General features: G+C 66.6%; 52 protein-coding genes and 1 tRNA gene (1 of these 53 only partly in view). 22 read left to right on the top strand and 31 right to left on the bottom strand.

Annotation, left to right across the window (positions count from 1 at the left end; genetic code table 11):
* The 6 genes from E3C22_RS21705 to E3C22_RS21680 form a co-directional block, all read right to left on the bottom strand.
* Positions 1-345, bottom strand: the 5' portion of a protein-coding gene (locus E3C22_RS21705; protein WP_134763981.1) for a hypothetical protein. It extends 237 nt beyond the left edge of the window; only the first 345 of its 582 coding nucleotides appear in the window; its start codon is at positions 343-345; the stop codon falls past the left edge of the window.
* Positions 332-2944 (bottom strand): leucine--tRNA ligase, encoded by a 2613-nt coding sequence (gene leuS / locus E3C22_RS21700; protein ID WP_134763980.1) that lies wholly within the window; start codon positions 2942-2944, stop codon positions 332-334. Before leuS ends, E3C22_RS21705 begins: the two co-directional genes overlap by 14 nt.
* Positions 2945-3373: 429 nt before the next feature.
* A complete protein-coding gene (locus tag E3C22_RS21695; protein ID WP_167591860.1) occupies positions 3374-4954 on the bottom strand; it encodes a peroxidase family protein in 1581 nt (526 codons plus the stop codon).
* Positions 4955-5156: 202 nt separating this feature from the next.
* Positions 5157-6203, bottom strand: a complete 1047-nt coding sequence (locus tag E3C22_RS21690) for an MBL fold metallo-hydrolase (RefSeq protein ID WP_245515129.1) — start codon at positions 6201-6203, stop codon at positions 5157-5159.
* 242 nt (positions 6204-6445) lie between these two features.
* Positions 6446-8395, bottom strand: a complete 1950-nt coding sequence (acs, locus tag E3C22_RS21685; RefSeq protein WP_134763978.1) for an acetate--CoA ligase — start codon at positions 8393-8395, stop codon at positions 6446-6448.
* Positions 8396-8567: 172 nt separating this feature from the next.
* The gene (locus E3C22_RS21680; RefSeq protein WP_167591859.1) at positions 8568-8966 is read right to left on the bottom strand and encodes a DUF1761 domain-containing protein; all 399 of its coding nucleotides are present in this window, start codon (positions 8964-8966) and stop codon (positions 8568-8570) included.
* A gap of 263 nt (positions 8967-9229) precedes the next feature.
* On the opposite strand from E3C22_RS21680, the gene E3C22_RS21675 reads away from it, so the two are divergent.
* Positions 9230-9724 carry a hypothetical protein gene (locus E3C22_RS21675; protein ID WP_134763976.1) on the top strand — a complete coding sequence of 165 codons (495 nt, stop codon included), beginning with the start codon at positions 9230-9232 and terminating at the stop codon, positions 9722-9724.
* A 113-nt stretch (positions 9725-9837) separates the two neighbouring features.
* Here the strand turns inward: E3C22_RS21675 and E3C22_RS21670 are convergent, their stop codons facing one another.
* Together E3C22_RS21670 and E3C22_RS21665 are read right to left on the bottom strand one after the other, a co-directional pair.
* A complete protein-coding gene (locus tag E3C22_RS21670) occupies positions 9838-10902 on the bottom strand; it encodes an AI-2E family transporter (protein WP_134763975.1) in 1065 nt (354 codons plus the stop codon).
* A gap of 123 nt (positions 10903-11025) precedes the next feature.
* Positions 11026-11922 (bottom strand): helix-turn-helix domain-containing protein, encoded by an 897-nt coding sequence (locus E3C22_RS21665; protein ID WP_134763974.1) that lies wholly within the window; start codon positions 11920-11922, stop codon positions 11026-11028.
* Positions 11923-12395: 473 nt separating this feature from the next.
* Between E3C22_RS21665 and E3C22_RS21660 the strand changes: the two genes are divergently transcribed.
* Positions 12396-14597: a TonB-dependent siderophore receptor gene (locus E3C22_RS21660; RefSeq protein WP_134763973.1), complete on the top strand. Its 2202-nt coding sequence runs from the start codon at positions 12396-12398 to the stop codon at positions 14595-14597.
* 55 nt (positions 14598-14652) lie between these two features.
* Here E3C22_RS21660 and E3C22_RS21655 read toward each other — a convergent pair whose 3' ends face one another.
* Both E3C22_RS21655 and E3C22_RS21650 read right to left on the bottom strand, forming a co-directional pair.
* Entirely contained in the window at positions 14653-15702 is a 1050-nt protein-coding gene (locus E3C22_RS21655) for a permease (RefSeq protein WP_134763972.1), read from the bottom strand.
* 202 nt (positions 15703-15904) lie between these two features.
* The gene (locus tag E3C22_RS21650) at positions 15905-16222 is read right to left on the bottom strand and encodes an ArsR/SmtB family transcription factor (protein WP_134763971.1); all 318 of its coding nucleotides are present in this window, start codon (positions 16220-16222) and stop codon (positions 15905-15907) included.
* A 237-nt stretch (positions 16223-16459) separates the two neighbouring features.
* Between E3C22_RS21650 and E3C22_RS21645 the strand changes: the two genes are divergently transcribed.
* Positions 16460-18244, top strand: a complete 1785-nt coding sequence (locus tag E3C22_RS21645) for a hypothetical protein (RefSeq protein ID WP_134763970.1) — start codon at positions 16460-16462, stop codon at positions 18242-18244.
* Between the two features lie 198 nt (positions 18245-18442).
* Entirely contained in the window at positions 18443-19459 is a 1017-nt protein-coding gene (locus E3C22_RS21640) for a hypothetical protein (RefSeq protein WP_206027007.1), read from the top strand.
* A gap of 84 nt (positions 19460-19543) precedes the next feature.
* Here the strand turns inward: E3C22_RS21640 and E3C22_RS21635 are convergent, their stop codons facing one another.
* The 6 genes from E3C22_RS21635 to ubiG form a co-directional block, all read right to left on the bottom strand.
* On the bottom strand, positions 19544-20581 hold the full coding sequence (locus E3C22_RS21635) for a DUF2182 domain-containing protein (RefSeq protein WP_245515128.1): 1038 nt from the start codon (positions 20579-20581) through the stop codon (positions 19544-19546).
* A complete protein-coding gene (locus tag E3C22_RS21630) occupies positions 20529-21161 on the bottom strand; it encodes a DUF1326 domain-containing protein (RefSeq protein WP_134763969.1) in 633 nt (210 codons plus the stop codon). The genes E3C22_RS21635 and E3C22_RS21630 overlap by 53 nt, the downstream gene beginning before the upstream one ends.
* 164 nt (positions 21162-21325) lie before the next feature.
* A complete protein-coding gene (locus tag E3C22_RS21625) occupies positions 21326-21961 on the bottom strand; it encodes a DUF1326 domain-containing protein (protein WP_134763968.1) in 636 nt (211 codons plus the stop codon).
* A gap of 254 nt (positions 21962-22215) precedes the next feature.
* Positions 22216-22887, bottom strand: a complete 672-nt coding sequence (locus E3C22_RS21620; protein ID WP_134763967.1) for a dimethylsulfonioproprionate lyase family protein — start codon at positions 22885-22887, stop codon at positions 22216-22218.
* Positions 22888-23093: 206 nt separating this feature from the next.
* Positions 23094-23444 carry a hypothetical protein gene (locus E3C22_RS21615; protein WP_134763966.1) on the bottom strand — a complete coding sequence of 117 codons (351 nt, stop codon included), beginning with the start codon at positions 23442-23444 and terminating at the stop codon, positions 23094-23096.
* 351 nt (positions 23445-23795) lie between these two features.
* A complete protein-coding gene (gene ubiG / locus E3C22_RS21610) occupies positions 23796-24539 on the bottom strand; it encodes a bifunctional 2-polyprenyl-6-hydroxyphenol methylase/3-demethylubiquinol 3-O-methyltransferase UbiG (RefSeq protein WP_134763965.1) in 744 nt (247 codons plus the stop codon).
* Positions 24540-24889: 350 nt separating this feature from the next.
* Between ubiG and E3C22_RS21605 the strand changes: the two genes are divergently transcribed.
* The 10 genes from E3C22_RS21605 to E3C22_RS21560 all read left to right on the top strand — a co-directional run bounded on the left by E3C22_RS21605 (position 24890) and on the right by E3C22_RS21560 (position 37146).
* Complete coding sequence (locus tag E3C22_RS21605; protein WP_167591858.1) at positions 24890-26047, top strand: glycosyltransferase family 2 protein; 1158 nt, start codon at positions 24890-24892, stop codon at positions 26045-26047.
* Positions 26037-27131 carry an acyl-CoA dehydrogenase family protein gene (locus E3C22_RS21600; RefSeq protein WP_167591857.1) on the top strand — a complete coding sequence of 365 codons (1095 nt, stop codon included), beginning with the start codon at positions 26037-26039 and terminating at the stop codon, positions 27129-27131. Before E3C22_RS21605 ends, E3C22_RS21600 begins: the two co-directional genes overlap by 11 nt.
* A 2-nt stretch (positions 27132-27133) precedes the next feature.
* Entirely contained in the window at positions 27134-27850 is a 717-nt protein-coding gene (locus E3C22_RS21595) for a PIG-L deacetylase family protein (RefSeq protein WP_245515135.1), read from the top strand.
* On the top strand, positions 27838-28437 hold the full coding sequence (locus E3C22_RS21590) for a class I SAM-dependent methyltransferase (RefSeq protein WP_134763961.1): 600 nt from the start codon (positions 27838-27840) through the stop codon (positions 28435-28437). The genes E3C22_RS21595 and E3C22_RS21590 overlap by 13 nt, the downstream gene beginning before the upstream one ends.
* A gap of 192 nt (positions 28438-28629) precedes the next feature.
* A complete protein-coding gene (locus E3C22_RS21585) occupies positions 28630-29886 on the top strand; it encodes an aspartate kinase (RefSeq protein ID WP_134763960.1) in 1257 nt (418 codons plus the stop codon).
* Between the two features lie 265 nt (positions 29887-30151).
* Positions 30152-32359, top strand: a complete 2208-nt coding sequence (gene ptsP / locus E3C22_RS21580) for a phosphoenolpyruvate--protein phosphotransferase (RefSeq protein WP_245515127.1) — start codon at positions 30152-30154, stop codon at positions 32357-32359.
* Positions 32360-32474: 115 nt separating this feature from the next.
* Positions 32475-33560 carry a peptide chain release factor 1 gene (gene prfA, locus E3C22_RS21575; RefSeq protein WP_134763959.1) on the top strand — a complete coding sequence of 362 codons (1086 nt, stop codon included), beginning with the start codon at positions 32475-32477 and terminating at the stop codon, positions 33558-33560.
* Positions 33561-33681: 121 nt separating this feature from the next.
* Entirely contained in the window at positions 33682-34611 is a 930-nt protein-coding gene (gene prmC / locus E3C22_RS21570; RefSeq protein WP_167591856.1) for a peptide chain release factor N(5)-glutamine methyltransferase, read from the top strand.
* A 335-nt stretch (positions 34612-34946) separates the two neighbouring features.
* Positions 34947-35906, top strand: coding sequence for a DUF4167 domain-containing protein (locus E3C22_RS21565; RefSeq protein ID WP_245515126.1), 960 nt, complete (start codon positions 34947-34949; stop codon positions 35904-35906).
* Positions 35907-36213: 307 nt separating this feature from the next.
* Positions 36214-37146, top strand: a complete 933-nt coding sequence (locus E3C22_RS21560; protein WP_134763956.1) for a sulfotransferase domain-containing protein — start codon at positions 36214-36216, stop codon at positions 37144-37146.
* 23 nt (positions 37147-37169) lie between these two features.
* Here E3C22_RS21560 and E3C22_RS21555 read toward each other — a convergent pair whose 3' ends face one another.
* From E3C22_RS21555 to E3C22_RS21520, 8 genes are read right to left on the bottom strand one after another with little or no spacing between them, the layout of a single operon-like run.
* Positions 37170-37652 (bottom strand): VOC family protein, encoded by a 483-nt coding sequence (locus E3C22_RS21555; RefSeq protein ID WP_134763955.1) that lies wholly within the window; start codon positions 37650-37652, stop codon positions 37170-37172.
* 3 nt (positions 37653-37655) lie between these two features.
* Positions 37656-38435, bottom strand: a complete 780-nt coding sequence (locus E3C22_RS21550; protein WP_134763954.1) for a VOC family protein — start codon at positions 38433-38435, stop codon at positions 37656-37658.
* Positions 38436-38480: 45 nt separating this feature from the next.
* On the bottom strand, positions 38481-39188 hold the full coding sequence (locus E3C22_RS21545) for a DUF1428 domain-containing protein (protein WP_134763953.1): 708 nt from the start codon (positions 39186-39188) through the stop codon (positions 38481-38483).
* A 44-nt stretch (positions 39189-39232) separates the two neighbouring features.
* On the bottom strand, positions 39233-39655 hold the full coding sequence (locus E3C22_RS21540) for a VOC family protein (RefSeq protein ID WP_134763952.1): 423 nt from the start codon (positions 39653-39655) through the stop codon (positions 39233-39235).
* A 37-nt stretch (positions 39656-39692) separates the two neighbouring features.
* The gene (locus tag E3C22_RS21535; RefSeq protein ID WP_134763951.1) at positions 39693-40349 is read right to left on the bottom strand and encodes a glutathione S-transferase family protein; all 657 of its coding nucleotides are present in this window, start codon (positions 40347-40349) and stop codon (positions 39693-39695) included.
* 6 nt (positions 40350-40355) lie between these two features.
* Positions 40356-40961, bottom strand: coding sequence for a dihydrofolate reductase family protein (locus E3C22_RS21530; RefSeq protein WP_134763950.1), 606 nt, complete (start codon positions 40959-40961; stop codon positions 40356-40358).
* A 37-nt stretch (positions 40962-40998) separates the two neighbouring features.
* Positions 40999-41694, bottom strand: a complete 696-nt coding sequence (locus tag E3C22_RS21525) for a DUF899 family protein (protein ID WP_134763949.1) — start codon at positions 41692-41694, stop codon at positions 40999-41001.
* Between the two features lie 37 nt (positions 41695-41731).
* Positions 41732-42406: a glutathione S-transferase family protein gene (locus E3C22_RS21520; RefSeq protein WP_134763948.1), complete on the bottom strand. Its 675-nt coding sequence runs from the start codon at positions 42404-42406 to the stop codon at positions 41732-41734.
* A gap of 52 nt (positions 42407-42458) precedes the next feature.
* Between E3C22_RS21520 and E3C22_RS21515 the strand changes: the two genes are divergently transcribed.
* From E3C22_RS21515 to E3C22_RS21495, 5 genes are all read left to right on the top strand, one after another.
* Entirely contained in the window at positions 42459-42935 is a 477-nt protein-coding gene (locus tag E3C22_RS21515; protein ID WP_134763947.1) for a MarR family winged helix-turn-helix transcriptional regulator, read from the top strand.
* Between the two features lie 186 nt (positions 42936-43121).
* On the top strand, positions 43122-44246 hold the full coding sequence (gene mltG, locus E3C22_RS21510; protein WP_134763946.1) for an endolytic transglycosylase MltG: 1125 nt from the start codon (positions 43122-43124) through the stop codon (positions 44244-44246).
* A 150-nt stretch (positions 44247-44396) separates the two neighbouring features.
* Positions 44397-45284 carry a YicC/YloC family endoribonuclease gene (locus E3C22_RS21505; protein WP_134763945.1) on the top strand — a complete coding sequence of 296 codons (888 nt, stop codon included), beginning with the start codon at positions 44397-44399 and terminating at the stop codon, positions 45282-45284.
* A complete protein-coding gene (gene gmk / locus E3C22_RS21500; protein ID WP_134763944.1) occupies positions 45281-45946 on the top strand; it encodes a guanylate kinase in 666 nt (221 codons plus the stop codon). The genes E3C22_RS21505 and gmk overlap by 4 nt, the downstream gene beginning before the upstream one ends.
* A 120-nt stretch (positions 45947-46066) precedes the next feature.
* A complete protein-coding gene (locus E3C22_RS21495; RefSeq protein ID WP_134763943.1) occupies positions 46067-47104 on the top strand; it encodes a M42 family metallopeptidase in 1038 nt (345 codons plus the stop codon).
* Positions 47105-47257: 153 nt separating this feature from the next.
* On the opposite strand, the gene E3C22_RS21490 is transcribed toward E3C22_RS21495, so the two are convergent.
* Together E3C22_RS21490 and E3C22_RS21485 are read right to left on the bottom strand one after the other, a co-directional pair.
* Positions 47258-47743: a peroxiredoxin gene (locus tag E3C22_RS21490; RefSeq protein ID WP_134763942.1), complete on the bottom strand. Its 486-nt coding sequence runs from the start codon at positions 47741-47743 to the stop codon at positions 47258-47260.
* 135 nt (positions 47744-47878) lie between these two features.
* On the bottom strand, positions 47879-48784 hold the full coding sequence (locus tag E3C22_RS21485; protein WP_134763941.1) for a protein-disulfide reductase DsbD domain-containing protein: 906 nt from the start codon (positions 48782-48784) through the stop codon (positions 47879-47881).
* A gap of 317 nt (positions 48785-49101) precedes the next feature.
* Here E3C22_RS21485 and E3C22_RS21480 point away from each other — a divergent pair, with 317 nt between their 5' ends.
* Positions 49102-49716, top strand: a complete 615-nt coding sequence (locus tag E3C22_RS21480; protein ID WP_134763940.1) for a YqgE/AlgH family protein — start codon at positions 49102-49104, stop codon at positions 49714-49716.
* A gap of 5 nt (positions 49717-49721) precedes the next feature.
* Here E3C22_RS21480 and E3C22_RS21475 read toward each other — a convergent pair.
* The 5 genes from E3C22_RS21475 to hemB form a co-directional block, all read right to left on the bottom strand.
* Positions 49722-49797: transfer RNA gene (locus E3C22_RS21475), tRNA-Lys, on the bottom strand.
* Between the two features lie 369 nt (positions 49798-50166).
* Entirely contained in the window at positions 50167-51162 is a 996-nt protein-coding gene (locus E3C22_RS21470) for an ABC transporter substrate-binding protein (protein WP_134763939.1), read from the bottom strand.
* A 40-nt stretch (positions 51163-51202) separates the two neighbouring features.
* On the bottom strand, positions 51203-52285 hold the full coding sequence (locus E3C22_RS21465) for an ABC transporter permease (protein ID WP_425365002.1): 1083 nt from the start codon (positions 52283-52285) through the stop codon (positions 51203-51205).
* A complete protein-coding gene (locus tag E3C22_RS21460; RefSeq protein ID WP_425365001.1) occupies positions 52183-53088 on the bottom strand; it encodes an ABC transporter permease in 906 nt (301 codons plus the stop codon). The genes E3C22_RS21465 and E3C22_RS21460 overlap by 103 nt, the downstream gene beginning before the upstream one ends.
* A gap of 449 nt (positions 53089-53537) precedes the next feature.
* On the bottom strand, positions 53538-54560 hold the full coding sequence (hemB, locus tag E3C22_RS21455; protein ID WP_134763937.1) for a porphobilinogen synthase: 1023 nt from the start codon (positions 54558-54560) through the stop codon (positions 53538-53540).
* Positions 54561-54934: 374 nt separating this feature from the next.
* On the opposite strand from hemB, the gene E3C22_RS21450 reads away from it, so the two are divergent.
* A complete protein-coding gene (locus E3C22_RS21450) occupies positions 54935-55357 on the top strand; it encodes a DUF6163 family protein (RefSeq protein WP_134763936.1) in 423 nt (140 codons plus the stop codon).
* 171 nt (positions 55358-55528) lie between these two features.
* A complete protein-coding gene (gene ldtR / locus E3C22_RS21445) occupies positions 55529-56038 on the top strand; it encodes a transcriptional regulator LdtR (RefSeq protein ID WP_134763935.1) in 510 nt (169 codons plus the stop codon).
* Positions 56039-56361: the final 323 nt, after the last annotated feature.

Raw genomic sequence — 56361 nt, 5'->3', positions numbered from 1 at the left:
GCTCTCGACGATCGTGCCGCGGGCCTTGCCGCTGACCGACAGGCGCAGCTCGTAGACCGGATCGACCACCGGCCTGCCGCGGTTCAGCCGGAACAGGAGCTCGTTGCGCACCAGCTGGTCGGTGCGGGTGTCGGCCTCGGTGATGGCAATGCGGCCGGCATAGGGCAGCCGCGCGGCCTCGCCGCCGATATCGGTGCCGCCGACGCCGTGGGTGCCGTAGAGCGGGCCGGCGGTGCAGCCGGACAGCAGCCCCGCAGCGAGGGCCGCCACGGGCGCAAGGCGCAGCCATCGGCCTTTCGGCGAGCCCACGGCAGGAACGCGCCGGGCGCGATCAGACGACGACATTGACGATTCTCCCCGGCACCACCACCAGGCGTTTGGGCGCCTGGCCGGCCAGTGCCGCGCTCACCACATCGAGCGCCAGCACGGCCTTCTCGATCTCAGCTTTGCCGGCCGCGGCCGGCACGGTCAAGTCGCCGCGCTTCTTGCCATTGATCTGGATCGGCAGTGTGACCGTATCGTCCGAAAGCAGGCTGTCGTCCACCTGCGGCCAGGGCGCGGCCGCGGCAAGGCCGGTCTCGCCGAGCACCTCCCAGAGGCTTTCGGCAAGATGCGGCATCATCGGCGCGACGATGCGGGTCAGCATCGACAGCGCGTCGCGCGCGGCTGCCGTCTCGCCGGCATTGGCCGGGTCGATCTTGCCGAAGGCGGCGGAGAGCTGGTTGACCAGCTCGTGGACGCGGGCGATCGCCTTGTTGAAGGCGAGGCGCTCGATATCGTCGGAAACGCCGGCGACCGTGCGGTGGGCGGCCTTGCGGATCTCCAGCGCCGCGCCGTCGGTGCCGGGCGCACCGGCCGCGTTCGGAAGCTTCGGCGCTGTCTCGGTGACCAGCCGCCAAAGCCGCTGGACGAAGCGGTGGGCCCCCTCCACGCCGGCCTCGGACCAGATCACGTCGCGATCGGGCGGCGAGTCGGACAGGACGAACCAGCGGGCGGTGTCGGCGCCGTAGGAGGCGATGATGTCGTCGGGATCGACGACGTTCTTCTTCGACTTCGACATCTTCTCGATGCCGCCGATGTCGAGCGGCGTGTCGGTGGAGATGCGGGTCGCGACGCGGCGGCCGTCAGCCTCGACGATCCTCACATCGACGGGCGCCACCCATTCGCGGCCGTCGCGATAGGTCTCGTGGACCACCATCCCCTGGGTGAACAGGCCCTTGAACGGCTCGTCGAGGTCGAGATGGCCGCATTCCCGCATCGCCCGGATGAAGAAGCGCGAATAGAGGAGATGCAGGATCGCGTGCTCGATGCCGCCGATATACTGGTCGACAGGCAGCCAGGCATTGGCGGCCTGCGGGTCGGTCGGCTCGTCGGCGCGCGGCGCGGTGAAGCGCGCGAAATACCACGAGGAATCGACGAAGGTGTCCATCGTGTCGGTTTCACGTGAAGCATCGCCGCCGCAGACCGGGCAGGTGGCCTTGCGCCAGGTCGGGTGCCGGTCGAGCGGATTGCCGGGCTTTTCGAAGTCGATGTCGTCGGGAAGCTTTACCGGGAGATTTTCGCGAGCCTCCGGGACGACGCCGCAGCTCTCGCAGTGGAGCACCGGGATCGGGCAGCCCCAGTAGCGCTGGCGCGAGATGCCCCAGTCCCGCAGGCGATAATTGACCTTCCGGCTCGCCTGGGGTGCCCCGAAGAGATCGCTCGCCTCGAGCTTCTCGGCGACGGCCTCGAAGGCCTCGTCCGGGCTCTTGCCGTCGAGAAACTGCGAATTATAGATGACGCCGTCCTCGACATAGGCCTTGTCCGCGACCGAGAAGGCGACCGGATCCTCATGCGGCGGCAGGACGACGGGGCGAACCGGCAGGTCGTATTTGCGGGCGAAGTCGAGGTCGCGCTGGTCGTGGGCCGGGCAGCCGAAGACGGCGCCGGTGCCGTATTCCATCAGCACGAAATTCGCCACATAGACCGGCACGCGCCATGTCTCGTCGAGCGGATGCACCGCCTCGATCGCCGTGCGGTAGCCCTTCTTCTCGGCGGTCTCGATCGCCTCGGCCGAAGTGCCGGTGCGGCGGGTCTCGGCGATGAAGGCCTCAAGCGCAGGGTCGATTTCGGCCGCCTTCTGCGCTAGCGGATGGTCGGGGGCGACGGCGATGAAGGAGGCGCCATAGAGCGTGTCCGGCCGGGTGGTGAACACCGTCACCTCGCGCTCGCCGTCCGGGGCAGTCCCCTTGGCTAGCGCCCAGCGCAGCATCAGCCCTTCCGACTTGCCGATCCAGTTTCGCTGCATCAGCCGGACCTTTTCCGGCCACTCGGGCAGGCTGTCCAGGGCGCTCGCAAGATCGTCGGCAAAGTCGGTTATCTTGAAGAACCACTGGACCAGCTCGCGCTGTTCGACCTCGGCGCCGGAGCGCCAGCCCTTGCCGTCGATCACCTGCTCGTTGGCGAGCACCGTCATGTCGACCGGATCCCAGTTGACCTTCGACTTCTTGCGATAGGCGAGGCCCTTGTCCAGCATGTCGAGGAAGAGCATCTGCTGGCGGTGATAGTATTCGACGTCGCAGGTGGCGAACTCGCGCGACCAGTCGAGCGAAAGCCCCATCGACTTCAGCTGCTTGCGCATCGTGTCGATGTTCTCGTAGGTCCATTTCGCCGGATGGACCTTGTTCTGCATCGCGGCGTTCTCGGCCGGCATGCCGAAGGCGTCCCAGCCCATCGGATGCAGGACGTTGCAGCCCTTCGCCCGCTTGTAGCGCGCCACCACGTCGCCGAGCGCGTAGTTGCGCACATGGCCCATGTGGATGCGCCCCGAGGGATAGGGGAACATCTCGAGGACGTAGTATTTCTCGCCCGCCGCCTCGGTCTGCGTCTCGAAGAGCTTCGCGTCGGCCCAGGCCTTCTGCCATTTCGGCTCGGCGGTGCGGGGATTGTAGCGTTCGGTGGTCATCGGGGCATCTCGTCGGACAGTCACGCCGGGACAGAGATCGTCCCTGCTGAAGTTGTTCGACGGGTTATCCGTGAAGATGCCAAAGCGCAATGCCGGTGTCCCGGCGGCGCCACGGAACGGCGCGATTCCACTTCGCGAAGGCGGAGCGAGAACACCCGGTCGGGAACCGTCCCGGAGCGAGCGCGATAAGCGATTGATCGCCTGTCGCGACCGGGATAACCGCTCGAAGCCGCTGCCGGACAGAGCGATTGGCCTAATCTCCCAGCAAGGGAAGAGATCGATGCGTCGCGAATGGCACTCACCTTTCGGCGTTTGCCATGCGGTCGTGACGATAGCGCATCGGCCGAAGGACCCGCAGTTCTCCGGCCGGTGCCGTCTCGCAAACCTACTGCCGGCGCCCTTTGGTCAGGATACCTCCTTTGCAGGCCGTTAGGATGAGCCCAGCTTTTCGACGTCGGCAGAAGAGACGGGCGAGCCGCCGATGCGGATGATCGACGACAGCTGCCATTTGCCGGGGGAGTCCTTGTTGTCCTCGCCGTCCTCCAGCAGCGGATCGTCAGCAGGCGTCCAGCACGGTTGGCTATTCACCCAGCTCGACGGATCGCCCTTGAGGAGGCCCGCAAAGACCGCCGCGACGATGGTCGAGCCGAGAGGTCCCAGCTTTTCGCCGCGTTCGCGGATCTCGGCCTCCTTCAGGATATAGAACCAGAGCGCGTCTTCTGACGGATCGATGTCGATCGGATCGATGCAGAACTTCCTCGCGACGCTCGTGCCGGAGGGCAACTCGAAGCGCACGCCGCGCAACAGATTGCGGAAGGCGAGAATGTTCATGTTTCGCCCGCTCTCGCGGAGAAAGGCCAGCGCGTTAGCCATGCGGCTGTCGATCTTGCGCGCCATCTGTGGGAAGGGGCCCGACGAGGACTGAGTCGGCAAAAACCAGTCCCACTGGATGATGTTGGTTCGTTGCATGGCGCGAAATCCGCTGAGATCTTTGCGGCTGTCGCGGTCGGCCGGGTCCCCGGAGCGATCGAAGATTGGTGCGAAATTACCAAAGCCGCGGAACGGTTCGTTCGTCTGATAGCTGTTGCGGACCATCGAGTGGCCATAGCGATAAGCCGCGACGGCGAACTCCACCGGCATGAAGGGCATCTCCTTCCAGCTGTAGACGTGTTTCAGCCCGAGCTCGAGCGACTGTCCGGAGGGACCGAAGCTCTCTTTCTTGAGCGCCTCCTGGCGCACGTCATCGCGCAAGATTCGAGCGAGAAAATCGTGCCAGACGATCCATTGATAGAGCCAGCGCAGCGTCTTGCGGGCGGCTTCGAAGCTGTTCGCCGCGCCAAACGCACGAGCTCGGTCGGCAAGTGCGTTGTGGGCCTTGAGGAAAGCGAGCTGCAGCTGGGAGACCATGGCGTTTTCATCGTTGCGCATGTCGCCGATCAGCGCCCGTCCCTGGCCGTTACGCGGCAGGTCGGGTAGGCCCGTGGGCGTCGGCGTGCCGCTGCGCTGTTCGATGATCTCGCCGATCAGGAACTTGTCGACGATTTCCTTCCCGGATGCGTCGCGTACCACGTCGTCGCGGTCGTAGAGATAGGGGCTGTCATCAGGGCCGCGCCCATAGACATTGTCGAGATCGAGCCGCGGAGTCCGGTGATTGAGGAGGCCGGCCGGATCGTTCTCCCGCATCAGGCTGGAGGCGGGATCGAAGGTGATGTCATGGTCGACGAACTGGCCGAAATAGGTATAGCCGGCAGGCGTCGTCGAACTGAAGACGTTCTCGAGATCGCGGATCCGACCGCTGTCCTGGGCAATCTCCTCGGGCGTGACGCTATCGGCTTCAAGCATCTTTTCTGCGATCGCCAGAAGATGGTCGTCGAGATCGTTCGGCTTCTTCGGATCCACCGAGGGCGGGAACCACGGTTCGAGATCGCTGCATATGCGGCCGAACGGCCCTTGGTAGAATTTGGAACGAGGGGCTACGACGTGGTTTTCAAAGGTACCGCCATGGGGCATTGGACTACTCTCCTGGTTGCATATAAAACCAAGGGTAGCATAAATTGCCGTAACGTCACAGTGCCTGAGAGCCGATGTACCGGTATCAGATGACAAGGAATCAGATTCGTGCGACCAAATCGGCATGCACGGCGCAGGACGATAGCCTTGTCGATCCGAGATGCAGCCAATACCCTCGAAAGTCTGACGAAGCGGCGAGGTCCTATCCGATGTCCACGCTGCCGCCGGGCGCCAGCGCCACAAACCGTCCGGGGTCGATCCCTTGCTCCGATAGCGCTGCCTGCAGCAGATGAGCCGGCTCTTCATGGGGCTCGTCGGTGAGCTGGACGGTCCCCCAATGGATGGCCATCGCATTTTGCGCGCCGACGTCCTGAAAAACGCTCACCGCCTCTTCGGGATTCATGTGCTGGGCCTTCATGAACCAGCGGGGCGCATAGGCGCCAATGGGGATCAGTGCGAGATCGGGGGCGCCGTGGCGCGCGGCGATGTCGCGGAAGATGCGCCCATCGCCATAGCCGCTGTCGCCGGCGAAATAGACCGTCAGGCCGCCGGCCTTCACCACGAATCCGCACCACAGCGCCATCCTCGTGTCGCGGATGCCCCGGCGCGACCAGTGCTGGGCCGGGACGATCGCGACGCGGGCATCGCCTGCCGCGGAGCGTGCGGACTGGTGGCTTTCACCGTCGACCGGCCCTCGAACGACGCCCTCGGCGAGCGCGATCTCGTCGCCCCAGTCGCCGGCGACGACGTCGATGCCGGCGATCGCGCGGGACAGGAGCGCGTCGTTGCCGAGCGCCGTGACGATCTTCGGCCGATGGCTCTCATGCAGGCGCCTCAGAGTGTGCAGGTCGCAGTGGTCGTAGTGATTGTGCGACAGGAGCACGAGGTCGATCGGCGGCAGGTCCTCGAAGCGGATGCCGGGCGCGGCGACCCGCTTCGGCCCGGCGAATGTGCTGGGGCTGACGCGATCGGACCACACCGGATCGGTGAGGATGTTGAGCCCAGCGAGTTGGATCAGCACGCTGGCATGGCCGACCATCGTCGCCTTCAGGCCGGCGACGCGGGGAACGGGGAGGGCGGGTGTCACCGGAACATGGCTCGGCCATTTCGCCCGCTCGCCGTTGAACTGCCATTTCAAAAGATCCCTGAACCCGCGGTCGGTGGGCGAATGGCCGGGATTGAAGAAGCGGGTCCCGTCGAAATGGTCGGAGACGAGGCCGGAGTAGTAGGGGTTTTTGGCCATGGTCATGCCCTTGCTTCAAATCATTTCGGGTCCAGAGCGGAGTGCTCCGGATGGATGCGCAAGGCGCTCTCATTTTGAATCCACGCATCGTGCTTTCCGACAATCGATTCCGATTTCCGGGCCGATGCTGCAGCGGTGGCGACTCGAGGCGAGCCCGCCGGTGGAACGAAAAAGGCCCGGGCGGTTCCCCACCCGGGCCATGGCGACACCAACGCGGCATCGCCTCGATCGTTGCCTTCTGAACTTCCTCAGCCCTTCTTGTTCTGCCGGTGGTCGATCAGATCGTCCACCACAGCCGGGTCGGCGAGGGTCGAGGTGTCGCCGAGCGCGCCGAAATCGTCCTCCGCGATCTTTCTGAGGATCCGGCGCATGATCTTGCCGGAGCGGGTCTTCGGCAGGCCGGGGGCGAACTGGATCTTGTCCGGCGAGGCGATCGGGCCGATCTCGTTCCTGACATGGGCGACGAGCTCCTTGCGCAGCTCGTCGGAGCCTTCCTGGCCCTCCATGAGGGTGACGTAGCAATAGATGCCCTGGCCCTTCATGTCGTGGGGATAGCCGACGACGGCGGCCTCCGACACCTTCGGATGGGAGACCAGCGCCGATTCCACCTCGGCGGTGCCCATCCGGTGGCCGGAGACGTTGAGGACGTCGTCGACCCGGCCGGTGATCCACCAGTAGCCGTCCTCGTCGCGCTTGGCGCCGTCGCCGGTGAAGTACTTGTTCTTGTAGGTGGCGAAATAGGTCTGCTCGAAGCGTTCGTGATCGCCATAGACGGTGCGCATCTGGCCAGGCCAGCTATCGGTGATGCAGAGATTGCCCTCGGTGGCGCCGTCGAGGACTTTGCCTTCATTGTCGACGAGCTGCGGCTGGACCCCGAAGAACGGCCGCGTTGCCGAGCCGGGCTTCAGGTCCGTCGCGCCGGGGAGGGGGGTGATCAGGATGCCGCCGGTCTCGGTCTGCCACCAGGTATCGACGATCGGGCAGCGCTCGTCGCCGACGACCTTGTAGTACCACATCCAGGCTTCCGGATTGATCGGCTCGCCGACCGAGCCGAGAACCTTCAGCGTTTCACGTGAAGCGCGCTTCACCTTGTCGTCGCCGGCGCCCATCAGCGCGCGGATCGCCGTCGGCGCGGTGTAGAAGATGTTGACCTTGTGCTTGTCGACGACGTCCCACATGCGGCCGGCATCGGGATAGTTCGGCACGCCCTCGAACATCAGCGTCGTCGCGCCGTTGGCGAGCGGGCCGTAGACGATGTAGCTGTGGCCGGTGACCCAGCCGACATCGGCGGTGCACCAGTAGATGTCGCCGTCGTGATAGTCGAAGACGAATTCATGGGTCATCGAGGCATAGACGAGGTAGCCACCCGAGGTGTGGACGACGCCCTTCGGCTTGCCGGTCGAACCCGACGTGTAGAGGATGAACAGCGGATCCTCTGCGTCCATTTCCTCCGGCGGGCAGTCGGTGGAGGCGGCGTCCCGCGCCTCGTGCCACCAGATGTCGCGCCCCTCTGCCCAAGCGATCTCGCCGCCGGTGCGCTTGACGACGAGGACGGTTTCGACGCTCTGGCCGGCTTTTGCCGCGATCTCGCAGGCCTTGTCGGCGTTCTTCTTCAGCGGGATCTTCTTGCCGCCGCGAAGGCCTTCGTCGGCAGTGATGAGGACGCTCGATTGGGCGCCTTCCAGACGGCCCGCCAGCGCATCCGGCGAGAAGCCGCCGAAGACGACGGAATGGATGGCGCCGATCCTGGCCGAGGCGAGCATGGCATAGGCCGCCTCCGGGATCATCGGCATGTAGATGGTGACCCGGTCGCCCTTTTTGACGCCGCGATCCTTGAGGACGTTCGCCATCCGGCAGACTTCCTCATGAAGCTCGCGATAGGTGATTGCCCGCGAATCCTTCGGATCGTCGCCTTCCCAGATGATCGCCACCTGGTCGGCGCGGGTGTCGAGATGGCGGTCGACGCAGTTGGCGCAGACATTGAGGATGCCGTCCTCGAACCAGCGAATGTCGATATTGCCCGGCTCGTAGGAGGTGTTCTTGACCTTGGAGTACTGCCTGACCCAGTCGATCCGCCGCCCGTGCTCGCCCCAGAAGCCGTCCGGGTCCTCGACGCTCCGCCTGTACATCGCACGATAGTTGTCGTCATCGAGCTTGGCGCGCTGTTTCCACTCGTCCTTGACGGGGATCGTCGTCATGGCTTCCTCCCATTGCTGCTCTTGCCGCCGTCGAGGCGGTCTCCTCCCGCCCGAACTTACGGCGAGAGGTTCATCATGGTCTAGGTGACGGCCCTTAGACTTTCGGCAAGCCCCGTTCGGGGGTGTCGCGAAGGCGTGACCCGAGCCCGGGCCTTGAGAAGCACTGCGCGCTCTAGCCAAGCGTTCCGATGACCACTCCCATGATCAGGAAGGCGCCCAGCCAGTGGCCGCCATTCACCAAGGTCAGCCTGCGCGGCCGCGCCTCGAAGGAGTGGTCGACGACCATCGCCGCGAGGACGAACCCGGCCCAGACCATCAGGGCGTTGACCAGCGCATTGCCAAGGGTGATGCCGCCGATATGGGCGGTCAGCCCGGCGAGCATCTCGGCGATGACGAAATAGGCGATGAAGACGACGACCAGCGGCGCGATCTTCAATCCCGGCCGTCCCTCGTAGCCGGGGGCGGTCATCCAGCGCTTTTCGAAGAAGCGGTGCCAAAGGAAGCCGAAACCGAAGGCGAGCAGGGCGGCAAGAAATGCGGGAAGGGGATTGGCGGCGGCGGCAAGGCCCATGGATGATGCTCCGGAAGGTGGTGCGGCCCTGAGGCGGGCTTGTCCTCGCCAACGCTTCAGCCCCGGCATCGTTTCCGGCGGCCTGTCCTACCCTCTGGGCGTCGGCGCGTTCGACGCAGCGGTGGGCAGCGCGACCGATGCGGCGGGCAATGATCGCAGATGCAATCTCGAATTGTTGATATTAAACGAACTCGTCCCGTAATTGCGGCGACGAAGATTGGATGCAAGCTGCTCGCGCCACATCGTTCATGGGAGAAAACACGATGGCTCACAGACGCATCCTCACAGCCGCCGCGGCGGCCGCTTCCCTTGCTGCAGCGACCTTTGCCGCCGCCCCGCCGGCCGCCGCGCAGACCGCCGCCTGCGTCAACCTCCTGGTTGGCGCCGGCTATTCCGCCTGGATGGGCGTCCAGGTCGGCAAGGGCATCACCTGGTCCTCCAGCTTTCCGATCGGCAAGACCCGCTGCATCCGCCTGCCGGTGGAAGGCATGGTCCAGGGCACGCCCTATTCGGTGATCGTCTCGGCAGCCCTCGGCAAGCGCGTCACCTGTTCGCCCGACAATCTGACCTATTCCTCGTCGACGCCCTATTCGGTCGTCTTCAACGCCTGGGGAACGTCACTGTCGCCGAAATGCGCGATGCCTGACGCCGAGACGACGACCGGTGCGGAATCGGCCGACATGGATACGACGGCGGCCGGCCAGCGGGCGCTCGAGGAGTTCCTGAGCAAGGGCCCGCAGGAATATTCCGGCGAGTGAGGCCGGAACTGCCGCGCGTCTTGCGGCAAACGACGTCATGCGGCCGGGTTGGGGCGAGCCCTCCGCCCGGCCGCATTGCGCCAGGATCGCCGTCTGGGCCTCGCCGACAGCGTTCAGGCGGCATCCGGCGCCGAATCGTGGGGGCCGCCGAGCGTGTCGTTCACATAAAGCTCGCGCACGAAGACCATGATGACGGCGATCAGAGGCACGGCGAGCGCGATGCCGATGGTGCCGAGGAGAACGCCGAACACCACCTGCGCCCCGAGGGTCAGCACCGGCGGCAGGGCGCTGGTGTAGCGCTGGGCGACCGGCTGGGCGACGTTGCTCTCGACGCTCTGGACGAGCACATAGACGCCGAGGCCGAGCAGCGCCATTTGCATCGATTCCGACAGTCCGACGAGAACGATCGGAATGCCGGCGATGAACGGGCCGAGGGTCGGGATGAAGGCGAGGACGCCGGCCTGAAGGGCCAGCAGGAAGGCGCTCGGCATGCCGATCAGCCAGAGGCCGACGAAGGTGACGACGAAGACGATCGCCATCGAGATGCCGGTGCCGCAGACCCAGAGGATCAGCTCCTCGGTCGCGTCGCCGATGGTCTCGTCGAGCCGCGCCCGCTTCGCCTTCGGGAACAGGCTGACGAGGCCGCGGCGATAGGTTTCCGGCTGGGCGAGCAGGAAGATCGCGATGAAGACGACGACGAAGACGTTGCCGAGCGCACCGAGCACCGAGAACATCGCCTGCGACGCCGAGGAAAAGATGCCGGAGGGGTTCGGCAGGAGGTCGTCGAGGCCGACGGACTTGCCGTCGCCGCCGTTGCCCCCCGGCTGCAGCCCCATGTCGCCCATGGTCTGGGCGAGCGCCTGAAGCTGCTCGCGCAGCTGCCGCCACAGCTCGTGGAACTGGTTGACCAGGGTGAAGCCGCCGTAGAACAGCCCGCCGCCGATGGCGACGAAGAGAAAGGCGATGACGATCGCGAAGGCCCAGCCGCGGCGAAGCCCCGCCCATTGCAGGGGCCTTGCCAGCGCGGCGACGATCGCTGCCAGCAGCATGCCGCCGAAGATCAGAAGCAGCGCCATGGCTGCCGCCCAGACCAGCGCCACCGTCGCCGTCATCGCGAGCACCACCGAGGTGACGATCGTCGCCTTCTTGGTGAGCTGTTCCTCGACTGCGTCTTTCAAAGCCGTGCCCCTTCGCGCTCGCTCCCCGAAGGGGGCGATATGGGAACGCTCGCCGGAGGCGACAGGCGCGAAAAGCGTGGCCGCAACTCTACCGCAATGAGCCCGGTCCCCCGGCGGCCCGTCTCAGCGCGGCGGCCTGCCGGCGCCCTGCGCCTGACGCCAGGCGGCCGGCGTCTCCCCGGCGATCTGCCGGAACATCCGGGTGAAATGCGCCTGGTCGGTGAAGCCGAGCTGCGAGGCGACGGCGGCGACCGTCAGCTCGCGGCGCATCAGCAATGTCTTGGCGCGGGCGATGCGGCTGGCGAGCTGCCACTGCAGCGGCGTCTGGCCGGTCGTCTGCTTGAAGCGCGCGGTGAAGCGATCCGCCGAGAGGTCGACGATCGCCGCCATGTCGGCCACCGTCAGACGGCCCTTTTCCTCGAGGTGGGCGGCGAGCTTTTCCATCTCGGCCGGCGCCAGGCCGCCGTCTCCCGTGTCGATGTCGGGAGGAAGCTCCAGCATGGCGGTCGCAATGCTTCCGACGAGGGATTCCGCATAGACGCCGTGCCGCACCGGGGCTGCAAGCTCGTCGGCGAGCAGCTTTGCGAGGGTCTCGATCGCGCCGGCGGCCTCGATCTCGGCAGGGCGACGGAGCGCCGCTTGAGCGGCCGAGCTGCCGACGGAGGGGGCGAGGAACCGCAGCATGCGGTCCCGGTGGAGATGCAGATCGAGATGCGAGAAGCTGTGGGCCGCGGTGAAGTCCGTCCACATCGGCTGCCCGGCGGGAACGTAGATCGCCCGCGGCATCGGCCGGAACTCTGCCGGCGATCCGCCCGGCTGGTTGCTCATCCGGATCTGCGCGGAGACGTCGTTGAGGAAGACGACGATCCGCGGATCCGGCGAGACGTAGAAGCCCTTGGCTCGCGAATGTCCCTCGGCGACCCAGTGGACGCCGACGATGCCGTCGAGGTTGCGCCATCTGACCGGACGGGTCGGCCGGATGCCCTCGGTGCGGGCGCGCATGGAAATGCGGAAACTCAACGTCGCAATCCGCCGCTGCTGGAGGCTTGAGACCGGTGTGCCGGTCGGGCGCTGCGCGCGGGATTGCCGGACCCGGACCTTAAATCCTGAGCCGGCAGATCTGGCCCCGTCGAAAACCTGATTTTCTTGCGCAACAGAGACCTCGTTTCACGTGAAGCGGCGACGTGAGGCATGTGGATTTCTGGAACGGTTCGAGGCCAGCCCGGATAGGACCCGCCGAACGTTGCAGAACCGCCACAGCCCTTCAGGCCGATGGGGTTCGGCACCGGGATTCCTACAAGACACGGCGTTTCTACAATACTGGATGTTTTCACTCAAGTTAACCGATGAGGGCTGAAGGAGGGCTGTCACGACCCCGTCAGCGAAGGAGACGCCGCCCATGACAGCCCGGCGAAACGGGCGCTCGGGCGGATGCGAGTAACAGTAGGGCGAGGCGCGCAGCCGCGATCGCCGGACAAGAGAATGGCTGGATCATGGATTTCGACGAGGGGCGCGGCAACGCTGACATCGAATCGCGCGGCAGGCGCGACGCGGCCGATTGGCGCTCCGTCGTAAAACTGCGGCGGCACCGGACCCGACGCTCCGCAGCCCTGCTGTTCTGCGGCACCGCGCTGAGCCTCGTCCAGCCCTCCCTTTCGCTCGCCCAGGAGGCCGAGGGCGGCACGATCACCCTCGACACCGTCACCATCGATGGGGAGGGTGGCAGTGCCGTCGGCCCGGACAGCACCATCGTCGCCAGGGATACCGCGGTCGGCTCGAAGACCGACACGCCGATCCTCGACGTTCCCGCCGCGGTTTCGGTGGTGACCGAAAAGGAGATGCAGGAGCGCGACGTCCACACGCTCGACGAGGCGCTTTCCTACACGGCCGGCGTTTCGACGGACATCTACGGCAGCGACGATCGCTACGACTTCTACCTCATTCGCGGCTTCTACCAGACCGGCACCGGCACCTATCGCGACGGCCTGCCGCTCAGGATCTTCGGCTATACCGGCGCGCGGCTCGAGCCCTATGGCATGCAGCGCATCGAGGTTCTGAAGGGATCGACCTCGACGCTGTTCGGCCTCAACGCCCCCGGCGGCATCGTCAACGCCATCACCAAGCGGCCGACCGACTATGCCTTCGGCGAGGTCTACACGACCTTCGGCGACGGCCACATCGAGACCGGCACCGATGTCGGCGGGCCGCTGACGGCGACCGGCGACTGGTCCTACCGCATCACCGCCAAGTGGCAGGACGGCGACAACGGCGCCGACCACACCAATGACGACCGGCTCTATATCGCCCCGGCGCTGACCTGGAGCCCGGACGCTTCCACCAGCCTGACCATCCTCGGCGACTACAACAAGCGCAAGGGCAACACCTCCCACGGCATCCCGCTCGGCTCCGGCCTCGATCCCGACACCTATCTGGGCGAGCCGGACTTCGACAAAATGGACACCGAGGAGAAGAACATCGGCTGGCTGTTCCGCCACGACTTCGGCGACGGCTTCGAGTTCCGCCAGAACGCCCGCTATTCCGACCTCGATCTGACCTATGAATCGGTCTATGGCGGCACGCTCGACCCGGCCGATACGCGCAGCGCCTGGGCCGTCTACGGCAAGACCAAGCGTTTTTCCATCGACAACCAGCTCGAATACGACACGAGCGCCGGCCAGTTCGACAGCCGGCTGCTCGTCGGCCTCGACTACAGCCACGACGACACCAGCGAATACCGGGTCTACGGCTCGGCGAGCGGGATCGATCCCTACGATCCCGATTATTGCGGCCTGTCCTGCATCACCCTGCCGCCGGGCTATACCTGGAACAACACCCAGGCGGCGACGGGCCTCTATCTGCAGGAGGAACTGACCGTCGAGGACAGCCTGATCTTCACCGTCGGCGGCCGTTTCGATCATGTCGACACGACGAGCGACTATCCCGACTACGATCTCGCCTACGACAGCACGGACAACGCCTTCACCAAGCGGTTCGGCGTCACCTGGAAGACGACGGACGAGATGTCCCTCTATGCGAACTATTCGGAGAGCTTTGATCCGCTCGGCGCCGATCGCTCGACCATCGTCGGCGAGGCCAAGCCCCAGGAAGGCACCCAGTACGAGGTCGGCGCGAAATACCGGCCGGACGGCTTCGACGGGCTCTTCACCCTCGCTCTGTTCGACCTCACCCAGACCAACGTGCCCTATTACGTCACCGCGACGACCCAGGAGCAGGTCGGCAAGGTGCGGGTGCGCGGCGCCGAGCTGGAAGCGAAGGTGGCGATGACCGACCGCTTCGACCTGACGGCGGCCTATTCCTACTGGGATGCGGAGATCCTCGAAGACGGTCTCGACGGCAATGTCGGCAACCGGCCGCAGCTGGTGCCCGAGCACATCGCCTCACTGTGGGGCGACTACACGATCCCCGGCGAGGGGATGATCGGCGACCTGACGCTCGGCGCCGGCGTCCGCTTCATCGGCGACACCTTTGCCGACAACGCCAACGCCATCGATCTCGACGCCCGCACCACGGTGGATGCGGCACTGACCTACAAGATCAGCGCCAACGCGACGCTGCAGGTCAACGCCACCAACATCTTCGACACGCGCTATGTCGCCCAGGTCGATACCTATAACGGCACCGAATATTACAACGACGGCCGCACCGTGCGCGGGACGCTGCGCTACAGCTGGTAGGCGGGCGTGAAGGAATCCGGCGACCCCCCATCACGACGGCGGCGCCGCCGGAGCCTCAGAGCATCAGCCAGAGCTGGAACAGCACGCCGCAGGCGAGCGATCCGGCAAGCGCGAGGCCGAGATAGAGGGCGAAGACCGGCGGCCGGGCGAGCGCCCAGACGGCGATCGCCGCCGGCAGGGAGGTGACCCCGCCCGCCACCAGAAAGGCGAGGCCCGCGCCCTGCGACATGCCCTGGTCGATCAGGCCGGCGACCAGCGGCAGGGCCGCATAGCCGTTGAGATAGGCCGGGACGCCGACGAGGGTGGCAATCAGGATGGCGGCGAAATCGCCGCCGCCAAGGGCGCTCGCCACCCAGTCTCCGGGCAGATGGGCGATCATCAGGCTCTCGAGGATGAAGGCGAGGGCCAGCCATTTGAGCAGGAAGAGCGCCGAGCCGACGCCTTCCCGGGCAAAGCTCGCGCGCCGCGCCGGCTCTTCCCAGAAGCGCCAGACCACGCGCTTGCGCTGGCGAACCGACGCGGCACCGCAGCCGCCATTGCCGACACCCTCGCGCAGCGGCGAGGCGAGCAGCCCTCGCCCGGAAAGCGCCATCGTCACCATCCCGCCGAAGATCCCGATGCCGATCGCCGCCAGGGTCTTGGCGACCGCGAACTGGAGATCCACCACCCCTGCCGTCAGCACGAACATCGACGGGTCGATGACCGGCGAAGCCAGCCAGAAGGCCATGACCGCCGAAAGCGGCACGCCCATCGACAGGAGCGCGGCGATCAGCGGGATCACCCCGCAGGAGCAGAAGGGCGATAGCCCGCCCATCAGAGCGGCGAGGAGGACCATCAGCGTCGGCGATCCGGTGAAGGCCGAGGCGATGAGGCCGTCGGCGCCGCTGGCCCGCGCATAGGCGGCGAGAAGGACGGAGAGCGCCAGATAGGGCGCAGTCTGCAGGATGTTCCGGATGGCGAAGGCGAGGCTGGCGCCGCCCTGTGCCGGATCGAACAGGAACAGCGCGAGAAGGAGGATCGCCGCGGCGATCCAGACGCGCTCCCTTGCCAGCGCACGGGCGATGCCCGAGCCGCGGTTTCCCGGCTGCATGATCAGTTCGGCCATCGGACCACACTCCTTCGTTTTGTCATCATAAAACCAGAAATACAGTTATTTCAGAGCAGAGGAGACGTTGACGGGGCGCTCAGGGGCAGACCGGCGTCTCATGGCGTCCGTCCCGGTCTTTGGCCGGGACAAAGGGGCAGTGCTCAAGCGCCGAGCGGGCTCGATAGCAGCGACCGAATGTCGATCTCCCGGCCCAATGGCATCAGGCCACGTCCTGTCTCACCACCGCCACCCCCTTGCAGCATTCCTCGGTCAGATAGCGAAGCGCGCCGTTGAGCGCGCCATAGTCGGCGCGGTTGAGTATCTCGCGGCCGCGCCGCTCCTGTGCGACGAGCCCCGCCGCGACCAGAGCCCTGAGATGATGGGCAAGGGTCGACAGCGGCAGGGCCGTATGGGCGGCGATGTCGCCGACGATCAGTCCGTCGTCGCCGGCGCGCACCAGCAGGCGGAAGATCTCGAGACGGGCTTCGTGGCCGAGGGCCGCGAGCGCTCTCGCGGTCCGGGCATGATCCTGCTTCATGACCGAATCATATAACCGGGTTTATGGTGATATCAAGCGAAATCCGGCACGGGTTCGGTCGATCCCGGTCCTCGGACCGACCGCCCGGTGCGGCAACGGGCCTCGTCATGGGGCCCGGAGGCCAGGGCAGGGCTTGCAGAAACCGTCACGCGGCTGAACCCTCCGTCCCGCCGATTGGCCGGTGAGAAGATTATCTGCTATTTCTGATCGTCTGTCGCCAACAGGATCCAAGTTGCGATGGCGCTCACTCGCCGTCTGGCCGCCATCCTGGCCATGGATGTCGAAGGCTATTCCGGCCTGATTGCCGCCGACGAGGCCGGGACCCTGGCCGCGGTCGATCGCGCTTACCGCAAATGCGTGCTTCCGACGGTCGGCGAATTCGGCGGCGAAATCTTCAACACCAGCGGCGACGGCCTGCTGATCGAATTCGCCAGCGCGGTCAACGCCGTCGAATGGGCGGCGCGCTTCCAGCGCTCGCTGGTGGCCGACCGGATCGACGGCAAGGATGTCCTGCCGGTGCGGATCGGCGTCGTCATCGGCGACGTCGTCGTCACCGACATCGACCGCTTCGGCGAGGGCATCGTGCTCGCAACGCGCGTCCAGACCGTCTCGCCGCCGGGCGGAATGGCGATCACCCGCGGCGTCTTCGAATATCTGAAGGGCAAGACCAACCTTTATTTCACCGATGTCGGCCCCTGCAGCTTCAAGGGATTTTCCGAGCGCGAGCGGGTCTGGATCTGGTCGCCGAGGATCGTCAGCGCCGCGCGCAGCCGCCGCATCGCCGTGCCCGATCCGGCGACCCAGCCCTCGGTCGCCGTGCTGCCCTTCGAAAATGTCGGCAAGGACCCCGTTCGCGAGACCTTCATCGACGGCATGGTCGAGGAGATCACCGCCAGCCTGTCGCGGGTGCGCGAATTCCTCGTCATCGCCCGCCAGTCGGCAGCGCTCTATCGCGGCACCGCCCTCGGGGCGAAGGACATCGCCGCCGAACTCGGCGTCCGCTACATCCTGCAGGGGAGCGTGCGCTTCTCCGACAGCCGGATGCGCGTCTCGCTGCAACTGGTCGACGGCGAGACCGCGCTGCAGATCTGGAGCGATCGGATCGAGGCGCGGGCCGACGACCTCTTCCAGATCCAGGACCAGATCGCCGAAACGGTGTCGGGCGCCCTCCACCCGACGATCCGCCAGGCCGAGGTGGAGCGCTCGCGCCGCAAGCCGCCGGAAAACCTCGCAGCTTACGACCTCGTCATGCGGGCGCTGCCGTATCTCTGGGCCAACCGCCACGTCGAGAACGAACGCGCCATCGCCCTCGTCGAGGAGGCGCTGGCGCTCGAGCCGGACAATGGCCGGGCCGCGGCGATCGGCGCCTGGGCCCATGCCCAGCACATCGCCTATAACTGGGCGACCGACATCTCCGAGCAGCGGCTGCGCGGCCGCAAGCTGCTCGAGGAAACGCTTGGGGAGGTCGACGACGATCCGCTGGCGCTCACCGCCGCGGCGACGGCGACCATGCTGATCGAGGGCGACCTCGAGCGGGCGAATGCCCTGGTCGACCGGGCGCTCGATCTCGACGTCAACCACGCCTGGGCGTGGACGCGGCGGGGCTTTGCCCGGGTCTATGCCGGCCAGCCGGACGACGCCTTTGCCTGTTTCGAGCGGTCGCTGCGCCTGTCGCCGCTGGACCCTCTGGCCTTCAACTCCTTCATCGGGATCGGCCTTGCGCATTTTTCCTCCGGCTGGTCGGTGGAGGCGGCGCGCTGGACGAGACGGGCGCTCGCCGAAAAGTCCGGCATGTCCTGGCCCTATCGCGACCTGGCGGCGTTTCTCGGAAATGCCGGCCAGATCGTCCCGGCGAGGGAGGCGCTCGCGGTGTTCCTGGAAAGCCGGCCCGGCGCCAGCCTCTCGATCGTCCGCGACGCACTGACCTTCATGAATCGCGGCCTGCTCGATCGCTACTGCGCCGGGCTCGCCGCAGCAGGCCTTGCCGAAAACGGCGAGACGGTCCTCGAAAACGCCACCTGACCGGCGATCAGCGAAGATCACCGGGCGCTCGGCAAAGCATCGGGACGCTCTTCTCTCATCTTCAACGATGTATAAACGGATCTACTGCGCGATAATCGCAACTGGATATTGCGGTCGGAATGACGCAGACTGTCAGAATGGGAAAAAATACCGCAGCGGCATGAGGCCGCGGCGGACCGGCGATCGAGGAGGCAAGCCATGCAGTCCTATAAGGTCATCCAGCCATCGAAGACGCCGGCGCCCGGCTGGGTCGGCGGGTTCTCCGCTTCCAATCCGAAATTTTCCTATCCCGATCCCGACCTCTCGCCGCTACCGATGCTCGACAACATGGCGAATGTACCGCTGTTGCAGCGCCAGCTCGACGTGCTCTGGCCGGAATTCAGCTGGGAAACGGTGATCGGCGATCCGTCGTCGCGCTGCTACCAGATGTTCGCGCCCGACATCTCCCGCGCCGGCTATGACGATGCCGGCCGGATCTTCTCGATCATCTGCCCGCAGCAGGGCACCTATTCGCCGACCATCGGCGATCTCAACATCGAGGTGACGGTCACCGGCCAGCGCGGTTGGGTCAACGAGACGGCGAGCGATCTCGACTATGACCTCGTCGCTGCCGACATGACGGTGACCGGCAAGATCTGGTTCGGCCCGAGCGCCAGGGACAAGCGCCTCTACCAGTGGCTGGAGGCCTATTTCAGGGCCGAGAACCTGCCCTTTCCCGCCGACAAGGCCAATGCCATCCAGGTGACGCTGCATCATGTCGGCGATCCGGAGCAGCCGATCATCTCGGTGCGCTCCGGCATCAATGACGGCTTTCCCAACCCGGACTTCGCGCGGCACGAGGCCGAGGCCTGGGCGGTCGCCAATGTGGCGGTGCAGATCGGGCCGATCATGTCGCGGCGCCATCCGCTGGTCGACGACTTCAATGCCCTCGTCATGCGGATCTTCAATCTCGGCTCGGGCAATTTGCTGCAGCCGACGAATGTGCTGACCTGGAACGTCTGGCTCGACGCGCCGACCCTCGTCGACCAGGCGGAATGGAAGGCCCATGCGGAGAAATGGCGCCATTCGATCGACACCGGCCATGGCAGCCCCGACGGGCCGGGCACGCCGCCGCGCTATTTCGACGGCACGCCCTTCAATGCTCTCGAGGCGGTCGTCGAGGGCGAAGGGGAGGCGATCGAGGCCTTTTTGAAGAAGCACCATCTCTGGCCGTAGGACAGGCGTGGCCGCCCCTTAGACCGGAACAAGCCTGCGCAACGGCTTCGGCCTGTCGCCGTCCGTCCCAGGGCGGACGCGGCATCACAAGGCTTCGATGGCGATCCATGCCCCGGCGAGGATGAACACCGGCCCGAGCGCCAGCGCCAGCCTGTCGCCGCGCGGCAGCAGCTTTTCCAGGAGCACGACGATGGCGAGGCCGGCGATCCAGTAGACATTCATGATGCCGCCGACGAAGAGCAGCGCCATCAGCGCCCAGCAGCAGCCGAGGCAATAGGCGCCATGCGTAATCCCCATGCGCAGCGCGCCCGCCTGGCCAGGCCGCCAGTGCCGCGAGAGAAATTCCGCCGGTGAGCGGCAATGTTCGAGGCAGGCGCGCTTGAAGGGCGACAGCTGGTAGAGGCCGGCGGCGATCAGCACCGCGGCCGCCAGCCAGGCACTGACCGACCACATCATCGGCTGCGAGAGCAGGCCGAGCCTTTCGCTGAAATGCTGGAGGGCCGTCGCGACCAGCGAGAAGCCGAGCCAGACGAGCAGGTAGCCGGCAAGAAAGGTGCCCGTCGGCACCGGACCGGCGGGCATCTGGTCCTTCACCTGGGCGTGGCGGCTGACCCGCGCGTGCAGCAGCACCATTGGCGCGGCGCTCGGCAGCATCATGGCGATCATCATGATCCACCACATCGCCGCGATGACCAGCCAGGTTCCGGCCGACCACGGCATCACAGGCGTTTCCGGCATCACCTCCTCACCGGGCATCGCCGGTTTCCCGGGCGTTGCCGCCTGGTCGGGCATCGGCGCCATTCCCGCCATTCCAGCCATGTTGGGCGTGGCCGGCGTCTCGGGGCTCGGCTGCATGCCCGGCATGGTCTGCATGGTCGCCATGCCGGCGTCGCCGCCCGGAAAGATCGCCGGCCGGCTCATCATCCAGACGCTCATGCCGGTGCCGGCGCCGACGAGCAGCCAAAGCCAGGAGAGCACCATCAGCGCGAGGATGCCCGCCGCCATGATCCAACGATCGCGGCGGACGAGCATTTCGACGGTCGAGGGCTGCGGCGCCGTGCCGGCCATGTCAGTGCCGGACCGGTCCCTGGCCGCTGAGATGCAGCCGGGCGAACTGGCCATAGGAATCCTTCAGCGACAGCGCGATCGGCCCCTTGGTCTGCGTCGAGGCGCTGCCGATCTCGGCCAGCGAATATTCAAAGCCGTTGGGCAGGTCGATGCGGGCGCGGTGGGGCTGGCCGGTCACCGGGTTGCGGATCGGCTCGCCCGCCGTGTCGATGAAGCCGTCGACATGGATGCTGCCGCGCCGCTCGTCGACGTCAACCGTCATGGCGATCTTGCGGAAGGCCGGGTCGAAGACCTGGTCGAGGGTCGAGGCGAAGACGTTGAACATCGTGCGGCCGGGCTCGGAATCCTCGCCGGACATGATCTTCAGAAGCGCCATGCGCTGGGCCTCGTCGGCGCTTTCGTCGACGATCGGCTGGCATTTCCCGCCTCCCTCGTGGATCGGCCCCGGCCACTGGAAGATGAAGGCAATGCGCGTGCCGTCGAGGCTGACATCGCCATGATGTCCCCGGTGGATCTCGATGGCTCCCGCCGCCTGGCAGTGACCGTGGGTGGGCAGGGCGTTGAACTGGCAGGGGCAGCCATAGGCGCAGTTGCAGTTGACCAGTTCGACGCCTTCGATTTCCCAGGGGGTCATGACGTGGTTCTCCCATTACAAGCGCGATCCCTTTCGATCGGTCTTTCGCAAGCCGGCGGCCCGGGACGCGGCCGATCGCCGACCATCTTTGACCAGACTGCGGCCAAGCCGGCGGCGCGGCAGGCAATGCGGGCCGACGCGGGGCGCCGCGGACCCTCCCGCTGTCAGGGGGCGATGATCCCATAGGGCCCGTAGGCGGCCTGCCAGAGGGCGCCGTAGCGGCTGCGTCGCTGCATCTCAATATCGCCTTCGGCGGTGAAGGTGCCGCTCGCGACCTCCGCCTCGCGAAACTCGAACCCCTCCGGCAGCACGATGCGGGCCCGGTGCGGCGCACCGGTCACCGGGTTCCTGATCGGCTCGAGGGAGAGGTTCAGCTTGCCGTCGATGCCGAACCAGCCGGTGCGGGCCTCGATGTCGCAGCCGAAACCGATCGCTGCAAAGACCGGCGGCAGCTCCTGGTCGATGGTCGCGCCATAGATGTTGAAGACGGTGGTCGGCTCCTGCTCGCCGCCGCCGAGGATCGTCGCGAGCGCCTCGACCTGGGCATCCGAAGCCGCCTCGTCGATGAAGCCCTGGACGATGCCGCCGCCCTCGTGCACGGGGCCTGGCCAGCGATAGGCGGCCGCCACCTTCAGCCCGTCCAGCCGCAACTCGCCGAACCAGCCTTCGTCGATACGCATGCATTCGAGGCCTTCGCAGAGGCCCTCGGTCGGTCTGCCGTTGAATTCGCAGGGACAGCCATAGTCGCAACTGCACGCCGCGATCTTCGGCCCCTTGATCGCCCAGTCGACATAGGGCATCGGGTCCTCCGAGACGTCATTCAGAGCCGCTGGAAAGTAAGCTAGCAGAAGTTGCCGTTAAGGAATAGTCGGTAATTGACCGTCGCCAAGGAAGCTCCCGGCCCCCGGTTGATGCTATTGCGACGCGTGTCCGGGCTTTTATCGGCTTGTCTGCTTGGAGCTTTTGCCGTCGGTCTCCGTCGCTGCTGTCCAAAAGCGAGGAATTCGCAACCGTAGCAGACGCAACCGTTTCGTTGCTTGCAGCTTGGTTAGTCTCAGGCACCCGCTCGCGGGACTCCCCGCCGCGAGGAGAACTTCATGCCCGGGGCGGCGAGGCGCTCGGCCGGGCCGGTCCAGGCATAGGCGAGGAGGCAGGGATCCTGCTCGCCGGTGGTGATGCGGTGTTCGACGCCGGAGCGGTTGAGGATCAGCGAGCCCGGCGCATAGACGGCGCCGTCGTTCTCCGACCAGGCGCCGGCCACCGAGACGTAGCTCTCCTCGATGCCCTGATGGGCGTGCTGGGGATAGGTCGTGCCCGGCGCAAACAGCACGAAGCCGAGGATCAGCCCGTCCGCCTTGACCGGGCCGGTCGGCCCCAGCACCTCGGCATAGGCGTATTTGCGCGACAGCGCCTTCGGCACGCTCGGATAGCCGTAGGACCAGACGAGCGAAGCGGCGACATGGCCGAGCGCCCGGGCAATGCCGCTGACGGCAGAGCGCGCGCCGAGGTCGAGGGCGCGGGAGAGATGGGCGGTGACCGGCTTGACCGCCGGCGCGTCGATGACGATCGGCGGATCCTCCTCGACGATTGCAGAGAGGGTGTCGCGCACGCGCTTGCGATGGCTGCGGATCGCCTTGCTCCCGCCGGCCGAGCCGTGGCGGTAGAGGACGTCGAACTCCTGCAGGAGGTATTTCCAGTCGGGGCAGTCGGACAGCTTTTCGCTCATGCCGATGGAGCTATCGCGCCGATGCGGCGCGGCGAGTCCGGCTGCCTGTCGCAGCGGTCGTGCGGATGAAGGACGGTCGCCGGCGACGAGATCGCGGGGGCGCTTTCAGGCCGAGAATCCTCGCCCCAACGCGCGGCTCGCAGCAGCGGCTATCGGATCGCCGCTGGCTGTCGAAATGGCCCGAACAGCGCCGGGCCACGGTGCGCTCAGCCGCGGGCGGTGCGGGCGAGGGTGATGCCCCGGCGCTTCGGCAGGATGGCGTCCTGATGGTCGTCGTAGATGCCGTATTCGGTCGCCTGCTGATAGAGCATGTCGCCCTTGGTGCCAGCGAGAATGCGCAGCTCCTTCAGCTCGCAGAGCAGCGTGATGCGGAAGGCGAGGGCGCGAAGGTGGACGCGGTTGTAGCAGAAGAAGGCGAGCCTGGCCCGCTCCATCGCCGGGATCGCGCGGATCAGGTCGTCGCGGAGGTCCCCGTCCGACCGCAGCAGCTTGGCCAGAAGGTCGAGGGAAACCGGACAGGTGGTCTCGTTCGGAATACCGTCTCTGTTGGCTGCCATTTCATCACCTCTTTCCGGTTCTGGCCCTTCGTGCTCGGTTGATATTGTTGGCCCGATTTCAGCACCCTAGCGGCCCGGGCTTGTCCTGACCTTGATCACGTGCCTGTGAGCCTCTGTATTTTGTAAGTTTCCCGTCCAAATATTCGTGGCCGGGCAAAGATTAGGCTGCATTAAGTTGCGCGACGATGAAATTACATCGCGCATGCTTTAACTCTTGATTGTATCGGATCTGCGGAGATTGCGAAACGTCGTGACGGCATCCACCCGAGAAGGCGCGAATATGTCGCACCAGCAAGTATAGTTCGGGTTTCAGGCGACAAGCTGAAGAGTAAAACGCGGATATAGCAGAGTTTACACTTCCGGACGCCGGGCAAGCAGCATGTAGTTCACGTCCCGATCGCGCGAGAGCCGCCATTCGTCGGCCAGCGGGTGATAGACGACGCCGGTCTCGTCGATCATCGACAGCCCCGCCGCCTGGACCGGACGCTCGATCTCCTCCGGCCGCACCAGCTTCGAATATTGGTGCGTCCCCTTCGGCAGCCAGCCGAGCACATATTCGGCTCCGACGATGGCGAAGGTCAGTGCCTTGAACGTCCGGTTGATCGTCGCGACGAAGAGCAGGCCGCCGGGCTTCACCATCGCCGCGCAGGAGGACAGGAAGAGATCGACATCGGCGACATGCTCGACGATCTCGAGCGCCAATACGACATCGAAGGTCTCGCCGCCGGCGGCGATCGCCTCGGCCGTCGTCGCCCGGTAGTCGATCGAGAGGCCGGTGCCCGAGGCGTGCAGCCGCGCCACCTCGATATTGGTCTCCGACGCGTCGGCGCCCACCACCGTCGCGCCGAGCCGCGCCAGGGGCTCGGAGATCAGCCCGCCGCCGCAGCCGATATCGAGGATCGACAGGCCTTCGAAGGGCTTCGGCTGCAGAGGATCGCGAGCGAAATTGGTGGCGATCTCGTTGCGGATATAATCGAGCCGGACGGGGTTGAACTTGTGCAGCGGCTTGAACTTGCCGGCAGGGTTCCACCACTCCCTGGCGAGGCGCGAAAAGCGTTCCACCTCGCCCGCGTCGATCGTCGTTGCGTCCGGCATCGATCCGTTCCGTTCATTGCATTTGCAGGCGGCATGTTCGCTCCGTGGCCGCGAAGTCAAGCGCATGACGCGGCAATAAGGGAATTGCGTGGCAGCCATGCGGGGATGGCGACCCCGGCAATGGACAGCCGGCAAAGCGAAAACCCCTGCGGATGCGGGAACGACCGTCAGCCTTACAACCTTCTAGCGGTGCAAATTCGTCATGCGATCTGACGTCACCATGAGCGCTCGCTCCCACAGGGCGTCGACATTCGCTTTCGATGTGCTTGACCGCTTCGGCCGGCAGAGCGGGAGTTCGCAGTTGCGCCGCGCTTAGCAACGGCAAGGTTTTTGAGAGGACGGTCTGTTCCGTGTCGCCAGAGTTCCCCCAGCCTGCGCAGATCGCCGATGCCGCGCCCCGGTGCGTGCCCGGGCCGGGCGGTGTCGGCGGGCGGCGGGCGCTGCCGCTGGTGGCGGTGCCGGTGCGCAACGAAGCCGAACGGATCGCCGGGCTGATCGAGGCGCTCGGCCGGCAGACATTCCTTGCCGCCGCTTCGGCGCCTCTGCCGCTCGTCCTCGTCTTCAACAACTGCACCGATGCCTCCGCCAAGATCGCCGCCGAGGCCGCCGCCACGCAGCCAGGCATTGCGCTCTATCCGGTGGTGGTCGACTTCCCGCCGCCATGCGCCCATGTCGGCTCGGCCCGCCGGCTGGCGCTCGACGTCGCGCGGTCGCTGTCGCCACGCTCCGACGAAGCCGTGCTGCTGACCACCGACGCCGACGCCCGGCCCTTTGAGACTTGGATCGAGGCCAATCTTGCGGCGATCGCCGCCGGAGCGGATGCCGTCGGCGGGCAGATCGTCGGCAATGCCGCCGAAGAGGCGATGCTCGGCGAGAAGTTTCTTGCCCGGGCCCGCGACCATGAGTGCTACGCGATGCTGGCGGACCAGCTCACCGCGATCATCGACCCGATCGCCCACGATCCCTGGCCGCGCCATCGACACCACACCGGCGCGAGCCTCGCCTTCCGGGCGCAAGTCTATGACAGCATCGGCGGGTTCGCCGCCCTGCCGACCCGCGAGGACCTCGATTTCGTCTCGCGGCTTCGGGCCGCCGGGTTTCGGCTGCGGCATGCGCCCGAGGTCGTCGTGGAAGTCTCGGCGCGCACCGTCGGCCGGGCACTTGGCGGTATGGCCGATTGCCTGCGCGACTGGGTGGACATGGCGAATGCCGATCGGCCGCATCTCGTCGAGGCGCCGTCGGCCGTCGTCGAACGTGCCCGGCTGCGGTCCTATCTGCGGTCCGGCCGGCTGGAAGGCCCTGCCGGCGATCAGGATCTCGCCAGCCTTCTCGGCATTGCGGCCCATGAATGGCGCGCCCGACGGGGCGACGGCAGCTTCCGGGCGTTTCTCGTCGAGCGCTTCGCCCCGGACGAGCCGGATGCGCCGGCGAGCGTGCCCGTCGCAGAGGCGATCGCGGAACTCACCGCCCATCTCGCCGGCTATGAGGATATCGGCCATGCGGCATGAGACCATCATCGCGAAAAGCCGAAATGTCGAAGGGTTCGACGGTCTGTCGAAGGAGATCGCCGCCGCGGTTGGCGGCGCTGACGACCGCGACGCCTTTCCCGCGGAAGGCTTTGATGTCCTGCGCAAGCGCGGCCTCTGTTCGAGGCCGCCGATCGGCAAAGGCGAGGGGCGCTCTCTCCTCAGGCTGCTCGCCGCGGTCGGGCAGGGCGATCTTGGCCTCGGCAGGCTCTATGAGGGCCATGTCAACGCGCTCGATCTCGTCCGGCGGTTCGGCCCGCCGGAGATCGTCAGAAAGGTACACGCGCTGGCCGAGGCGGGCGGCCTCTTCGGCGTCTGGAACACCGACCAGCCGGGCGATCCGCTGACCTCTCGCGACGGCCGGCTCACCGGCAGGAAGAACTTTGCCTCCGGCGTCGACGGCCTCAGCCATGCGATCGTCACCGCCCCGGTCCCGGACGGCCGGCAGATGTTCATCGTCGGGCTCGATGCGGTCGCGGTCGACCGCTCCTGGTGGCGACCCCTCGGCATGACGGCCTCCGGCAGCCATGTGGTGGATTTCGCCCCGGTGCCGGCAGAGGCCATCACGCCGCTCGGCGTACCCGGCGACTACATCGCCGAGCCGTGGTTCACTGGCGGCGCCATCCGTTTTTCCGCAGTCCATGTCGGCGGCATGCGGGCGGTGGCGCAGGCGGCAGTCGATCACCTTCAGGCTTCGGGTCGGTCCGGAAATCCCCATCAGGCGCATCGTCTGGGGAGGATGGGGCTGGCGCTCGAAACCGGTCGGCTGTGGCTGGAATCGGCCGCAGACGCCTGGGACGCGGCCGAGACGGCGGTGGGTGCAGATCCCGATGGCGCCCGGCTGCGTGCCGTTGCCAACGGCTTCAGGACGGTGGTCGAGCAACTGGCGATGGAGGTTCTCGAAACCGCCGAGCGGGCGGTCGGTGCCGCCGGCTTCAATGCGCCGCATCCTCTGGAGCGGCTGATCCCCGACCTTCGCACCTATCTTCGCCAGCCGAACCCCGACGGCGCCCTCACCGGATTTGCCGACGCCTTTCTCGCCGGCGAAATGGCGGCCGGCCGGTGACGATGCCGCGCCTTCTCGACCCCCGCGACATCGATGCCCGCCGCATCCTCGTCATCGCGCCGCATCCGGACGACGAGTCTCTCGGCTGCGGCGGTCTGATGGTCATGCTGGCGGCGGGCGGGCGGCAGATCCACACGCTGTTCGTCACCGACGGCGGCGCCTCGCATCCCGCCTCAAAAAGCTGGCCGCGCCAGCGCCTCGCCTCGCAGCGGGAGAGCGAAGCGGCCGAAGCGCTCGCCCGTCTCGGTCTCGGCAATCAGCCGCGCAGCTTCCTGCGGCTGAGGGACGCCGACATGCCGCAGCCGGGCTCGGCGGAATGGACCGCCGCGCGCGACAGGGTCGAGCAGCTGCTCGCCGGCTTCCGGCCGGATCTCGTCCTGCTGCCGTGGCGCCGCGATCCGCATCGCGACCATCGCGATTCCTGGCGCCTGTCGACGGAGGCGATCGCCGCGTCTGGCCGTGCCATCGCGACCATGGAATATGCGATCTGGCTCGACGAGTTCGGTCAACTCGGTGACCGACCGGCGCCGGACGAGGCCGAGTTCGTCGCCTTCGACGTCTCGCATCTCAGGGTCGCCAAGCGCCAGGCGGTGGCGGCGCATCTGTCGCAGACGACGGCCCTGATCGACGACGATCCGGACGGCTTCCTGCTCGGCGAAGAGACCATCGCACGGCTGACCGGGCCGCTGGAGATCTATGTGCGGCCATGGGACGGGTGATCGATGCCGACGGTTTCGAGGCGCTGTTCCGAGCCGATCCCGATCCGTGGAACTATGCCGGCTCACTATTTGAGCGGAACAAGCGTGAGGTGCTTCTGAAAGGCTGCGGCCCACGCTGCCGGGGCCGGGTGCTGGAACTCGCCTGCGCCAATGGCGAGACCACCGCGGCGCTCCGCCGCTCGGCGCTGAGGCTCGTCGCGCAGGATGCATCGCCCACCGCGCTCGCCCATGCGGCGGCGAGGAATGTAGGGGCGAAGAACGTCCGTTTCGTCAGAGGCCTGCTGCCGCAAGGACTGCCGCGGGGGCCGTTCGACCTGATCGTCGCGTCGGAGATCCTCTATTACCTGCCGCGCCGCGATCTCGAGGCGTGCCTCAGGCGGATCGAGGCGGCGCTGGCGCCTGGCGGCCGGCTGGTCGCGCTGCATCACGTCGTTCCATTCGGCGATGCCGCAACGCGGCCTGCCGCCGCGGCGCGTCTCGTCGAGCGCCATTGCCGCCGACGCCTGCTGCCGGCGCTCTCCAGCCGTACCAGCCGCTATCGGATGGACGCCTTCGACAAGCCTCTCGCAAGATCGGGGCCGCGGTGAACGGTCTCTCGCCGCAGTGCCGGATCCGGGCAGCCGGTGGCCCCCGGAAGCGAAAGATTGCGCCGACCGCCGCCATCGGTTAGGGAACGCGCGCCGAAGGGGCAGGCGCACCGCTGCCTCCGGGGGTGAACGAACGAAGGAACAGCCGGACCCGCCAGGGTGCCGCGCCGCCCAGGTGAACAAACGCAGCCCATGGCCCGTCTCGTCCTGAAATTCGGCGGAACATCCGTCGGCGACGTCGACCGCATCCGCAATGTCGCCCGGCATGTCAAACGCGAGGTCGATGCCGGTCACCATGTCGCCGTGGTGGTATCGGCGATGGCGGGCAAGACCAACGAGCTGGTCGGCTGGTGCCGCGCGGCTTCGCCCATCCACGACGCCCGCGAATATGACGCGGTGGTCGCCTCGGGCGAACAGGTCACCGCCGGGCTCCTGGCGATCACGCTGCAGCAGATGGGCATCAACGCCCGCTCCTGGCAGGGCTGGCAGATCCCGATCCGCACCGACGGCTCCCATGGCGCCGCGAGGATCCAGGAGATCGACGCCGCCGAGATCGTCCGCCGCTTCGACGAGGAGCAGCAGGTGGCGGTCGTCGCCGGCTTCCAGGGGATCGCCCCGGACAACCGCATCGCGACGCTCGGGCGCGGCGGTTCGGACACCAGCGCCGTCGCCATCGCCGCGGCGATCGCCGCCGATCGCTGCGACATCTATACCGACGTCGACGGCGTCTACACCACCGATCCGCGGATCGAGCCCAAGGCCCGGCGCATGGCGAGGATCTCCTTCGAGGAGATGCTCGAAATGGCCTCGCTCGGTGCCAAGGTGCTGCAGGTGCGCTCGGTCGAGCTCGCCATGGTACACAAGGTGCGCACCTTCGTGCGCTCCTCCTTCGAGGATCCGGATGCTCCCGGCATGGGCGATTTCGACAATCCGCCGGGAACCCTCATATGCGACGAGGACGAAATCGTGGAACAGCAGGTGGTGACGGGTATCGCCTATTCGCGGGACGAGGCGCAGATCTCGCTGAGGCGCGTCGAGGACCGCCCGGGCGTCGCGGCGGCGATCTTCGGTCCGCTGGCCGATGCCGGCGTCAATGTCGACATGATCGTCCAGAACATCTCCGAATCCGGCGATGCGACGGATATGACCTTCACGGTGCCGGCCGGCGACCTGCAGAAGGCCACGGCGATCCTCGAAAAGGCCAAGGCCGAGATGCGCTATGATTCGCTGCAGAGCGAATCCGGACTCACCAAGGTCTCGGTGATCGGCATCGGCATGCGCAGCCACACCGGCGTCGCGGCGACGGCCTTCAAGGCGCTCGCCGCCCGCGGTATCAACATCAAGGCGATCACCACCTCCGAGATCAAGATCTCGATCCTGATCGACGGCGACTACACCGAACTGGCCGTGCGGGCGCTGCACGGCGTCTACGGCCTCGACAAGGCCTGACTCTCGACCCCCCGGAACCGTCGCGGCCCGCCGCGATGGCCGGCGGCAACCGAAAACGGCTGGGTTCTTGCCTCGCAACCCGCAAATCCGGCACCATGGTCTCGTGGCCGTTGAGTCGCATGGGCCGGATTGCCATGGCGGTGATGAAGCAGTTTCGGAACCGGATTGATTCCGGACATCCTTGGCGGCACAGGACGGAAGGCAGGGGTTGAACAGGAGCGACACCTCAGGACCGCGGGTGCTGATGCGCCGCATCCGGGAGCTCATGATCGAGCCCCTGGAGCCGCAGGCGCGTCTCGATCAGATCGTCAAGCTGATCGCCAAGCACATGGAGACCGAGGTCTGCTCGCTTTATGTGCTGCGTTCCGACGGTGTGCTCGAACTGTATGCCACCGAAGGCCTCAATCCCGGTTCGGTGCATCTCGCCCAGCTGAAGCTCGGCGAGGGCCTCGTCGGCACCATCGCCGCGACCGCCCGGCCGCTGAACCTCTCCGACGCCCAGAACCATCCGGCCTTCACCTACCTTCCCGAAACCGGCGAGGAGATCTATGCGACCTTCCTCGGCGTGCCCGTGTTGAGGGCAGGGCGCACCCTCGGCGTGCTCGTCGTCCAGAACAAGGCGGCCGGCCGGGTCTATCCCGAGGAGGAATCGGAAGCCTTCGAGACCGTCGCCATGGTGATCGCCGAGATGATCGCCGCCGGCGGGCTGGAGGGGCTGACCCGCCCCGGCGCCACCCTCGACCTCACCCGCCCGGTCAGCTTCGAGGGCGAGCCGCTCTGCGACGGCATCGGCATCGGCCGCGTCGTCCTGCACGAGCCGCGGGTGGTCGTCTCGAGCCTTTTCAACGAGGACGTCGAGACCGAGGTGTCGCGGCTGACCGAGGCGCTGGCGATCCTGCGGGAATCGATCGCCGACATGCTCGACCGGCGCGACGTCGCCGACGAGGGCGAGCACCGCGCCGTGCTCGAGACCTATCGCAAGTTCGCCCAGGACCGCGGCTGGGTGCGCCGGCTTGAAGAGGCGGTGCGCAACGGCCTCACCGCCGAGGCGGCGGTCGAGAAGGTGCAATCGGACATGCGGGCGCGCATGATGCACCTCACCGACCCCTATATCCGCGAGCGGCTGCACGACTTCGACGATCTCGCCAACCGGCTTTTACGCCAGCTGATCGGCCAGGGCGGCGTCAGCGCCGACATCGCCGACGCGGTGGTCGTCGCCCGTAACATGGGCGCCGCCGAGCTGCTCGACTATCATCGCGGCCAGATCCGCGGCCTCGTCCTCGAGGAGGGCGCTGCGACGAGCCACGTCGTCATCGTCGCCAGGGCCCTCGGCATTCCCGTCGCGGGCCAGGTGAAGGGCGTCGTCTCGCGCTCGGAGAAAGGCGATTCGATCATCGTCGACGGCGAGAGCGGCGACGTGCATCTGCGCCCGCCGCCGGAGGTCCACGACCTCTTCTCCGACAAGCTGCGCTTCCGTGCCGAACGCCAGCAGCGCTACCGCTCGCTGCGCGACCAGCCGGCGCGCACCGTCGACGGCACGATGATCGGCCTGCAGATGAATGCCGGGCTGCTCGTCGACCTGCCGCAGCTCGCCGAATCCGGCGCCGAGGGGATCGGCCTGTTCCGCACCGAGCTGCAGTTCATGGTCGCCTCGACCATGCCGCGGGCCGGCGACCAGGAGCGTCTCTATCGGGCCGTGCTCGATGCCGCCGGCGACAAGCCGGTGACCTTCCGCACCCTCGATGTCGGCGGCGACAAGCTGTTGCCCTATCTCAGCCACGGCCCGGAGGAGAACCCGGCGCTCGGCTACCGGGCGATGCGGCTGGCGCTCGACCGGCCCGGCCTCCTGCGCACCCAGCTGCGGGCGCTCCTGAAGGCCTCGTCCGGCCGGGAAAGCCGGATCATGTTTCCGATGGTCACCGATCTTTTTGAGATCCGCGCTGCCCGCGCGCTGATCGACCGCGAGCTCGACCATCTCACGCGCTTCGGCTACGAGCCGCCGAAGAAGCTGTCGATCGGCGCGATGCTGGAGGTGCCGTCGCTGCTCTATCAGCTGGATCCGCTGATGGCGGGGCTCGACTTCGTCTCGATCGGCTCGAACGACCTGTTCCAGTTCTTCTTCGCCGTCGATCGCGGCAACGCCAATGTCTCCGGCCGCTACGACGACCTGTCGGTGCCGTTCCTCAGGGCGTTGCGCAGCGTGGTCGCGGCCAGCGAGAGGAACGGCGTGCATCTCTCGCTCTGCGGCGAGATGGCCGGCCGGCCGCTCTCGGCGATGGCTCTCATCGGCCTCGGCTTCCGGAACATTTCGATGGCGCCGCCGTCGATCGGCCCGGTCAAGGCGATGCTGACGACCCTCGACGCCGCGGCGCTTTCGGGCGAACTCCATGCGCTTCTCGACGATGGCGAGGAGACAGGATCGGCGCGGGCGTTCCTGAAGGATTTCGCCGAGCGCCATGCCATCCCATATTAGCGACATGCGCTGAGATCAGCTAAAGCGCATTGCGGCAAAGCGAGCAGGCGGAGCGTCGGCTTCCGCCCGGCCTTAATGCCGCAGACATTTTCATTCAGGCATTGAACCGGACATCATGGCGACCCTGCCGAACGCGACATTGAACGAGATCCAGAACCGCTTCGCCACTCTCGAGCGGGAAATGGCGAAAGGGCCGGAGCACGAGGTCTATTCGAAGCTCGCCGCGGAATACGCCTCCCTAGAGGAGGTCAATGCGGCGATCGGCGACTACCGCCGGGCCGAGGAGGAGCTGAAGGGGTCCCGCGCCCTCCTCACCGATCCCTCCGCCGACCGGGAGATGCGCGAACTCGCCGAGCTCGAGATCGACAGCCTGAGGGACCGGATCGAGGTGCTGACCCAGCGGATCAGGCTGCTGCTTCTGCCCAAGGACGCCGCCGACGAGAAGGGCGCGATCCTCGAGATCCGTGCCGGCACCGGCGGCTCCGAGGCGGGGCTCTTCGCCGGCGACCTCTTCCGCATGTATCAGCGCTATTCCGAACTCAATCGCTGGAAGCTCGAGATTCTTTCCGCGAGCGAGGGCGAAGTCGGGGGATACAAGGAGGTGATCGCGGCGATCCGCGGTGCCGGCGTCTTCTCGCGGCTGAAGTTCGAATCCGGCGTCCACCGTGTCCAGCGCGTGCCGGAGACCGAATCCGGCGGCCGCATCCACACCTCGGCCGCGACCGTCGCGGTCCTCCCCGAGGCCGAGGACATCGACGTCGACGTCCGGGCCGAGGACATCCGCATCGATACGATGCGCTCTTCCGGTGCCGGCGGCCAGCACGTCAACACCACCGATTCGGCGGTGCGCATCACCCACCTGCCGACCGGGATCGTGGTGACCTCCTCGGAAAAGTCGCAGCACCAGAACCGGGCGAGGGCGATGCAGGTGCTGAAGGCGCGGCTGTTCGACATGGAACGCCAGAAGGCCGACGACGAGCGCTCCGCCGCCCGCAAGAGCCAGGTCGGCTCCGGCGACCGCTCCGAGCGCATCCGCACCTACAATTTTCCGCAAGGCCGGGTGACCGACCACCGGATCAACCTCACCCTCTACAAGCTCGACCGGGTGATGGAGGGCGAGATCGACGAACTGGTCGAGGCGCTCGTTTCCGACCATCAGGCGAAGCTTTTGGCCGCCGTCGGCGGCGAGGACGAGGCGTGAGGCGCCCGGCATGATCCGGGCAGAAAAGACGCCGGTGGCGGCCACGGCCGGGGAACCGTTGAGGGACGGTCCGGCGGGCGCGGCTCCGCCTGCCGCCGCGCCGTCTCCAGCCTCTGCGCCATTGCCCTCGGACGCCGCCATTCGGCTCGGCACCCTCTACAGCGAGGCGGTGGCCCGGCTGCGCGAGGCCGGCTCGGTTGCCGCGACAAGAGGCTCAGGACCGGCGATCCCGACGCCGGAACTCGATGCCCGGCTGCTGCTCGCCGAAGCGACTGGCGCCGGGCCAAGTGATATCCACCGCCACAGCGCTCTGCCGCTGGCAGGCAACGAAATCAAGAATTTTGCCGGCTTACTGGAGCGCCGTATCGCCGGCGAGCCGGTGCACCGGATCATCGGCCGGCGGGCCTTCTACGAGCACGAATTCGCCCTGTCGCCGGAGACGCTGGAGCCGCGGCCGGAAACCGAGATCCTCGTCGAGGTCGCCCGGCCGCTGGTCGAAGCCGCGATCGCGGCGAGCGGCCGCTGCCTGTTCGCCGATGTCGGCACCGGAGCGGGCGCCATCGCCGTCTCGCTGCTGGCCCTCTGCCCGGCGGCCGAGGCCATCGCCATCGACATTTCCGAGGGCGCGCTCGCGACCGCGCGGTGGAACGCCGTTGCGGCGGGGGTCGCCGACCGGTTCTTTCCGGTCAGGGCCGATCATCTTTCGCCCCTCGGCGGAAAATTCGATCTGATCGTCTCGAATCCGCCCTATATTCCGACGAGTGAGATCGCCGAGCTCGATATCGGGGTGCGCCGGCACGATCCTATGCTCGCCCTCGACGGCGGGGCGGACGGGCTCGACGCATACCGGACGATCGCGGGCGAAGCGGCTCGCCTGCTGCGGCCGGGCGGAGCTGCCGTTCTGGAGATCGGACGTGGGCAGGCAGGCGACGTCGAGGCGCTCTTCGCAGCGGGCGGATTTGCGTCGTCCCGCCGGACGCGAGATCTTTCCGGCATCGAGCGCGTCCTGACGCTGACCAGAGCCGCGGACCCGGTGTCCAAGCTTTCGTGAAGCCCGCAGGCTTGCAGGAGGATTTGCCAAATCCGGGAAATAAGGCTTGTCGCTGTTTGGTTTCACCTCTATTGTCTGCGGCGTACGGAGGAATCGAGGGGGACATCTCAGACGGCAGGGCCGGGAGATGCTCGAGATGACCGAACGGTCGTCCGTTGAACTGGGATTTCGGATCGCCAGTCGAAACCGACTTTAGAACATTTCCATCGCCGGCCCGTCCTGGGAGAGGGCCGAGCACAGGAGCTGTTTTACGCGCTCCCGACGCGGAACATCGCGGATGTTCCCGATACACAAGAGACAGGAAGAGTATGAGGCCAGGACAGCAGAAGAACCGTATGCGCGGTCGTGGGCGCAAGGGTCCGAATCCGCTTTCGCGCAACTACGAGTCGAACGGCCCTGACGTCAAGATCCGCGGATCGGCCCAGCACGTCGCCGAAAAATACTCGATGCTGGCGCGCGACGCCGCTGCCGCCGGCGACCGTGTCATGGCGGAGAACTATCTCCAGCACGCCGAGCACTACAACCGCATCATCGCCGCCGCCCAGGCGCAGTTTCAGCAGCCGCGCGACGATCGCGACATGCGCGATTCCGACGACGATGACGACGATGACGACATGGTCGACAACGGCAGCTATGGCCGCAACGACCGTGGCGACCGGAACGACCGGGGCGACCGGAACGAGCGCCGGCCGCAGCATTCGGGCCGTGACCAGAACGGCCGCGACTACGGCAACGGCCGCGACAACCAGCGCAACCGCGACGACAACGGCCATCGCGATCGCCGCGACCGCAATCAGCCGCCGGCCGGCACCGGCCCGCAGCCGGTCATGGTGCGCGACGACAACCGCGCCAATGGCCATGGCGGCATGAACGGCGCCGAGGCCCATGGCCGCGATCGCCGCTCGGAGGAGCGCAACGATGCCGCGAAAGAGCAGACGCGCGAGACCGCTGGCAGCGACGAGGCCGAAACGCCGATCGGCATGACGGCGGCAGAGGCGCTGGAAGAGACCCAGAGCCGCGCCAAGCGCCGGCCGCGCACGCGCCGGCCGCGTCTTTCCGACAAGACCGAGGCGAGCGCCGAGGCAGCTGGCGAGACCGCTGAGCCGGCCGAGGAGGCGAAGTCGCCCGAGGCCGAGCCGGCCGCCGCCGAGCCGAAGAAGACGCGCCGCAAGGCGAAGTCCGAGACCGATGGCGAGGAAAAGCCGAAGCGCCGCCGCACCACCCGTTCCAAGAAATCCGACGAGGACGATGGCGAGCAGCAGCTGCCGGACTTCCTCCTAGCCTCGAACGGCTGATCGACGCGTTTTCCCGCCGGCCGTTACTTCGGGACGCTGGCGATGCGATGATAGCGCCGCCTCGAAAGGGGCGGCGTTTTTGTTGGCCGATGCGGCATCGGCCAGAAAATCGGAATCGATTGTCGGGAAAGCACGATGCGTTGCTTCAACGAGTGGGGCGTCCGCCCTGAGACCATTCCAACACACGGCGCTTTGACGCAGTCGTGACAGCGCTCCGGAGGGCGTCGCAGCCTCCCCGCTCAAATAGAAATCCTGACGAAACAAACCCTGAGTAGATGGCCGCGTCCCTTCACGCGAGGTTCCACTCATGGACGCTGTCACGAATGCCTGGCCGCAGAAAACGCGGGAGTTCCACAACCACCACTTCGATTCGACGATCTGGAACGATTTTGCGTTTCGCAACGACGACGTCGTCATCGCCACCTACGGTAAATCCGGCACGACCTGGACCCAGCAGATCATCGGCCAGCTGATCTTCGGCGGTTCTGCCGAGATCTCGGTCGCCGAGCTCTCGCCCTGGCTGGACCTGAGGGTTCCGCCCAAGGCGGTGAAGCTCGAGGCGATGGAGGCGCAGACCCATCGGCGCTTCATCAAGACCCATCTGCCGGTGGACGCGCTCGTCTTCTCGCCGAAGGCCCGCTACGTCTTCGTCGGCCGCGACGGCCGCGACGTGATCTGGAGCATGTACAACCACCATGCCCGGGCGAATGCCGACTGGTATGCGAAACTCAACGAGACGCCCGGGCGCGTTGGCCCGCCGATCGAGCCGCCGCCGGCCTCGACCCGGCGCTATTTCCTCGAATGGCTGGAACAGGACGGCCATCCGTTCTGGCCGTTCTTCTCCCATGTGAGGTCCTGGTGGGCGGTGCGCGACCTGCCCAACGTGCTGATGGTGCATTTCGCCGATCTCAAGGCCGACATGCCGGGCGAGATCGCCCGGATCGCGGCATTCCTCGGCATCGAGGCCGATCCGGCGTCCTGGCCGACGATCCTTCAGCATTGCAGCTTCGACTACATGAAGGCCCATGCAGCACAATCGGCGCCGCTCGGCGGCGCGTTCTGGGACGGCGGTGCCGAGACCTTCATCCATCGCGGCACCAACGGCCGCTGGCACGACGAACTGACGGCCGAGGACGTCGCCGCCTATGAGGCGAAGGTCGCCGCAGAGCTGCCGGCGGACTGCGCCGCCTGGCTCGCGGAGGGCCGGCTGGCCGGCAACGCCGCCTCCCTCGCCGCCTGAGGGGCCACCGCGCGCCGCCCGGCTCAGCCCCGGGCGGCGGCCTCGATGGCGGCGATGTCGATCTTCTTCATCGTCATCATCGCCTCCATCACGCGCTTCGCCTTCGCCCGGTCGGGATCGTTCAGGAGCACCGTCATGATGCGCGGGACGATCTGCCAGGACAGGCCGAAGCGGTCCTTCACCCAGCTGCAGGCCTCGCTTTCGGGATGCGCCGAAAGCGCTGCGTGATAGCGGTCGACCTCCTCCTGCGTGTCGCAGTCGACCGACAGCGAGATCGCCTCCGTGAAGGTAAAGTTCGGGCCGCCGTTCAGCGCCTGGAAGCGCCGGCCGCACAGCGTGAACTCCACCAGCAGCACGTTGCCGGTGCTGCCGGACGGATAGTCGGCCGGAGCATGCATGATCCGGTCGATCGAGGAATCCGGAAAGAGGTCGACATAGAAGCGGGCAGCTTCCTCGCCGTTTCCGTCGAACCACAGGCAGGTGGCGAGCTTGTCTTCGATGGTCATCGGTCAAGCCTTTCTCGGTCCGACGAGGCCGAAACGGGCGCCCTGCGGGTCGGCGCAGACGAGGGTGAAGGAGCCGCCGGGGATCTCGCTCGGCCCGTAGAGCGCCATGCCGCCCGCCAGTTCGAGACGTCCATGCGCCGCGTCGATGTCGTCGACCGAGAAATATACCTGCCAGCCCGACTTGCCGCCGGGCATCTGCGGCATGACGGCGCCGATGCGGGTCTCGCCGACATACCAGAACTTGTAGTCGCCGAGGTCGCCCATCGGAAAGGCGCCGTCCTGCCTGAGGCCGAGGAGATCGCCGTAGAAGGCGAGCGCTCCGGCCTGGTCCGGCGTCGACAGCTCGTTCCACACCGCATGGCCGGCGATCGCCGTCTCACCGTCCTGAAAGGCGCGGCTGTCCTCGCTGGAGAGACCCCGCATCAGATAGAACAGGCAGCCCTGCGGATCGGCGAGGAAGGAGAAGCGCCCGACATCCGGAATGTCCATCGGCGGCATGTGGACGGCCGCACCGAGGCTCGTCGCCTTTTCCGTCGCCCGGTCGACGTCGTCGACGCCGAAATAGATCAGCCAGCTCGGCGGCATCGGCGCCCCCTCCGGCATCTTCATGATACCGCCGACGGGTCCGTCCTCGGCCGCGGCGACCCGGTAGTCGACACCCGGCGGTCCCATCTCGGGCCGGGCGATCGTCCAGCCGAGCAGTTTTTCGTAAAAGCCCTGCGCCGCGTTCTGGTCGCTGGTCAGAAGCTCGTACCAGATCGGTGTTCCCTGCGGATTGGCCATGGCGGCCTCCTTCCTGAAAGATTGCTGTCCCGGATTTCGGCGCTCTCAGACGGGAGCGAAGCCGGCATAGATCATCCGCTTGCCGTCGAAGGGCATTTCCTGCGGCATGTCGCTCATCCGCGCGTCCTCCATCACCGCCTTCATGCCGGCGTCCCGCGTCGCCTTGTCCGGCCATTCGAGAAAGGCGAAGGCGATGGCTTCGCCGTCTTTCGCATGGGCGGCGCGGTAGAAATCCGTGACCTCGCCGCGGGGGACGTCGTCGCTCCAGCACTCCACCTGGCGCTTCGCGCCATGCTCGCGGAAGATCCGCCAGCTCGCCCGCGCCAGATTGGCGTAGCCCTCGCGATTGGCGTCCGGCACCGGGATGACGAAGCCGTCGACATAGCCGCCCGGCACCGTCTCGCCTGCCTCGAAAAGGGCCTCGAAGCTGCCATAGATCATCCGCTTGCCGTCGAAGGGCATGTCGGCGAGGGCCTGCATGCGCGGGTCGCTCTTCATCCGGTCGGTGGCCGTTTCCGCCGCCGCCTTGTCGGCGAACTCCATCCAGCCGAAGCAGACGGTCTCGTCCGGTCTGGCCGCGACGGCGCCCTTGAAGTCGTTGACCTTGCCGTCGGGGACGTCGTCGCCCCAGACGTCGACCATGCGGATCGCGCCGAGATCGGTCATCACGCCGGACGCCTTGCGGCAGTGGTCGGCGAAGGCCTCGCGGTTCACCGTCGGCACGGCGGTCACATAGCCGATGACATAGGTCATGTCCTCATCCTCCTCGGTGCGCGCGGCTTTTCGGCGGCGCGGCTTCAGCCTTCGCCCATCGCCTTTTCCATGGCGGCGAGATCCATCCAGCTCACTTCCCAGATGTGCCCGTCCGGATCCTCGTAGGATCGGCCGTACATGAAGCCGTAATCCTGTTTCGGTGTCGGGTCGGCCGCGCCGCCGGCGGCAACCGCCGTCTCGACGGCGGCATCGCAAGCCGCGCCGCTTTCCAGCGTCAGGCACAGCAGCACCTGGGCGCTCGCCTTCGCGTCGGGGATGGTCTTGGTGGTGAAATCCCGCCAGCGCGTGTGCTCGAGGAGCATGACATGGATTTCCTCGCTGAGGACCATGCAGGACGTCGTCTCGTTGGAGAAGCGCTCGTTCTTCCTCGCCCCCATCGCTTCGTAAAAGGCCGTCGAGCGCTTCACGTCGGTGACAGGCAGGTTGATGAAGATCTTCTGGCTCACGGGGGACTCCGGTTTGAATGCTGAGATTTCCGAAGGCTCAGTCGCGGTCCGGCGCGCCGAGCGGGAACAGCGGGCGATAGGGCCGCGCCGCCTCGATGCAGCGGGCGAAGGACGCTCGGGCGTTCAGCCGCTCGCGATAGGCGGTGACGGCGGGAAAGCGATCGCCGATCGGATGCGTCCAGTCGGCATAGAAGAGCTGCGGCGCGGCGGCGCAGTCGGCGAGGGAAAAATTCTCGCCGACGGCCCACTGGCGGCCCGCCATGTGGCGTTCGAGGTAGCCATAGGCCTTGTCGAGCATCGCCCCGGCGCGCTCGACGCCGAGGGGATCGCGGCTGTCCGCCGGCCGAAGGGCGTCGTCGACGAACTTGTTCTGCGGCGTTGCGACGTAGTTGTCGAAGAAGCGGTCCCAGAAGCGCACCTTCAGCGCCGCCTCCGGATCGGCCGGAACCAGCCGGGCGGGGCCGGGATGATGGACGTCGAGATATTCGACGATGACCGAAGCCTCGATCACCGGCCGGCCGTCATCGACGAGCACCGGAAACTTGCCGAACGGCCAGTGGCCAAGGAGTTCGGCGAAGTTGTCGGGATTTTCGGGTGAAAGCATCCGCAGCCGGAAGGGCGTGTCGTTTTCATAAAGGGCTGTCAGCGCCTTCTGGCAGTAGGAGGAGAAGGGATGGGCGAAGAGTTCGAGCATCGCGCTTCAGCCTTCCATCGCGAAGGAGCCCGTCGCGACGTCCCCCTTGGGCTCGTAGACCGCGATGATCACGCCGCTTTCCGAGACGCGGTGGTCGACGAGCTTGCAGGCTGTCGGCGCGGCGCCGGGAAGCGCCCGCTTGCCGCTGCCGAGGACGACCGGCATGGTGATCAGAAACAGCCGGTCGACCAGCCGCCGAGACAGGAGCTGCGGATAGATCGTGCTCGATCCCTGGACGATCAGCCGCGGCCCTTCGGTTTCTTTCAAAGTGGCCAGCGCGTCGAAATCCGCCAACCGATGGGAGTTGTTCCAGGCGAGCGGCTCCGTGGACGACGTCAGGACGTATTTCGCCGCCGTGTTCAGCGCGTCGGCGAAGGGATCGTTCTCGATCTTCGGCCAATGGCCCGCGAAGATCTCGTAGGTCCTGCGACCAAGCAGCAGGTCGAACGGTCCCTGGAAGAGTTCACCCATGAAGCCGATGAGGACCTCGTCGAAATGCGGCACGCCCCAGCCGCCGAAGGCAAAGCCGCCGCTTTCGTCTTCCTGCGGCCCGCCCGGCGCCTGGACGACGCCGTCGAGCGACTGGAACAATCCGGCAATCACCTGGCGCATGGGACGTCCTTCTGTCTTTCAACGATGTCGATGAGGGTCAGTAGCGAAGGCTCGGATACCAGTCGGCGCCGCGCCCCTCGGGCGTCGTGTCGAGGATGATCCAGAGGGGATTGAGGTCCGGCGCCATATGCGGGTCCTGGCCGGGATCGGCGATCTCGCTGCCGCCTTCCGGGGCCCAGAAGTGCCGGATCGTCCCGCCCTTGCGGGTAAAGACGTTGTAGGCCGGCATGTCGGCGTCAGGATCGCCGACATAGTCCTTGGTGTAGTCGCCGGAGACATCGCTGAAGAGCTTGAGGTTCCGCCAGCCGCGCTCGGCGGCAAGCTCGCGGATGCGCCCGATCGGCGAGCGGGCGACCGTGGCGAAGGCCACCCGCTGCTCGATATGCGGGACTTCGCCGTCCCAGGCGGTCATCGTCGCGCCGCACATCGGGCAGAGCGCCTTGCGGGCCGGCCCGTACATGAAGCTGTAGAGGACTAGCGTGTCGTGCCGGCCGAACAGATCGCCGAGCCCGACTTCGCCGTCCTCGCCGACGAAGCGATAGTCGGCGGTCACCTCGCCGCCTGGCGGCAGCTCCCGGCGCAGCGCGGCGACGCGGGCGATGTGGCGCCTCAGCTCGATCTCCTCGGCGAGAAGCGCTGTCCGCGCCTTGCGATAGTCGGCGCTCTCATTGGGAAAATGCGCCGGTTTCAGCCGCGCGAGCTCCGCCGCGGGCGTCAGTTCGCTATTCTGCATGTCTCGTCTCCGGAGGCTTTCGCGAATTGGGCCCGCGTCAGGCCGCCTGTTCGTAGCGGTGGGCGTTTTCGGCGAAGGGCTTCACCTGCTCGTCGAGGGCTTTTGCGAAGGCCGGCCGGGCGAGGCAGCGCTCGAGATAGGCCGAAAGGGCGGGAAATTTCGAAAGCACGTCGCAATGGCCGAGGTCGCGCAGCACCGTCGCCATCAGGATGTCAGGCGCGGAGAATTCGCCGGTCAGATACTCGGCCTCGCCGAGTGCGGCCTGAAGCTGGGCGAGCCGGGTCTCGACCGCCTTGATCGCGCGAGGCCGCAGCTTTTCCTTCACCTCGGCGTCGTCGATGAAGAACTCGACCTCGGCGAGGCGGGCGACCACCGGCTCGAGGGTGTTGAGGGCGGCGAAACACCAGGTGAGCGCCTTGCGCCGGCCGGCCGCGTCCTTCGGCAGGAGGTTGTCGCTCGCTTCGGCGATGGTCCAGACGATGGCACCGGATTCGAACATCGAGCCGCCGTCGAGGTCGATCACCGGAACCTGGGCGAAGGGCTGGCGGGCGAGATGCTCCGCCTCGGTCTTCTGCTGGTGGTCGATCAGCCGCGTCTCGTAAGGGGTCTCGGCCTCGTTGAGCGCCCAGCGAACCCTCAGGTCGCGCACATGGCCCTGGGCGAAGGACGGCACCCAGTCATAGGCCGTAACGACAACGGAATTGCCCTGCATCGAAACCTCCCCTTCGACTTGACGGATAGGTTGATATCAACATAAATGAACCATGTCAAACCGGAATGATTCGCCTCACGAACCGTTGAAGACCGTCGTCCCCTTCACGACGACGATCGACGTTCGCGACCGCTGCCTGTGCCTGCATACCCAGCGGGCTGCGCGGGCGATTGCGAGGCGGTTCGACGACGCCTTCCGGCCGCTGAACCTCACCGGCGGGCAGTTCTCGATCCTGATGTCGCTCAATCGCCCCGCGCCGCCGACGCTCGGCCAAGTGGCGCAGCTTCTCGGCCTCGATCGCACGACGCTGACCGCCAATCTCAAGCCACTGGAGCGCCGCGGCCTCGTCATCGTTTCGGCCGATCCGCAGGACAAGCGCTCGCGCCGGCCGCGCCTGACCGAGGAGGGTCTCAAGCTGCTCGTCAGGGCCGTGCCGCTGTGGGAGGAGACCCAGGCAGCGCTCGAAAAGGCTCTCGGCATCGCCGGTGAGGCCGACCGGCTGCGCGGCGACCTCAACGTCTTCGCCTGACGGCCGGTCCCCCGGCCTTGAGCGGCTTTCCGCGCCCGATGCCGCTCGTAGCCCCGGTTTCAGACGCCGGACCGGCGGCCGCCCCACCTCCCCAAGGGGGTCGCATTCCTTGCGTTGTCCGGCGTTTTGCCACATTGCCATGCTGGCAGAGGGCGGGGATTCGGGGACGCGAAGAAGGGGGTGTCGGTGAACGACCAATACGCAGACGGGGATCGTCGGGGCTATGGCGGCCGTTCGTTCAAGCCGTCGCCTGCCCCCAAGCCGCCGAGGCGCTCGCGCCATGCCCGCAATCAGGTGGTGGTGTTCCTGAACTTCTGCCTGTCGGCGGCGCTCTTCGTGGTGCTCGCGGCCGGCGCGCTGCTCTATTGGGGCAAGAGCGAATTCGACAGCCCGGGGCCGCTGAAGCAGGAGGCGACCTATGTGGTGCCGCGCTCCACCGGCGTCTCGGCGATCGCCTCCGGTCTCGAGGGCGAGGGCATCATTTCCAGCGCCGAAGTGTTCGAATACGGTGTTCGGCTTTCCGGCGCCGGCGGCCAGCTGAAGGCCGGCGAATTCGCCTTCCCGCCCGGTGCGTCGATGCGCCAGGTGATGGAGAAGCTGAAGAGCGGCGATTCGATCATGCACGCCGTGACCATTCCGGAAGGCTGGACGGTCAACCGCGCCTATGAGCGCATCGCCAATGCCGATTTCCTCTCCGGCGAGATGCCCGGCGAGGTGCCGGAGGGCACGTTGAAGCCCGACACCTATCTCGTCCAGCGCGGCGCCACCCGCAAGGAGATCGTCCGGCGGATGAAGACCGCCCAGGACCAGCTGGTCGAGGAGATCTGGAAGGGCCGCGACCCCGACCTGCCGATCAAGGACATCGGCCAGTTCATCACGCTCGCCTCGATCGTCGAGCGCGAGACCGGCATCGACGGCGAGCGGGCGCATGTCGCCTCGGTCTTCATCAACCGGCTGAAGAAGGGCATGCGGCTCGATTCCGACCCGACCTTCCTCTATGGCGTCTATGGCGGCGCCGGAAAGCCCTCCGGCCAGCCGGTGTCGCAGTCCGACAAGGACAGCGACACCCCCTACAACACCTACAAGGTCCGCGGCCTGCCGCCCGGCCCGATCGCCAATCCGGGCAAGGCGGCGCTCGAAGCCGTCGCCCATCCGATGGAGACCGACGACCTCTATTTCGTCGCCGACGGCACCGGCGGTCACGTCTTCTCGTCGAGCCTGAAAGAGCACAACAACAACGTCGCCAAGTACCGGGCGCTGGAGCGCCAGCGGGCGGCCGAGCGGGACGCGGCGCCGGGCAGCGGCGGCTGATCGGCGCGACAGCCGGAGACGGGCGATTTCTGCGGCCTTGCCGGGCCGGGACTTGATCCTTCGGCCGCGATGGGACACTCAATCGTCCAACGAAGCCGCTCGACCGTTTGGGGCCGCAGGCGGCAGGACCGACGACAAGAAGGGCGCGCGATGGCGGTGAGGAGCATGACGGGCTTTGCCCGGACCGAGGTCGAGACGGCTGCGGGCTCCTTCGTCTGGGAGCTGCGCGCGGTCAACGGCAAGGGCCTCGACGTCCGCTTCCGCCTGCCCCAGGGCATGGAGCATCTGGAAGCCGACCTGAAACGCCGTCTGTCGGCCGTCATCACCCGCGGCAATCTCCAGGCCAATCTGCAATGGCGGCGCGAGGGCGGCGCGCCGAGCCTCGTCGTCAACGAGGAGATGCTGTCGCGCCTGCTCGCCATGTCCGGCAAGCTGGTTGCCGAGGGCCATGCCGCACCGCCCACCGCCGACGGTCTCCTCGCCATCAAGGGGCTGATCGATATCGCCGAGGAGAGCCTCGACGAGACCGGTGCGAAAGCCCGCGACGCGGCAGTCGTCGCCGGCTTCGAGGATGCGCTGGCGCGGCTCGAGGAGGTCCGGCGCGAGGAGGGTGCGGCGCTGGCGAAGGTGCTTTCCGCCCGCCTCGGCGAGATCTCGGAACTGGCGGAAAAGGCCGACCGCGACCCTGCGCGCACCACCGAGGCGATCCGCAGGCGGCTTCAGGAACAGGTTGAGGCGCTGATCGGCGCCAGCGAGGATCTCGATCCCGCGCGGCTGCATCAGGAGGCCGCGATCCTCGCCGCCAAGGCCGACATCCGCGAGGAGATCGACCGGCTGCGCGCCCATCTGGCGGCGACCGGGACGCTTCTTGCCGACGGCGGCGTCATCGGCCGGCGGCTCGATTTTCTTTCGCAGGAATTTCACCGCGAATCGAATACGATCTGCTCCAAATCCAACGCAGCGTCGCTGACGGCCATCGGGCTCGACCTGAAGGTCGTCGTCGACCAGTTCCGCGAGCAGGTGCAGAACATCGAATGACCCTTCCGACCGACCTCGGCTCGACGCCGGACATCGCCCGCCGCGGCATCATGCTGGTGCTTTCTTCGCCCTCGGGGGCGGGCAAGTCGACGATCGCCCGCAACCTCCTCGAATTCGATCCCGCCTTCCAGCTGTCGGTCTCGGTGACCACCCGCAAGCGGCGCACCAGCGAGATCGACGGCATCCACTACCGCTTCGTCGACAAGCAGGAATTCGACCTCCTGCGCGCCGGCGACGGTCTGCTCGAATGGGCCGAGGTGCACGGCAATTTTTACGGCACGCCGCGCGCGCCGGCCGAACGGGCGATGCTGGAGGGCCGCGACATGCTCTTCGACATCGACTATCAGGGCGCGCTGCAGCTGCAGGAGAAGGCCAAGGACGACGTCGTCTCGATCTTCATCCTGCCGCCCTCGATGGAGGAGTTGAAGAACCGGCTGACGCGCCGCGCCGAGGATTCCGCCGAGACGATCGCTATCCGCCTGAAGAATGCCAAGGTCGAGATCGAACGCTGGCGCGACTACGACTATGTCGTCGTCAATGACGACCTCGACCGGGCGTTCCAGGCGGTGCGGGCGATCATTGCCGCCGAAAGGCTGAAGCGCGACCGCCGGCCGGGGCTCGAGGCCTTCACCAAGGTGCTGCTCGGCGACGAGGCCGGCTGAACGCCGCTTCCGCCGCCTGCCGAAGTGACCCCGTCGGCGCAGTGCCTGGTCTCGGCCTCAGCGTCCACCGACATTATTTCCGGCTGCTTGCGGCCGATGCGTTTTGAGGATGATCCCGCAATGAATCTCGACCTTTTGAAGCGGCTCTGCGAGACGCCGGGCGTTCCCGGCCGCGAGACCCGCGTGCGCGCCCTGATCGAGGCGGAGGCGAAGGGCCTCTTCGACGAGATGCGCACCGACGCCCTCGGCTCGCTGATCTGCACCCGCAAGGGCAAGGGCGCCAGCCCCGAGAAGATCCTTCTCCTCTGCCACATGGACGAGATCGGCTTCCTGGTCTCCCACGTCACCGACAAGGGCTTCGTCCATGTCGACCCGGTCGGCGGCTTCGATCCGCGCAACCTGTTCTCCCGCCGCGTCCTCGTCTGCACCGAGGACGGCGACATTCCGGGCGTGATGAATGCCGAGGGCAAGCCGATCCACATCCAGTCGCCGGACGAGCGCAAGAAGATGCCGGAGCCGAACGAGTTCGTCGTCGACACCGGTCTGGGTGCGGCCGCGAAAGAGAGGATCCGCGTCGGCGACTATGTCGTCATGCACGAGCCCTTCGAGGAGATGGGCGAGAAGATCGTTTCGAAAGCTCTCGACAACCGCATCGCCTGCTGGCTCGGCATCGAAGCGGTGAGGAAGCTGGTCGAGAACGGTCACGGCCACGACTGCGAACTGACCGTCGCCTTCACCGCCCAGGAGGAAGTCGGCCTGCGTGGTGCCAAGACCGCCTCCTACGGCGTCGCGCCGGACATCGCCATCGGCGTCGACACGACGCTCGCCTGCGACACGCCGGGGGTTCCCGAGAAGGACCGCACGACGGTCCAGGGCGCCGGTTTCGGCCTGCACATGAAGGACGGCTCCTTCATCGCCGACTACGCCCTGGTGCGCGAGATCGAGGAACTGGCGAAGGAAAAGGACATCGCCTGCCAGCGCACGATCCTTGCAAGGGGCGGGCAGGACGGCGCCGCGGCGCAGCAGGCCGGCGCCGGCGCGAGGGCGGTCGGCATCGTGGTGGGTACGCGCTACATCCACACCGTCGCCGAGATGATCGACAAGCGCGATCTTCGCGCCGCCCGTAAGATCCTGACAGCCTTCGTCGCGGCGCATTGAGCGACGCGAAGAACGCAAAACAACGGAAGCAAGACGTAACGAGACGTCTTGCTCCTCTTCATAAGACGGTATGCGAGGGCAAGGCGCCGACCGGGCGAGGGAACACTATCAAACGCTTCCCCGACCCCACACTCGTCTGCCGGACGGCCCGCCTCACATCTGTTCGAGCAGTGCCTCGGCGCTCGACTTGTCGGCCTGGCCGGGGCTTTCCTCGATGTTCAGCTGCTTGACCACGCCGTCCTCGACCAGCATCGAATAGCGCTTCGAGCGGACGCCGAGCCCGGCGACCGAGAGATCGATATCGAGGCCGAGCGCCTTGGTGAACTCGCCGTTGCCGTCGGAGAGGAACAGGATCTTGCCGCCCGCCTCGGTCGACTTCTCCCAGGCGCCCATGACGAAGATGTCGTTGACCGCGACCACCGCGATGGTGTCGACGCCCTTCTGGCGGAACTCGTCATTGTGGGTGACGAAGCCCGGCAGGTGGTTCATCGAGCAGGTCGGGGTGAAGGCGCCGGGAACGCCGAAGAGCACGACCTTTTTGCCGGAGAAGATCTCCTCGGTCGAAAGGTCCGCCGGGCCGTCCTCGGTGCGGGTCTTGACGGTGGCGTTCGGGATCTTGTCGCCGATGGCGATGGTCATGTCTGTCACTCCGCTGGATGGCAATGGCTGACGAACCCATGTGATCCGTCTCATCGCGTGTCGATCTGGCGCCTGGCGAAGGCTTGTCCAGCTTCGGTCTTCACGCTTTCGGCAATTGACCCTCTGAAAGCCCGCTCAGCGTCCCGAAACCACCGGCACGCCGGTCGCCTCGACGCCCTTGCCGCCATCGGTGAGGAGAAGGTCGACGGCCTCCGGCGCTCCTGCAGCTTCCGCCGGGCTCTCGGCGATCGGCACCGTGAAGACGGTGCTGCTGCCCTGTCGCATCGGCTTCCCGGGTTCGTCGAAGAACCAGCCGTCGCCGGAGGTTACGAAAAGCTCGGGCGTCTTGCCGGCCCCGCCAGCATCCTTGACCGAAACGTCCAGGCTCTTGCCGTCGGCGCCTGAGGTGACCGTGAAGCGGTCGTCGCCGGCCTCCTGAGGCAATGCGGCGAAGGCCGCGGCCACCGCCGCGTCGCCGGCAGCGCCGGAAGGTTCGGCCGTGAGCTCGGCCGAGACCGGGATGCAGATCTCCTTGCAGACGCCGAGAAACACCGAAGCCTTCACCGCATCGATGGTCTCGCCGGGCTCGACATCGAGCTCGAAAGCGAAGGCGGTTCTGCCCTCGTAGCCGTTGGCGCGGGTCGGCCCCTCGCCGAAGCGGGTGGGCGCCGGCAGATGCTGGTAGATGGTCTGGAAGCCGGCGGTCTTCGACAGGTCGATCTGCGGTGGGACACCCGAGGCGCCGGGATCGGTCCAGTAGGTGTGCCAGCCGGGCGCGAGATCGATCAGGAGTGCGGCACGCACCGCGCCATCCACCGGCTCTCCGGCGCGCACCAGCTGAAGCGTCACTTCCTCGTTGCGAAAGACGCCGGCGTCACCGCCCTCGGCAAAGGCTTCCGGCGAGGGGGCGAGGCCGGCAAGGAGGCCGAAACATCCGACAACCGCCGCGCAGCCCGACCGCAGGACGGCACCTCGGGGCCTGCGGAATGTCTCCCCCGGGCCAGCCGCAAGGCAGCCGTAACGGCGAAAAATGCCTGTCATTTGTCGGTCTCTCTTACCGTTTTCGCGCTGAGATAACGGGTTTTTTTCCGATTTGGAAAGCGCGTGGCAATTCTGCTCTGGTCATTATTCGGCGCGGATGTCACCTTGGTTTCACGGAAGCTTTTTCGCGCGTGATCCGAAATGATGGAAGCAGGTCTTCCGATGCTGGTTCCGGTGCGACATGTGCCGCCCTTGCGGTGCCTGATGCATCCATCGACCGGATGACGCGACACCGGATGCGCGTCAGGGCGCGGCGAGGGCGCCGCGAAGACGCGCGGCAACGCGTTCCGCAGTCGCAACCATGCGGGTGAGGTAGGATGAAGCTCGATATCGATCTCGATTCCGTCGAAGGTGACGTCGCCCACTCGCTGGAAGGGCATTTCCTGATCGCCATGCCGACGGTCAGCGACGAGCCCTTCGCCCGCACGGTGATCTATCTCTGCGCCCATTCGCCCAACGGCGCCATGGGCTTCATCATCAACAAGTCGCAACCGATGAGCTTTCCGGCGCTGCTAACCCAGCTCGGGGTCGTCGAGAGCGAGGACGATATCCGCCTGCCGTCGGGCGGGCGCGAGGTCTCGGTGTGCGTCGGCGGGCCGGTGGAAAAGGGGCGGGGCTTCGTCCTCCACTCCGACGACTACGATTCGGAATCGACCGTCCACGTCGCCGAGAACATCGCGCTGACGCCGACAGTCGACATTCTGAGGGCGATCTCGGAGGGGATGGGGCCGCGCACGGCGATCATGGCGCTCGGCTATTCCGGCTGGGCGCCGGGCCAGCTCGAGGAAGAGATCGCCGCCAATGGCTGGCTGACCTGCAAGGCCGATCTCGGCATCGTCTTCGACACCGATCTCGAGGCCAAGTACAAGCGGGCGCTCGGCCTGCTCGGCATCGAGCCGGCCTTCCTGGCGGGCGAGGCCGGCCACGCCTGAGAAAGTGGTGGGCGCGTTGGGACTCGAACCCAAGACCTACAGATTAAAAGTCCGTTGCTCTACCAACTGAGCTACGCGCCCGCGCCGGACGTTCGGTCCGGATGAGGGGCCTGATACGGAATCGGCGCCAAACAATCAACACCGCGCGTCAGCGCGCCAGGCGAAAGCCGGCGGGGGATGCCGCCGGGGCCATCCGTGCCGGGACGCCAGACGATCTCTCCGGCACCGTGCCTCGCGTCCCCTCGGCATCTCATTCGCAACGCGAGAGCGCCAAGTGTCCCGTCGGACGCGCAAGCGACACTCGAACCCTCGTGGTCACCGCATCGTGCTTTCCGAAAAAAGCGATTCCGACTTTCGGTCCGAAGCCGCAGGCCGGGCGCGCCGCGGTCCGTGCCCGGCACCGCGGCAGCCGGGCACCCGTCTCGTCAGGTGATGGGAGAAGCTTGCTCCTCACATCGCCTTCATCTTGTCGGTGACGGTCGAGACCCAGGCGCCTTCCGGCTTCTTGGTGATCACCGGGTCGGAGCCGCCGGACATCAGCACGTCGACGGTGTTCTCCGCCGCAGACGTGTCGAGCGTGCCGTCGGAGCCGTCGACCAGCTTGTTGATCTCGCCGACCATGCGCTTTTGATGCTCCTCGGTCTGGGCGCCGGTCATGTCGTTGTCGAGGACGATCTCGGCCGCCTCGTCGGGATGCTCGGCGGCATAGGCCCAGCCCTTCATCGAGGCCTTCACGAACTTGGCGAGGTCTTCGACCATCTTCGGGTCGTCGAGGCTTTTTTCGAGCACATACAGACCGTCCTCCAAAGTGGCGACGCCCTGGTCCTCGTATTTGAAGACGGTCAGTTCCTCGGCCGGGATGCCGGCGTCGATCACCTGCCAGTATTCGTTGTAGGTCATGGTCGAGATGCAGTCGGCCTGCTTCTGGATCAGCGGGTCGACATTGAAGCCCTGCTTGATGACGGTGACGCCGTCAGGACCGCCCTCGGTGGAAAGCCCGAGCTTCGACATCCAGGAGAGGAACGGATATTCGTTGCCGGAGAACCAGACGCCCAGCGTCTTGCCCTTGAAGTCCTCGGGCTTCTCGATGCCGGTATCCTTCCGGCAGGTGAGCTCCATGCCGGACTTCTTGAAGGGCTGGGCGATGTTGACCAGCGGCAGGCCCTTTTCCCTGGCAGCAAGAGCCGCCGGCATCCAGTCGACGATGACGTCAGCGCCGCCGCCGGCGATCACCTGTTCCGGGGCGATGTCCGGGCCGCCGGGCTTGATCGTCACGTCGAGGCCGGCCTCGTCATAATAGCCTTTCTCTTTGGCGACGTAGTAGCCGGCGAACTGGCCCTGGGTCACCCATTTCAGCTGCAGCGTCAGCGCGTCGGCCGCATGGGCAGAGCCGGCAAGGCCGGTGGCCGAAAGGCAGATCGCCATGCCGATCAGTGATGCTTTCATCTGAAATTCCCCTGTTGCTTGTTGTCGAAGCTTTGGCCGCCTATCCCTTGCGGACCGACGGATGCCAGAAGGTGGCGCGCCGCTCGATCAGCGCGATCGCGCCGTAGCTGAGCGAGCCGACGAGGGCGGCCACAGTGATCTCGGCCCAGACCATCGGCGTGTTCATCCGGCCGATCTCGGCGGAGATGCGAAAGCCCATGCCGACGATCGGCGTGCCGAAGAATTCCGCGACGATGGCGCCGATGAGGGCGAGGGTGGCGTTGATCTTCAGGGCATTGAAGATGAAGGGCAGCGCCGCCGGCAGCCGCAGCTTGAAAAGCGTCTGGCCGTGGCTCGCGGCATAGGTGCGCATCAGGTCGCGCTCCATGGCGGAGGAGGCGGCAAGGCCGGCGACGGTGTTCACCAGCATCGGAAAGAAGGTCATGACGACGACGACGGCCGCCTTGGACGGCCAGTCGAAGCCGAACCACATGACCATGATCGGCGCGACGCCGACGATGGGAAGGGCGGAGACGAGATTGCCGATCGGCAGGAGGCCGCGTTTGAGAAACGGCGACCGGTCGACGAGGAGGGCGGTGAGGAACCCGGCGCCGCAGCCGAGGACGTAGCCGGCGATCACCGCCTTCAGGAAGGTCTGGACGAAATCGGCAAAGAGCAGCCCGGCCGAGGAGACGATCGTCGCCGCGATCGCCGAGGGCGGCGGAAGGAGCACCGGCGGAACGTTCAGGCCGCGCACGACGCATTCCCACAGGAAGAGCAGCGTCACGCCGAAGGTGAGCGGGATGGCGATCGCGAGGGCCCGCCCCGCTGCCGGTGATTTCGGCTGCAGCCGCGCCATCGTGGCGGTCAGCGCCCAGGCGGCGGCCCAGACGGCGAGAGCGGCGAGGGCGAGCAGCCAGCCGCCGTCCGGCAGCAGCATGATGGCCGCCAGCGCGAGGAGTGCGGTCAAGACGGCAAGGCCGCCGAGCCGTGTCGCCGGCGATTGGGAGCCTCGAAGAGCGGGGGCGAGGCTGGCTTTGCTCACCGCAGCATCCCCTGCCGCCGCAGCGCCGCCCTCTCGCAGAGCCCGACCAGCCAGACGAGGACGGCAGCCATCAGCGAGGCCATCACCAGCGCCGACCAGATCTGGATCGTCTGGCCATAATAGGAGCCGGCGAGAAGCCGCGCGCCGAGACCTGCCACCGCGCCGGTCGGCAGTTCGCCGACGATGGCCCCGACGAGGGAAGCCGCGACCGCCACCTTCATCGAGGTGAAGAGAAACGGCAGCGAGGCGGGAAAGCGCAGCTTGACCAGCGTCTGCAGCGAGTTCGCCGAATAGGAGTGCATCAGGTCGATCAGCATCCGGTCCGGCGAACGCAGCCCCTTCACCATACCGACGGTGACCGGGAAGAAGGAGAGATAGGTCGAGATGAACGCCTTCGGAAGAAGCCCCTGCACCCCCATGGAATTCAGGACCACGATGATCATCGGCGCGATGGCGAGGATCGGGATGGTCTGGGAGATCACCACCCAGGGCATCAGGCTCTTGTCGAGGGTTCGCGAGAACAGGATGCCGACGGCGAGAAGCACGCCGAGGGCCGAGCCGAAGAGAAAGCCGAGCAGCGTCGAGGAGAGCGTCACCCAGGCATGGAAGAGCAGCGAGCGCGGCGAAGTCGGCCGCACCTCGAAGACCGTCTTCCAGACTTCGGCGACGATCTGATGCGGCACCGGGAGCACCGGGCGCTCGGCCGACCAGGTGGCGGCGACGGCGTTCAAGGTCGAATAGTCGCCGGCCCGGGCGAGCTTGTCGGTCTCTGTCGCCCAGTTGACGCCGATGGCGGCGCAGTACCAGAGGCCGAGAATGGCGAGGCAGACGGCGATGACGGGGATGGTCCTGCCCTCGGCCCGCCGCCGCAGGAAGCGGCCGACGGGGCCGGCATAGCCGATGCCGGCGGAAGGTTCTGCAATGGCGGGCGAGGCGCTTATGGCAGGTCCTTTCCGGTTCCCCTGACGTCGTGCGACGGCATCGCCCACCGTCGCCGGGAGACTGGAAAAGGTCAAGGGCGGGTGGGGGAAAGATGAAACCGGGCGAACACGTCGGAACGCCGTCATCCTCGGGCTTGTCCCGAGGATCTGCTGCCGCCGGCACACCAGAAGCATCACAGACCGACCTTCCGCTGGCGGACGGTCTGACGATCAACCCGCAGTAGATCCTCGGGACAAGCCCGAGGATGACGCCGCGTCGACATATGTCTCTAAAAATGCGGACGTTCAGGCGATGCGCTGACAGTCGCGCTTCCTCGTTGCAGCCGGGCTGACGTCCTCTGCATCAGGACGCACTGGAGGCACGAACGGGGCGCCCGCGCCGCAGCCTGGTCGGGCGGACGCCGATCCTCTCACCCGCGCAGCATCTCCGCCACCATCGGCGAGAAGTAGGTGAGGATGCCCGACGCCCCGGCGCGCTTGTAGGCCGACAGCGTCTCGACCATCGCCTTTTCGCCGTCCATCCAGCCGTTCTCAGCCGCCGCCATGATCATCGAGTATTCGCCCGAGGTCTGGTAGGCGAAGGTCGGCACGCCGAATTCGGCGGCAAGCCGGGCAAGGATGTCGAGATAGGGAAGACCCGGCTTGACCATGATCATGTCGGCGCCCTCGGCGAGGTCCTGGGCGGCTTCGCGTAGCGCCTCGTCGGTGTTGCCGTAGTCCATCTGATAGGTGCGCTTGTCGCCCTTCAGCATGCCGCCGGAGCCGACCGCGTCGCGGAACGGCCCGTAGAAGGCCGAGGCGTATTTGGCGCTGTAGGCCATGATCATCGCGTCCCGGCAGCCGGCGGCGTCGAGAGCGTGGCGGATGCAGGCGACGCGTCCGTCCATCATGTCGGACGGGCCGATGATGTCGCAGCCGGCCTCGGCCTGGACGACCGCCTGGCGGCAGAGAAGCTCAACGGATTCGTCATTGAGGATGCGCTCGCCCCGCATCACCCCGTCATGGCCGTGGCTGGTATAGGGATCGAGGGCGACGTCGCAGAGAATGCCGACCTCCGGCACCGCCGCCTTCATCGCCCGCGTGGCGCGGCAGACGAGATTGTCGGGGTTGAGCGCCTCGCTGCCCGTCTCGTCGCGCAAGCCGGGGTCGGTATAGGGAAACAGCGCGATGACCGGGATCGCGAGGTCGCGGGCCCGCTTCGCCGCCTCGACGCAGCCTTCCACCGTCAGCCGGTCGACCCCCGGCATCGAGGCCACCGGCTGCTTCTCGCCGCTGCCCTCGCGCACGAAGATCGGCCAGATCAGATCGGCGGTGGAGAGCTGGGTCTCGCGCACCAGCCGCCGGCTCCAGTCGGCCTGGCGCAGGCGGCGCAGGCGCGTGCCGCCGGTTACGGCGTCGATGCGCTCGGTGGTGGAGACGGAAAAATTCGTCATGGCGGCTGTCCGTTTCTGGTGGCGCGGCATGGGTCATGCGCCGGGCGGCCCCATTCGCGCCGTCCACGCAAGCGGTCCGATTCCGACATTTGGTACTGTCTTGTGACACTGACCCGGCAAATGTCGGAATCGAAAGACCACTCGCCAAGTCAGTGCTTCTCGTGGAATTCCGAATTTGACATTCGATGCGTCTCCCGACCTCGCCCGGGACTCGAGTGTCAAATTCAATCCACCAGAGCTTTGCCTATGCCCTTGTGGCGAAAGCCGCAAGATTGACCTTTCGCCCCGCCAGGCACTAGGTTCCGCAGCCCGGCGGCCCGGCCATGCCGACGATCCGCCGGCGCAAGCGACGCGATCCCGGGGCGAGGCCGACCATGACCATCGAGCTGTCGGGCGAATCGAAGGCGACCAGCCTCAATCGCCGGCTCACCGTCTGGCTCTACCGGCTGGCGGGGCTCCTTCTGTTTTCCGTCGGCATCTTCTACTGGGTCCGGCTGATCGGCATCGACGCCGCCCATCTCGGCCGCTTTGACCTGATGCCGATCTGGTGGCGCATCGCCGCGCCGGCGCTGGCGGTGCTCTATCCGGTGGCCGGCATCGGCCTCTGGATGACGGCGGGATGGGGGGCGGTGATCTGGGTGCTGATCGCCATCATCGAGGTGGTGATGCATCTCGGCTTTCCGGACCTCTTCGGCCCGAACGCTCTCGGCCTCGTCGCTCACGCCCTCGGCCTTGGAACGCTGGCGGTGCTGCGCCTCCTAGCCTGGCGCGAGGATGGCCGGCGGCTCGGGCGCTGAGCCGGCCCGGCGGGCAGGCGAAGGAAAATCGTTAAGCAAGAAATTCGTTCGACCGCCGTAAGATCGTGTTAAGTCTGAGGTTTAAGTCGAATTTTAGATGCGCCGCGTAGATTGGTCTCCAAGATGGATAGACAAAACAATAATCCATCACTTCAACAGCGGAGCAATATCATGGTCACGACCAACAAGACGCAGACGGTTCCTGTTCAGGAAGAAAAGACGGAACTGAAGTCTCTCTACCTCGAAACACTGCAGCTGGTCGAGCGGCTTCACCGCCGTCTGCTGGACGTGATCAAGGACGAGTTCGACCGGGCCGGTCGCACCGACATCAACGCCGTGCAGGCTCTGCTCCTGTTCAATATCGGCGACTCGGTGCTGACCGCCGGCGAGCTTCGCACCCGCGGCTTCTATCTCGGCTCGAACGTCTCCTACAATCTGAAGAAGCTCGTCGAGCTCGGCTTCATCGACCACCAGAAGTCCCGCGTCGACCGCCGCGCCGTCCGGGTGTCGCTGACCGAAACCGGCATGGAGGTCGCCCAGGTCGTCGCCGACCTCTACGACCGCCACATCGGCTCGATCGACAAGGTCGGTGGCCTCGACGAGCAGGAATTCACCAAGATGAACAAGGCGCTGCAGCGTCTCGACCGGTTCTGGAACGACCAGATCCTCTATCGCCTCTGATCGTCGCCTGACCTCCAGCGATCATGGTGCTCCGATCCGCCCCGGGTTTTCCCGCGGGCGGCGTCGGCGCATGTTGTTGTGGCGGTGGTGAGGGCATCGCCGCGATGTGACTCCACGTCGTCGCACTTGTGGAGCCGCGTGCATAGATGACGCGTCCTGTCGGACGTACGGCGTCAGGCGCCCCCCTCTGCCTGCCGGCATCTCCCCCGCAAGGGCAGGCGAATCGCATATGGCCGGCGGTGATTTGAAGCTGATCGGGCTTGCGGTTTTGGCTCTGATTGATTCTGGAAGCATCCATGGAGATGTCCCGTGGAGGCGAAGAT

The sequence above is a fragment of the Jiella endophytica genome (genome assembly GCF_004519335.1).
GTDB lineage: Bacteria > Pseudomonadota > Alphaproteobacteria > Rhizobiales > Rhizobiaceae > Jiella > Jiella endophytica.
Note: the sequence above shows the minus strand (reverse complement) of the source record. Positions and strands in the feature narration are given on the sequence as shown.

Bases quoted from the DNA above. Each gene is read 5' to 3' on its own strand.
- leuS (WP_134763980.1), bottom strand. From the start codon at position 2,944: ATGACCACCGAACGCTACAATCCCCGCACCGCCGAGCCGAAATGGCAG.
- E3C22_RS21695 (WP_167591860.1), bottom strand. From the start codon at position 4,954: ATGCCCCATGGCGGTACCTTTGAAAACCACGTCGTAGCCCCTCGTTCC.
- E3C22_RS21690 (WP_245515129.1), bottom strand. From the start codon at position 6,203: ATGACCATGGCCAAAAACCCCTACTACTCCGGCCTCGTCTCCGACCAT.
- acs (WP_134763978.1), bottom strand. From the start codon at position 8,395: ATGACGACGATCCCCGTCAAGGACGAGTGGAAACAGCGCGCCAAGCTC.
- E3C22_RS21680 (WP_167591859.1), bottom strand. From the start codon at position 8,966: ATGGGCCTTGCCGCCGCCGCCAATCCCCTTCCCGCATTTCTTGCCGCC.
- E3C22_RS21675 (WP_134763976.1), top strand. From the start codon at position 9,230: ATGGCTCACAGACGCATCCTCACAGCCGCCGCGGCGGCCGCTTCCCTT.
- E3C22_RS21660 (WP_134763973.1), top strand. From the start codon at position 12,396: ATGGATTTCGACGAGGGGCGCGGCAACGCTGACATCGAATCGCGCGGC.
- E3C22_RS21655 (WP_134763972.1), bottom strand. From the start codon at position 15,702: ATGGCCGAACTGATCATGCAGCCGGGAAACCGCGGCTCGGGCATCGCC.
- E3C22_RS21650 (WP_134763971.1), bottom strand. From the start codon at position 16,222: ATGAAGCAGGATCATGCCCGGACCGCGAGAGCGCTCGCGGCCCTCGGC.
- E3C22_RS21645 (WP_134763970.1), top strand. From the start codon at position 16,460: ATGGCGCTCACTCGCCGTCTGGCCGCCATCCTGGCCATGGATGTCGAA.
- E3C22_RS21640 (WP_206027007.1), top strand. From the start codon at position 18,443: ATGCAGTCCTATAAGGTCATCCAGCCATCGAAGACGCCGGCGCCCGGC.
- E3C22_RS21635 (WP_245515128.1), bottom strand. From the start codon at position 20,581: ATGGCCAGTTCGCCCGGCTGCATCTCAGCGGCCAGGGACCGGTCCGGC.
- E3C22_RS21630 (WP_134763969.1), bottom strand. From the start codon at position 21,161: ATGACCCCCTGGGAAATCGAAGGCGTCGAACTGGTCAACTGCAACTGC.
- E3C22_RS21625 (WP_134763968.1), bottom strand. From the start codon at position 21,961: ATGCCCTATGTCGACTGGGCGATCAAGGGGCCGAAGATCGCGGCGTGC.
- E3C22_RS21620 (WP_134763967.1), bottom strand. From the start codon at position 22,887: ATGAGCGAAAAGCTGTCCGACTGCCCCGACTGGAAATACCTCCTGCAG.
- E3C22_RS21615 (WP_134763966.1), bottom strand. From the start codon at position 23,444: ATGGCAGCCAACAGAGACGGTATTCCGAACGAGACCACCTGTCCGGTT.
- ubiG (WP_134763965.1), bottom strand. From the start codon at position 24,539: ATGCCGGACGCAACGACGATCGACGCGGGCGAGGTGGAACGCTTTTCG.
- E3C22_RS21600 (WP_167591857.1), top strand. From the start codon at position 26,037: ATGCGGCATGAGACCATCATCGCGAAAAGCCGAAATGTCGAAGGGTTC.
- E3C22_RS21595 (WP_245515135.1), top strand. From the start codon at position 27,134: ATGCCGCGCCTTCTCGACCCCCGCGACATCGATGCCCGCCGCATCCTC.
- E3C22_RS21590 (WP_134763961.1), top strand. From the start codon at position 27,838: ATGGGACGGGTGATCGATGCCGACGGTTTCGAGGCGCTGTTCCGAGCC.
- E3C22_RS21585 (WP_134763960.1), top strand. From the start codon at position 28,630: ATGGCCCGTCTCGTCCTGAAATTCGGCGGAACATCCGTCGGCGACGTC.
- ptsP (WP_245515127.1), top strand. From the start codon at position 30,152: ATGATCGAGCCCCTGGAGCCGCAGGCGCGTCTCGATCAGATCGTCAAG.
- prfA (WP_134763959.1), top strand. From the start codon at position 32,475: ATGGCGACCCTGCCGAACGCGACATTGAACGAGATCCAGAACCGCTTC.
- E3C22_RS21565 (WP_245515126.1), top strand. From the start codon at position 34,947: ATGCGCGGTCGTGGGCGCAAGGGTCCGAATCCGCTTTCGCGCAACTAC.
- E3C22_RS21560 (WP_134763956.1), top strand. From the start codon at position 36,214: ATGGACGCTGTCACGAATGCCTGGCCGCAGAAAACGCGGGAGTTCCAC.
- E3C22_RS21555 (WP_134763955.1), bottom strand. From the start codon at position 37,652: ATGACCATCGAAGACAAGCTCGCCACCTGCCTGTGGTTCGACGGAAAC.
- E3C22_RS21550 (WP_134763954.1), bottom strand. From the start codon at position 38,435: ATGGCCAATCCGCAGGGAACACCGATCTGGTACGAGCTTCTGACCAGC.
- E3C22_RS21545 (WP_134763953.1), bottom strand. From the start codon at position 39,188: ATGACCTATGTCATCGGCTATGTGACCGCCGTGCCGACGGTGAACCGC.
- E3C22_RS21535 (WP_134763951.1), bottom strand. From the start codon at position 40,349: ATGCTCGAACTCTTCGCCCATCCCTTCTCCTCCTACTGCCAGAAGGCG.
- E3C22_RS21530 (WP_134763950.1), bottom strand. From the start codon at position 40,961: ATGCGCCAGGTGATTGCCGGATTGTTCCAGTCGCTCGACGGCGTCGTC.
- E3C22_RS21525 (WP_134763949.1), bottom strand. From the start codon at position 41,694: ATGCAGAATAGCGAACTGACGCCCGCGGCGGAGCTCGCGCGGCTGAAA.
- E3C22_RS21520 (WP_134763948.1), bottom strand. From the start codon at position 42,406: ATGCAGGGCAATTCCGTTGTCGTTACGGCCTATGACTGGGTGCCGTCC.
- E3C22_RS21515 (WP_134763947.1), top strand. From the start codon at position 42,459: ATGTCAAACCGGAATGATTCGCCTCACGAACCGTTGAAGACCGTCGTC.
- E3C22_RS21505 (WP_134763945.1), top strand. From the start codon at position 44,397: ATGGCGGTGAGGAGCATGACGGGCTTTGCCCGGACCGAGGTCGAGACG.
- gmk (WP_134763944.1), top strand. From the start codon at position 45,281: ATGACCCTTCCGACCGACCTCGGCTCGACGCCGGACATCGCCCGCCGC.
- E3C22_RS21495 (WP_134763943.1), top strand. From the start codon at position 46,067: ATGAATCTCGACCTTTTGAAGCGGCTCTGCGAGACGCCGGGCGTTCCC.
- E3C22_RS21490 (WP_134763942.1), bottom strand. From the start codon at position 47,743: ATGACCATCGCCATCGGCGACAAGATCCCGAACGCCACCGTCAAGACC.
- E3C22_RS21485 (WP_134763941.1), bottom strand. From the start codon at position 48,784: ATGACAGGCATTTTTCGCCGTTACGGCTGCCTTGCGGCTGGCCCGGGG.
- E3C22_RS21480 (WP_134763940.1), top strand. From the start codon at position 49,102: ATGAAGCTCGATATCGATCTCGATTCCGTCGAAGGTGACGTCGCCCAC.
- E3C22_RS21470 (WP_134763939.1), bottom strand. From the start codon at position 51,162: ATGAAAGCATCACTGATCGGCATGGCGATCTGCCTTTCGGCCACCGGC.
- hemB (WP_134763937.1), bottom strand. From the start codon at position 54,560: ATGACGAATTTTTCCGTCTCCACCACCGAGCGCATCGACGCCGTAACC.
- E3C22_RS21450 (WP_134763936.1), top strand. From the start codon at position 54,935: ATGACCATCGAGCTGTCGGGCGAATCGAAGGCGACCAGCCTCAATCGC.
- ldtR (WP_134763935.1), top strand. From the start codon at position 55,529: ATGGTCACGACCAACAAGACGCAGACGGTTCCTGTTCAGGAAGAAAAG.